Source organism: Paracoccus sp. SCN 68-21 (assembly GCF_001724535.1).
Lineage (GTDB): Bacteria > Pseudomonadota > Alphaproteobacteria > Rhodobacterales > Rhodobacteraceae > Paracoccus > Paracoccus hibiscisoli.
Map to the genome: position 1 here is coordinate 1 of NZ_MEES01000004.1, position 56,548 is coordinate 56,548.

Genomic DNA, 56,548 nt, shown 5'->3' on the forward strand with positions numbered 1-56,548 from the left:
AAGATCGACGGTGGCCGCCAGCCTCACCACCGGCCGCGCGCTGCGCTACGCCAAGGGCTCCGCCCGCGGTCTCCTACACCAAGCCTTGGGACACGGCCCCAGTGACACGGCGTTCCACGCATTCAGGCGGGGGGATTGGACATTCAGCGACCGCCGTGTGGGGCTCGGTGGACCATGCACTACGCAGCAAAGGCGATGATCCATCACCAAGGGCATGGCTGATGAGCGTCGCAGGGACTTCGCTGCGGAGCGCACCGGGTCCTGCCGTTCGTAATTTGCGACGGATCGAACGAAGATGAACTGCTCGGGGGCTACCTTCCGGACCCCGACCCGGGAGGGGTCGCCGTATCGGGATCGGCGAACTCGTCGCGCCTTTGAGTCCGCATTCCCTCAAGGTGATCGGTAGGTCCGAACATCAACCAAAAGGTGTGTGATTGAATGGTTTCTGTCGGCCATCCCAACCATAAGATCGGATCTTCGACAGCCGCGCAGCGCATTGCGGCCGATATTCCTTGTCCGACTGCCTGACACGCTCGGCGCGCATGATCGGCCCCTCCTCTCATCCGTACAACAGGCCAGGTCAGCGCTTGTCCGGGCGCATGTCTGCTGGGGACGCCTCTGTCGGCTAAATGGCCGGGCCGATATGGGATGACGGGGCATACTGTGAGGCGAATTGAGGGCAAACGCATAGGAGCATGAATGCATGACAAGAAATCCCGCATGAGGACCGGTTGAATAAGACGACGGGCGCGACTGGATCGAGATCGCGCTTTGCTCTCTCAAGGATTGTCGATGAAGTGCCGTTTGAGACGACCGGCGCCCGGCGACTTTCCCTTCTGCCACACCCGTAGACGCAGCGATCATTGTCTAGCTGTGATTAGGCACGAGGCGAGACCCTGGCTGACCTGGATCCAAATGTCCGCCGCCAGATCGATCCCCGAATTAGGCCGTTCGTCAGGTGGATAAGGTGTGCGATTGCGGAATGGTCATGCGCTGCGAGGGTGCTGATGTCGCCTGAGAGGTAAGCCATGGGCGCCCTCCCAGGGGTAGGGGGCGACGGAGCGATCCGCAGGGCGTTTTCGGACGTTACCCGACACGCGCCTCCGCGCCAGAATGCGCGGCGCCCGGGGCCCTCGTGCAATGCCGTGGCAATGCCCATGGTGGGGACGCATCGGGTCGGGGTCTGCTGCTCCGCACCGGTCGGGCACGCCGGACCCCTTTTCGCCGATGCCAGCTGGTCGAAGACCGGGACCCGCCGGTCGTGCAGACAGCCGCGAATGCGCAAGGCAGGGGCATGCCGGCAGGATCAAACCCGGCCTCACCGGATGCCGCAACCGCATGGCAGTCTTTGCGCGGGACCGAAGGGCAGGCCGTCGGCGGGAATGCGATTGCCAAAAGTGGTGGAAACGCATGGCACGCAGCCCGGCACAATCGCCCATGTTTGCGCCCGACGGCCGACCGCCTTGATGCCCCTGGCCTTTGACGGCTTCGTCGCGCTGAGCGCGCGTGCCCCGTCTGCCTGTCTGACCGGCGTCGAACGCGATCGCGTCATGTGTCCCGCGCCGACCTTCCCGGCATCGGGAGGGTCCCTCCGGACCGACGTGTCGCGGCGGCCGGGGGACACATCCCGGCGGGCATCCTCGCGTAAGCCAGTGCAGCACCCCCCGACCTCTGCGCAGCCGGACCGGACGAGGCCGTCACCATGCTCCGCAGTCCGACGATGCGGGGCTGTCACGGACCTCATCGGTCGAACCATGGGACCGGTCGCCCCACGGTTCGGGCCCGATGGCGCCATGGCCACGGCAAAGAGGGCAGGCCACGCCCTGAGCCCTCCGTGACGCCATACGCGGACTCTCAGATCGCCCCCGTCCCCATCAAAAAAACCCGCTCAGTCATGCGTGACAATCACTACGGCATGGACGCCGTATGGGCCGGAACGGTCGTCACCCGTAATGTCTGGGGTGCGGGGCTGGATGGACGAAGGACAGAGGATCGACATGCATGATTGTCGGCTTTCGATTGGAGCGCAGGCAGCCGCCTTGCATTTCCGGCAACGGCATTCCCTTTTTGATCACGCGGCGCGTGAATACACCTGCATCGGCGGGCGGGTGCTGAAGAGATCGTGGTGCCAGATGCAAGATGAGATCGGGTCCGGTGTAAGGGGGCACGAACCGCTGCCTTCTGATGCCTCAATGGGGAGCGGCTTCTATCGTGGCAAGATCGCCCGCCACGGTCTTGGCGGCAGCAGGCAAAGACCGACGCATTCTCTTGCATCAAGTATGTCCGGAGAAAGGTCGAGAAGCTGTTTGCCCGCTCTCAGGCGGATGATGCCATTGAGCGGTTGCGGCGGGGTGAACGGCGAAATGAACGACTGTTCCGTCGCCGAAAGGGTGCAGAACCTGCGCGCACCCACGGTAAATATCCCGATGACCGGAGGAGTTGGCGCCAGCCGCGCAGCGGCTCGTTCTGCCGGAACGACGACAAGACTGACAGGACGCCTATCGCAACACGACCCGCTGACTGCCAAGGACAGCCCGGATTCCGGTTTGGAAAGCCTGCTTTCCAATGGAAAAAGCCCCGGTCACGACCGGGGCTTGCAGGGATTGTCGGGGAATGGCGATCAGTCGGGCACGGTGGACTGATTGGGGTCCAGCCCGATATGCGTGCCAAGCGCCTGCATGTCGCCCAAGAGCTTGACGGCGGCGGTCACGATCTCTTCTCCGACCTGCTCGCGTCGGTCGGTGGCGTTGCGATGCACGCGGTGGGCGTCGCGCAGCATGTCGTTATAGACCTCCTGCGTCAGCTCCTCGCGCGGGTGACCGCGTTCGGCCAGCAGGCTGACGCTGTCCTGATTGATCTCGGCAAAGCCGCCGGTCACGGCGAATTCGCTGGTGGTGCCGTCGGCACCGACCAGGATCACCATGCCCGGACGCAGGGTCACGATCGTGGGCGCATGGCCGGGCATGGCGGTCAGATCGCCATCGCTGCCCGGCAGGCGCACCTCGCGCACGGGAACGGAGGCGAGGCTCCGTTCCGGCGACACGAGGTCGAACTGCATGGTATCGGCCATTGTGCCTCCTTACGCCGCTTCTGCGGCCAGACGCTGTGCCTTGGCCTTCACGTCCTCGATGTCGCCGACCATGTAGAAGGCCGATTCCGGCAGGTGGTCGTATTCACCCGCGACGACCGCCTTGAACGAGGCGATGGTCTTTTCCAGCGGCACCTGGACGCCGTCCGAACCGGTGAAGACCTTGGCGACGTCGAAGGGCTGCGACAGGAAGCGCTGGATTTTGCGCGCGCGGGTCACGGTCAGCTTGTCCTCTTCGGACAGCTCGTCCATGCCCAGGATCGCGATGATGTCCTGCAGCGACTTGTACTTCTGCAGGATGCCCTGCACGTCGCGCGCCACCTGGTAATGCTCCTCGCCGACGACGGCGGGGTCCAGGATGCGGCTGTTCGAGTCCAGCGGGTCCACGGCCGGGTAGATGCCCAGTTCCGAGATCGCACGCGACAGAACGGTCGTGGCGTCCAGGTGGGCAAAGGTCGTGGCCGGCGCCGGGTCGGTGAGGTCGTCGGCCGGGACGTAGACGGCCTGGATCGAGGTGATCGAGCCGTTCTTGGTCGAGGTGATGCGTTCCTGCATCGCGCCCATGTCGGTCGCCAGCGTCGGCTGATAGCCCACGGCGGACGGGATGCGGCCCAGCAGAGCCGACACTTCGGACCCGGCCTGGGTGAAGCGGAAGATGTTGTCCACGAAGAACAGCACGTCCGTGCCCGAGGCGTCGCGGAACTGTTCCGCCAGGGTCAGACCGGTCAGGGCGACTCGCATGCGGGCGCCCGGCGGCTCGTTCATCTGGCCATAGACCAGCGCCACCTTCGACTCCGACAGGTTGTCGGGGACGATGACGCCCGATTCGACCATCTCATGATACAGGTCGTTGCCTTCGCGGGTACGCTCACCCACGCCTGCGAACACGGAATAGCCCGAGTGCACCTTGGCGATGTTGTTGATCAGTTCCATGATCAGAACCGTCTTGCCCACGCCGGCGCCGCCGAACAGGCCAATCTTGCCGCCCTTGGAGTAGGGGGCCAGCAGGTCGATGACCTTGATGCCGGTCACCAGGATCTCCGAGCTGGTCGCCTGCGCGGCGAAGTCGGGTGCCGGCTGGTGGATGGCGCGGGTCTCGCTGGCGGCCAGGTCGGCGCCTTCGTCGACGGGCTCGCCCACGACGTTCAGGATGCGGCCCAGGGTCACGTCGCCCACGGGCACCATGATCGGGTTGCCGGTGTCGGTCACGACCTCGCCGCGGACCAGACCTTCGGTCGCGTCCATGGCGATGGTGCGGACGGTGTTCTCGCCCAGATGCTGGGCAACTTCCAGCACCAGCTTCTTGCCGTTGTTGGTCGTCACCAGCGCGTTCAGAATCGCCGGAAGCTGGTCTTCGAACTGCACGTCAACGACGGCGCCGATCACCTGCGTGATTTTACCAGTGGCCTCTGCCATGTTGTCACCTTTGCTTTACGGTCAGAGCGCCTCGGCGCCCGCAATGATTTCGATCAGCTCCGTGGTGATCGCAGCCTGACGCGAGCGGTTGTACTGCGTCGTCAGTCGGTCGATCATGTCGCCCGCGTTGCGCGTGGCGTTGTCCATGGCACTCATCCGCGCGCCCTGCTCGGACGCTGCATTCTCCAGAAGGGCGGCAAAGATCTGCGTCGCGACGGATCGCGGCAGCAGTTCGGCCAGCAGCGCGTCCTCACCCGGTTCGTAATCGTACAGCGCGTTGGCGGTGGCCCCTTCGGGCACCTCGGCGGGGATGATCTGCCGCGCGGTCGGGATCTGGCTGATTACCGATTCGAAGCGGTTGTAGAAGATCGTCGCCACGTCGAAATCGCCGCCGTCGAAACGGGCCAGAACCTCGTCCGTGATGGCGCGGGCGGTGTCATAGCCCATGCGCTTGACCTCGGAGAGGTCGACATGATGCACGAACAGGCTGCCATAGTCGCGCTTAAGCTGCTCGCGGCCCTTCTTGCCGACGGTCAGGATCGCGACGTCCTTGCCTTCGGCCCGCAGCCGGTCGGCATGAACGCGCGCCAGACGCACGATTGAGCTGTTGAAGCCCCCGGCCAGGCCGCGCTCCGCCGTCATCACGACCAGCAGGTGACGCTTGTCCTCACCCGTGCCGGCCAGCAGGCGCGGCGCGCCCGACTGGCCTGCCGCATTCGCGGTCAGGCCGGCCATGACGGCCGCCATGCGGTCGGCATAGGGGCGCGCGGCCTCCGCCGCCTCCTGCGCACGGCGCAGTTTGGCGGCGGCGACCATCTGCATCGCCTTGGTGATCTTGCGCGTGTTCTTGACGCTGCCGATCCGGTTCTTGAGATCCTTGAGACTGGGCATCTATTCCCCCTCTCAGGCGCGGGTGCTGTTGTATTCGTCCAGCACCGCCTTGATCGCATTTTCCAGATCGCCGCTGACCTTGCGGTCGTTGCGGGTCATGTCGTCCAGCAGGTCGGACTTCTGGCTGCGCAGGAACTGGATCAGACCCTCTTCCCAGGCCACGATCTCGCGGACGGGAACCTGGTCGATATAGCCCTTGGTCCCGGCATAGATCACGATCACGATCTCGGCGTTGGTCAGCGGACGATACTGCGGCTGCTTCATCAGCTCAGTCAGGCGGGCACCCCGGTTCAGCAGGCGCTGAGTCGCGGCGTCCAGGTCCGAACCGAACTGGGCAAAGGCCGCCATCTCGCGGTACTGCGCCAGCTCCAGCTTGACCGGACCTGCGACGGATTTCATCGCCTTGGTCTGGGCGGCAGACCCCACGCGGCTGACCGACAGACCGGTGTTCACGGCCGGGCGGACGCCCTGGAAGAACAGTTCCGTCTCCAGGAAGATCTGGCCGTCGGTGATCGAGATCACGTTGGTCGGGATATAGGCCGACACGTCGCCCGCCTGCGTCTCGATGATCGGCAGCGCGGTCAGCGAGCCCGAGCCATTGGCCTCGTTCAGCTTGGCCGAACGCTCCAGCAGGCGCGAGTGCAGATAGAACACGTCCCCCGGATAGGCTTCGCGTCCGGGCGGACGGCGCAGCAGCAGCGACATCTGGCGATAGGCCACGGCCTGCTTGGACAGATCGTCATAGATGATCAGCGCGTCCATGCCGTTATCGCGGAAATACTCGCCGATCGCGGTGCCGGAATAGGGCGCCAGGAACTGCATCGGCGCCGGGTCGGACGCGGTCGCGGCCACGACGGTGGTGTAGGCCATGGCGCCGGTCTCTTCCAGCTTCTTGACCAGCTGGGCCACGGTCGAACGCTTCTGGCCGACGGCGACATAGATGCAGTGCAGGGTCTTCATGCCCTCGGCCTCGCGGCCGTTATAGCTCATCTGGTTCAGGATCGTGTCCAGCGCGATCGCGGTCTTGCCGGTCTGGCGGTCACCGATGATCAGCTCGCGCTGGCCGCGGCCGACGGGGATCATGGCGTCCACCGACTTCAGGCCGGTTGCCATCGGCTCGTGCACCGATTTGCGCGGCATGATGCCGGGGGCCTTCATGTCGGCGATGCGGCGCTCGGTCGTCTCGATCGGGCCCTTGCCGTCGATCGGGTTGCCCAGGCCGTCCACGACGCGGCCCAGCAGGGCCTTGCCGACCGGAACGTCCACGATCGAGCGCGTGCGCTTGACGGTGTCGCCTTCCTTGATCGAGCGGTCGTCGCCGAAGATCACGATACCGACGTTGTCGGTCTCGAGGTTCAGCACCATGCCGCGGATTCCGCCGGGGAATTCGACCATCTCGCCGGCCTGGACCTTGTCCAGACCATAGACGCGCGCGATGCCGTCACCGACGGACAGGACCTGACCAACTTCGGCAACTTCGGCGTCCTGGCCGAAGTTCTTGATCTGCTCCTTGAGGATCGCCGAAATTTCGGCAGCCTGGATTCCCATTATCCGACCTCTTTCATGACATTCTGCAGGGAAGCGAGCTTCGAGCGGACCGAGCTGTCGATCATCTGCGAGCCCAACTTGACAATCATGCCGCCGATGAGGGTCTCATCGACGCGCGTGTTCAGCTTGACCGTCTTGCCCGATTTCTCGGCCAGGGTCTGTTTCAGGCGGTCCATCTGCGCATCCGTCAGCGCGATGGCGCTGGTGACGTCGGCGGTGACCTCGCCGCGCTCGGCGGCGATCAGGTCGGACAGGCGCGACACCATGTGCGGCAGCACGAACAGCCGGCGGTTCTGCGCCATCAGCTGCAGCGTGTTGGCCAGCACCGGCGACAGCTGCATCCGGGTGGCCAGCGCGCCGATGGCGCGGGCCTGCTGATCGCGTGAATAGATCGGGCTGGCGATCAGGTCGCGCAGCTCGGCGCTGTCGTGCAGGGCCGCGTCCAGATCGGCGGTCTGGGTCGCCAGGGCGTCGATGCCCCCGCCTTCCTTCGCGATCTCGAAGACGGCCTGCGCATAGCGTCCGGCGATGCTCTGGGAAATGGAAGCAGAGTTGGCCACGGTCATCCTTTACGGTTTGCCCAAACCCCGCTGGCGGGCCGGGCTGTCGCCTGGTCTGTCGCGGGGTGCGGGTCGCGGTCGCGCGGCTGATGGAAGGTCGCGCGCAAATCTGGGGCGTCTCTAGCAGGTGATTTGACGCCCGGCAACCTACAAGGGCAGGGAAACGCGGGCCTTTGCGACAAAGGGCGCAGGTTTACGAAAACCCCCGACGGGCAGCGCTAACACCCGTCCTAAACGGCCCGCCCCTCATGCGGCAGGATGTCGCATCAGCGGCGGGATTCAGTCGCTTTTGCGGGCGGTGGGGGCGGTTTGCGGGCGGGGGCGCGCCACGCCGTCCAGGATCTCCAGCGGGCTGGGCACATGGATTCGCACCCCCGGACCGACCGGGGCGCGGGTCTGGCGGGACAGCTCGACCAGGATCACGCCCGCGATCAGCACCCGGCTGATGCGCGCGCCGGTGCGTTCCCAGAACTGGGCGCTGCGCAACCAGAATCGCCTGTCCGAGGGCGGGATATAGACCGCGCTGCCGTGCCAGTCGTTCTGGAACCCCGCGCGGCGCATCTGCGCCTCGACCTGGCCGGTGGTGTAGGACCGACCGAAGCCAAAAGGCGTGCGGTCCGACGCCGCCCACAGGCCCGCCCGGTTCGGCACCATCAGCATCATCCGCCCCCCCGGTCCCAGGCAGCGCCAGGCCTCGGCCAGCAATTCGCGCGGATGCTCGCTGGTTTCCAGCCCGTGCAGCATGACCAGGCGGTCCAGGCTGCCGGTCTCGATCGGCCAGGCTGTCTCGTCGCACAGGACCGAATGGTTGGCCTGGCCCGCGGGCCAACCCATCACCCCCTGCGGCCCGGGCATCAGCGCCGTCACCCGGCGCGCTGTCGGCAGATAGGGCCGCAGCATCGGCGCGGCAAAGCCGAACCCCGCCACCGTCATGCCCGTGCAGCCCCCCGGCGCCCACCGCGCGGTCAGCCGGTCGCGCAGGATGCGCTGGACCACGCGGCCAAGCGCCCGCTGGTAATAAAAGCGCCGCAGCTGGTCGATGTCATGGTGCATTGCGCGCAGGTCCCGGTTTTGACAGGCTCAGGTGAACACAAGGTCAAGGATTTGCCAATGCCGCTGGAACTGGTCACGCTGCGCTGCCTCAAGGACAACTATGCCTACCTGCTGCATTCCGACGCGGGCACCGTGCTGATCGACGCCCCCGAGGCGATGCCGGTCCTGACCGAACTGGAGGCGCGGGGCTGGGGTCTGGACGCGATCCTGCTGACCCATCACCACGACGACCACATCCAGGCCGTCCCCGAGATCGTCGCGGCCACCGGGGCGCGCGTCATCGGTGCGGCCGCCGATGCGCACCGCCTGCCGCCGCTGGATGTCAGCGTGGCCCCCGGAGAGCCGCTGGAGGTGCTGGGCGAGGCGGTCGAGGTGATCGACGTGTCGGGCCACACGGTGGGCCATGTGGCGTTCCATTTGCCGGCCAGCGCCATGGCCTTCACCGCCGACAGCCTGATGGCCCTGGGCTGCGGCCGCCTGTTCGAGGGCGATCCGGCCATGATGTGGGACAGCCTGTCGCGCCTGAACGCCCTGCCCGGGGACACGCTGATCTGTTCGGGCCACGACTATTGCGCGGGCAACGGCGCCTTTGCGCTGTCCGTCGATGCCGACAACCCCGACCTGCAGGATCGCCTGGCCGCCATCGCCGAGGCGCGTAGCCCCTGCGCCCCCGCGACCCTGGCCGAAGAGCGCGCGACCAACCCGTTCCTGCGGATCTCGGCGCTGCGCGGCCCCCTTGGCATGGAGGGTCAGGACGACGCCGCGGTCTTTGCGCGGCTGCGCCGGATGAAGGACGAATTCTGACCCCCTGCGGCACCGGCGCACAGGGGGCCGGGCGCGATACGCTTGAAATGCGGGCGTTGCGACATCACATTGGCCTCAACCGGGGGAAAAACGTGGCACCTGTCGGAAAAACCACTTGATGCCAGGCGAAATCCACCAAATCTTAACCCTACCATGACAGTCTGGGCAGGTGGGCCGCGAATAGCCCATACCGCCAGCCGACTGACAGGAGACGACCGTGCCAAGTTTCTCGACCTCCCTGGAACAGGCCATTCACCAGGCGCTTGCGCTGGCGAACGAACATCGACACGAGCTTGCGACGCTGGAACATCTGTTGCTGGCGCTGACCGAGGAACCCGACGCGGTCAAGGTCATGCGCGCCTGCAACGTCGATCTGGAAGAGCTGCGCAAGACCCTGGTCGATTTCATCGAGGATGACCTGTCCACGCTGATCACCGATGTCGAAGGGTCCGAGGCGGTGCCGACGGCCGCCTTCCAGCGGGTGATCCAGCGCGCCGCCATCCATGTCCAAAGCTCGGGCCGCCAGGAGGTGACCGGGGCCAACGTGCTGGTGGCCATCTTCGCCGAACGCGAATCGAATGCGGCCTTCTTCCTGCAGGAGATGGACATGACCCGCTATGACGCGGTGAACTTCATCGCGCATGGCGTGGCCAAGAACCCGTCCTTCAACGAGCCCCGCAAGGTCGTCGGATCGGACGAGCCCGCCGAGGCCAAGCAGGCCGAGGCCGCCCCCGACCCCAAGGACGAGACCGCCCTTGGCAAGTATTGCGTGGACCTGAACGTCAAGTCCAAGAAGGGCGACGTCGACCCCCTGATCGGTCGCGAGCCCGAGGTCGAGCGCGCGATCCAGGTCCTGTGCCGCCGGCGCAAGAACAACCCGCTGCTGGTGGGCGACCCCGGCGTGGGCAAGACCGCCATCGCCGAGGGCCTGGCGCTGAAGATCACCCGCGGAGAGACCCCCGAGGTTCTGGCGGGTGCCACGATCTTCTCGTTGGACATGGGCGCGCTGTTGGCCGGCACCCGCTATCGCGGCGACTTCGAGGAGCGGCTGAAGGCCGTCGTCAAGGAGCTGGAGGCGCATCCCGATGCGATCCTGTTCATCGACGAGATCCACACCGTGATCGGTGCGGGCGCGACCTCCGGGGGCGCGATGGATGCGTCGAACCTGCTGAAGCCCGCGCTGGCGGGCGGTAAGCTGCGTTGCATGGGGTCCACGACCTACAAGGAGTATCGCCAGCACTTCGAAAAGGACCGCGCGCTGAGCCGCCGGTTCCAGAAGATCGACGTGAACGAGCCTTCGGTGCCCGACACCATCAAGATTCTGATGGGTCTCAAGCCGCATTTCGAGGCGCATCACGACCTGCGCTACACCAATGACGCGATCAAGTCGGCGGTGGAGCTGGCTGCGCGCTATATCAATGACCGCAAGCTGCCCGACAGCGCCATCGACGTCATCGACGAGGCGGGCGCGGCACAGCATCTGGTCAGCGAAAGCAAGCGCCGCAAGACGATCAGCCCCAAGGAGATCGAGGCCGTCGTCGCCAAGATCGCCCGCATCCCGCCCAAGAACGTCAGCAAGAACGACGCCGAGGTCCTGCGCGATCTGGATGCCGGTCTGAAGCGTGTCGTCTTTGGCCAGGACAACGCCATCGAGATGCTGTCCAGCGCCATCAAGCTGGCCCGCGCGGGCCTGCGCGAACCGGAAAAGCCCATCGGCAACTATCTGTTCGCAGGCCCGACCGGCGTCGGCAAGACCGAGGTGGCCAAGCAGTTGGCCTCCAGCCTGGGGGTCGAGCTGATCCGCTTCGACATGTCCGAATACATGGAGAAGCATGCCGTCAGCCGCCTGATCGGCGCGCCTCCGGGCTATGTCGGCTTTGACCAGGGCGGTCTGCTGACCGATGGCGTCGACCAGCACCCGCATTGCGTGCTGCTGCTGGACGAGATCGAAAAGGCGCATCCGGATGTGTTCAACATCCTGCTGCAGATCATGGATGCGGGCCGCTTGACCGACCATAACGGCCGGACCGTCGATTTCCGCAACGTGATCCTGATCATGACCTCGAACGCAGGGGCGGCGGATCAGGCCAAGGCGGCGATCGGCTTTGGCCGCGACCGGCGCGAGGGCGAGGACACGGCCGCGATCGAGCGGACCTTCACGCCCGAGTTCCGCAACCGTCTGGATGCGATCATCAGCTTTGCGCCCCTGTCGCGCGACGTGGTGGTCCATGTGGTCGAAAAGTTCGTGCTGCAGCTGGAGGCGCAGCTGATGGACCGCAACGTCCATATCGAACTGACCCCCGAGGCCGCCAACTGGCTGGCCGAGAAGGGCTACGACGACCGAATGGGCGCCCGCCCCCTGGGCCGCGTGATCCAGGAAAGCATCAAAAAGCCTCTGGCTGAGGAGTTGCTGTTCGGTCGCCTGACGAAGGGTGGCGTGGTCAGGGTCAATATCGAGGACGACAAACCCGTGTTCGACATCACCGGCCCCGACGCACCGCGGATTGGCAAATCCAAGACGCCCCTTCTGACTGCGGATTGATGCAGGGGTGAAGGCCCCGCCGAGATGGCGGGGCCTTCACCATTCTGGTCGGTTCGAACATCGGCATGTCCTGCCGAATGGCGGATATTGGTTCCTGCGAACTACGGATCCGTCATGCTCTGAGCGGGTGGATTGATCCTGATCACGGCCGCAGATGATGGTTGTCGCTAAGGCCACCGCGGCAAAGCACATTTCCAGACATCTGCCATATGATACGTCGCCAAGTCACAAGTCAGCCGGATGTGATCTCCATGAAGTCGCGCTTTTTGTGACAACGTTCATCATGTACGGTGTCTCGCTATGGGGACACCTGGTCTGAAGTGTCGACCATTGGGCATCTGTCATTGGATGCGTCGCCGCTGGTCGGGTTACGTCTCCCTCTGCAAGGCGTCATGGAGCCTGCTGCAGGCTGCTGCACAATGGCGCCACTCCCTGCACGCGCCGTAAGAGAGGAGTTGGCCGCCCATTCGCCCCGATGTGCGGATGCAACTTTGTATTCCGATCTCAGGCGACTTGTCCGCTGGAAAAGTTCCTTTGCTGTCGAGCGCTATTGTTCTCCCGATCCGGCGGTGGGGTGCGAGTTTTTGGTGTGCAGAACGCAGGCTGGGGGGCCTTCAGTCAGGCGGCGGCGATCAGATAGTCCTCGATCGGTTCCCTTTTCGGCATTCCTATCACGATCCGGGCAAGGGCGGCGTGATCGTTTTCGCCCTCAGAGCGATTGAGGACGGGCCTGGCTATTTTCCTCCAAGCCCGTCGCCCCGTCGAACACCGTCGCGATAGCGGGAAATGACGCTGCTCTGAACCCGCAGATCCGCGCGACTTGTGCGACCATGGTTCTTGAGACAGACCGGGCGAAGGCGCGCGATGGTCATACCCGATAGCCATATCACGTTGCTCATCGATCAGACCTCATCTGAGAGCGTGAGACACGCCAAGGGCGGCACATTACGGGGTTTGAAAACGGCGCGTCACTGGGACGAAGGTTTCGAGAGGGGCTCGAAGCAGCCGTGCCAGCCGGTCGGCACCTTGCCCCCTCTGCGCTCACAAGAGGGTAGTGTGGAAAGCCCTATGCGCCTTTTGGAGGTCCGCCCGAACATCGCGTCGGGATAGGGTCGGCATGGGCTGGGGCGGCGCGTGGTCGTCAGAGGAGCGGAGCCTTTTCGATGCGGGCCTGAAGGTCCGGGTCAAGGGCGCCGGACCCCATGACGGTCATGTGCACGTGAAGGATGCCGTGCTTCGAAACTGACCGCGCTATCGATTTCTTGAGATGGTCACCGTGGCGCTGAGTTGATCGTCGGAACCTGCCCACCGGTGAGGTCGCTCTGAAAAAGCTGCGGTCGTTCGCTGACCCGCTGCGTCATGGCGGTGGGATGCCCAAATGGGGCGGCGCGTGTCTCGGGGCAACGCGGCCTGTGCCGGAGGCCGCGGGATCGCATCGCCTCTTGGAACAAAGGCGGCTGGCCGCACTGATATGATCATCCTTGCCCCAAAATCATCGCAGGGGAGGCACAAGAATGCAGGGCGCTCCATCCGATCTTTTTTTTCCCCGCGCGACCCGTTAAGACCGGCCTGCGCAAAAGGATGGGCCCATGTTGAGATTTGCCACCCACGAAATCGGAATCCTGCGCGGAGAGGTCATGATCGTCTCCGACTATGACACCCAGGGACCGATGTGGACGGATCAGGGCGAACGCCAGGTGCGGCAGCATGTCGTGTTCAGCGAACGCTTTGTTGCGCCGCCGGTGGTGCAGCTGGGCGTGGGGATGTGGGATCTTGACCGCAGCTGCAATCAGCGCGGCGACCTGCAGGCACAGAACGTCACGCTGACCGGGTTCGACATCGTGTTCCAGACCTGGGGCGACACCCGCATCGCGCGGATGCGGGTGCAATGGACGGCGATCGGCGCCGTTCCCGACGAACAGGACTTTATCCTCTAGGCGCGGTCCAGGTTCACCGCGATCAGTCCGGCGACCTGCTGGGGGTGGGTCAGCGGGGCCATGTGACCCGCACCGGGCACCACCGCGCGGCCGACATCGGGCAGGCGCGCGGCCAGGGCATCGGCGATGCCCCGGACCACCGGCGGGCTCTCGGCCCCCTGGATCAGCAGCACCGGCGCGTCGATCTGCTCCAGCCCGCCCTCGCGCAGGATGCGGGCGCTGTCATGGCGCAGCGCATCGCCCGTGCCCGCGACCAGCCGGATCTGGCGCAGCATCGCCGCGCCGATCCGCGGCGGCACCGCGCCCCAGACCGACAGGAAGGCCGCCGCCGCCTCGGCATCGCGACCCTCGTCCAGCAGGGCCGCCATCCGGGCGTCCAGCGCATCCTGGGCGGGGTCGGGGCAGGCGGCGAACAGCACCGGCTCGATCAGGGTCAGGCTGCGCACGGCCTCGGGGGCGGCAACCGCGATGCGCAGCGCGACGGTCGCGCCGAAGCTGTGGCCGATCAGGTCCAGTGGCCGGTCGATCATCGCCGCCGCCAGCCGGGTGACTGCGGTGTGGTAATCCGGGCCGTCGGGCGTGGGCTGCCAATCGTCGCTGCGCCCGTGGCCGGGCATGTCGAACCCGCGCAGATCGATGCGGCCCGCCAGCGCGGCGGCGATGGGGCCCCAGGACGACCCGCTGCCCATCATGCAATGCAGGGCCAGCGCCGGGCGGTCGGCATCGCCCGGCCAGTGGCGCAGATGCAGCCCCGTCACAGCGTGGCCAGATGGCGGTCCAGAAAGTCCAGCCGGTCCTGGCCCCAGAACCGCTGATCGGTCTCGCGCACGATATAGAAGGGCGCGCCAAAGGCCCCCACTGCCACCGCCTGTTCCAGGTTGCGGCCATAGGTTTCGGCGCCGACGAACAGCCCCGTGTCGGCCAGCGCCGGATCGAAGCCATGCGCGGCGAGGATGTCGCGGATCACCGCGTCGTCGCTGATGTCGCGGTTTTCGGCCCAGACTGCGCGCAGGAAACCGTGCACCAGCCCGCCCAGATCGCCGCCGCCCGCCTCCTGCGCCGCGATGATCGCATAGGAGGAGGGGGCCATGTTCACCGGCCAATGCGCCGGTTTCAGGGTCAGGGGCATGCCCAGATGGTCGGCCCACCGGGGCAGCTCCTGGTTGCGGTAGTCCATGCGGCTGGCGTGGCGCTGTGCGGGGCGCACGCCGCCGGTGCGGTCGAACAGTTGCAGCACATCCAGCGGCCGATAGGTGATCTGCGCGCCGTGTCGGGCGGCGATCCGTTCCAGCCGGTCGCCCGCCAGATAGCACCAAGGGCTGATCGTCGCCAAGTAATAGTCGATATGGGCCATGGCTTTGTCCTTTCCGGGTTTGCCCGCAGGCTAGCGCGGTGCTAAGGCAGCCGCAATCTGACGCAACCGCCAAAGGCCCCGCCCCATGCCCGTCATGACCGAACCCAAGCTGATTTCCGGAAATGCCAACCGACCGCTGGCGCAAAGCATCGCGCGGCGCATGTCCCTGCACCGGGGCATGAGCGTCAACCTGCTGGATGCGCGGGTGGAGCGGTTCAACGACGCCGAGATCTTCGTCGAGGTCTATGAGAACGTGCGCGGCGAGGACATGTACATCATCCAGCCGACCTCGAACCCGGCCAATGACAACCTGATGGAACTGCTGATCATGGTCGATGCGCTGAAGCGGTCGTCGGCCGCGCGCATCACCGCCGTGATCCCCTATTTCGGCTATGCCCGCCAGGACCGCCGCGCCAAGGCCCGCACGCCCATCACCGCCAAGCTGGTCGCGAACCTGCTGACCAATGCGGGGATCGACCGGGTGCTGACGCTGGACTTGCATGCGGCGCAGATCCAGGGGTTCTTCGACATTCCGGTGGACAACCTCTATGCGGCACCGGTCTTTGCGCTGGATGTGCAGCATCACTTCAAGGGCCGGATGGGCGATCTGATGGTGGTGTCGCCGGATGTGGGCGGCGTGGCCCGCGCGCGAGAGCTGGCGACCCGGATCGGCGCGCCCCTGGCCATCGTGGACAAGCGCCGCGAGAAGGCCGGCGAGGTGGCCGAGATGACCGTGATCGGCGACGTGTCGGGCAAGGCCTGCATCATCGTGGACGACATCTGCGACACGGCGGGCACGCTGTGCAAGGCGGCGCAGGTGCTGACCGACAATGGCGCGACCGAGGTGCATGCCTATATCACGCACGGTGTCCTGTCCGGTCCGGCGGTCGAGCGGGTGTCGAAATCGGTGATGAAATCGCTGGTCATCACCGATTCGATCCAGCCGACCGATGCAGTCAAGAATGCGCCCAACATCCGCATCGTGCCGACCGCGCCGATGTTCACGCAGGCGATCCTGAACATCTGGAACGGGACGTCGGTGTCCAGCCTGTTCGAGACGGACACGCTGCTGCCGATCTATGAGGGGTTGTACTCTCCCAGCTGAGGGTCGCGCCGGGCGCGGGGGCGGATGCCTCCGGCGGGGATATTTTTCTGAAGAAGAAGGGCAGGGGCCGGTGCGTGTTTGGCGCGCCGGCCCTTTGCTGTCAGAGGGCGCGCCAGCCGATGTCGCGGCGGCAGAAGCCCTGCGGCCAATCGATCGCGTCGACCAGCGCATAGGCGCGCTGATGCGCCTCGGCCAGGGTGGCGCCGCGGCCGGTGCAGGCAAGGACGCGTCCGCCCGTCGCGATGACGGTGCCGTCCTTGGTGTCGGTGCCGGCGTGGAAGGTCATCTGGAAGCTGGTTTCGGGCAGGTCCTGCAGGCCGCGGATGGCGGTGCCCTTGGTATAGGCGCCGGGATAGCCTTGGGCGGCCACGACCACGGTCAGGGCGTGGTCGTCGGCCCAGGTGACGGGCATGTCGGCCAGCCGCCCCTCGGCGCAGGCCAGAAGCAGGTCCAGCACCTGGCCGCCAAGCCGCATCATCAGTACCTGGCATTCCGGGTCGCCGAAGCGGACGTTGTATTCGACCAGCCGCGCCTGGCCGTCCGCGATCATCAGCCCGGCATAGAGCACCCCCTGGAACGGGGTGCCGCGCCGGGCCATCTCGGCGATGGTGGGGCGCACGATGCGGTCCATCACCTGATCCTGGATCGCCTGCGTCAGCACCGGGGCGGGGCTGTAGGCGCCCATGCCGCCGGTGTTTGGGCCGGTATCGCCATCGCCCATGCGCTTGTGGTCCTGGGCGGTGCCGATGGCCAGACAGTCGGTGCCGTCCGAGAGGATGAAGAAGCTGGCTTCCTCTCCGTCCATGAACTCCTCGATGACGACGGACATGTCGCCGAATGCGCCGTCGAAGATGTCGTCGATGGCGGCATGGGCCTGATCCACCGTCTCGGCCACGGTGACGCCCTTGCCGGCGGCCAAGCCGTCGGCCTTGACGACGATCGGCGCACCCTGGGCGGTCACGTAATCGCGGGCGGCGGCGGCATCGGTGAACCGGGCCCAGGCTGCAGTCGGGGCGGCGCAAGCGTCGCAGATTTCCTTGGTGAAGGTTTTGGATGCCTCCAGCTGGGCTGCGGCCTGCGACGGGCCAAAGACCAGGAAGCCCGCGTTGCGCAGGGCGTCGGACACGCCTGCGGCCAAGGGCGCCTCGGGGCCGACGATCACGAAGTCGATGGCGCTTTCCTGAGCGAACTCCAGGACCTCGGCGCGCGACAGCACGTCCAGGTCGGCGCATTCGGCGACGCCTGCGATGCCCGCATTGCCGGGCGCCACGATCAGGCGGTCGCATTTCGGGTTCTGCCGGATCGCCCAGGCCAGCGCGTGTTCGCGCCCGCCGCCGCCCAGGATCAGGATATTCATCTGCCGCCCTTTCGCTTGACCTTGCGGCGTTCTAGTCTGGCGCGGACAAGGGAACAAGACGCATGGACCTGCTGGACGACGACATGGACGATGCCCCCGAACCGGGCAGCAACGCGCATGAATTCACCGTGTCCGAACTGTCCGGCGCGGTCAAACGCAGCATCGAGGATCAGTTCGGCCGCGTCCGCGTGCGGGCCGAGGTCGGCCGCGTGTCCCGCCCCGGATCGGGGCATCTGTATTTCGACCTCAAGGACGACCGCGCGGTGCTGGCCGCCGTCACCTGGAAGGGGCAGGCCGCTCGCCTGATCCAACGCCCCGAGGAGGGGATGGAGGTCATTGCCACCGGCCGCCTGACGACCTTTCCGGGCCAGTCGAAATACCAGATGATCGTTGACCAGATCGAACCCGCCGGCGCCGGCGCGTTGATGGCGATGCTGGAGAAGCGTCGCAAGGCGCTGGCCGCCGAGGGGCTGTTCGATCAGGACCGAAAGCGCGCCCTGCCGTTTCTGCCACGGGTGATCGGGGTGGTGACCTCGCCATCCGGTGCGGTGATCCGCGACATCCTGCACCGGCTGCGGGACCGGTTTCCGACCCGCGTGATCATCTGGCCGGTGGCCGTGCAGGGCGACGGCTGCGCGCCGCAGGTGACGGCAGCGATCCAGGGGTTCAACGCGCTGGCGCCGGGGGGGGCGATCCCGCGGCCCGATCTAATCATCGTGGCGCGGGGCGGCGGGTCGCTGGAGGACCTGTGGGGCTTCAACGAGGAATCGGTCGTGCGGGCGGCGGCGGAAAGCGACATCCCCCTGATTTCCGCCGTGGGGCATGAGACGGACACGACGCTGATCGACTTTGCCTCGGACCGGCGTGCGCCGACGCCGACCGCTGCGGCCGAGATGGCCGTGCCGGTCCGTGCCGACCTGGCCGCGCGGCTGGCCGAGACCGGGGCGCGGATGGCGCGCAGCAATGCGCAGGCGATCCAGCAGCCGCGCCAGCGCCTGCGCGATCTGACCCGCGCCCTAGGCCGCCCCGCCGCCCTGACCGAGGGCGCGCGGCAAAGGCTGGACCAGTGGGGCGGGCGGCTGGAGCCCGCGCTGCGGCAGCTGGCCCGCGCGTGCAGGCAACAGCTGGCCGCGCGCCCGATGCCCGCCGCCATGCTGCGCCAGTTCACCCAGGGCAAGCGGGCGGGGCTGGACCGGGCGCTGATGCGGCTGGAGGGCGCCCGCACCCGGCGGCTGGAGCGTCCGCGCGACCGGCTGGCGCAGCTGCGCGACCGGCTGGAGAATTCGCTGGTGCGGGTCGTGGCGACCACCCGGCGCGCGGTGGCGCAGCAGGGCGCGGGGCTGGCCGATCTGGATCAGCGGCTGGTCGCGGCCATGGCCCGTGTCCGCCGTCAGCGGCAGGATGCGCTGGTGCGGCTGGACCGGATGCGGCTGTCGTTGGGCCACGAGCAGACGCTGCGCCGTGGCTTCGTGATCGTGCGCGGCCCCGATGGCGGGGTCGTGACCACGCCCGAGGCCGCGGCCCAGACCCCCCGGATGGAGTTGCAATTCGCGGGTGACCGCCGCGTGGCCGTGCGCCCCGACGGCGTCCCGGACAAGGCGAAACGCCGCAAGCCCGCGCCGCCGCCGGAGCAGAAGACGCTGATCTAATCTCAGGCGGGGCGGGGACGCATCACCAGCCAGATCAGCGCTCCGCCCGCCAGCACCAGGAAGGGCAGCATCGCCAGGTTGACCGCGTTCCAGCCCGCGACGATCGACCCGCCCGAACAGTTCATCAGCCCGCCCGATGACAGCGAGGCCAGGAACACGCCGCCGAAGACCACGAAATCGTTCATGCCCTGCACGCGGCCGCGTTCCTCGGGGGCATGGGCGCGGGTCAGCATGGTCGTGGCCCCGATATAGCCAAAGTTCCAGCCGATCCCCAGCAGGATCAGCGCAACGAAGAACTGCTCCAGCTCCACCCCGGACAGGGCGACGGCGCCAGCGGCGGCCAGGATCGCCAGGCCCAGCCCCACGATGGTCTCGGCGCCAAAGCGGGCGATCAGGTGGCCGGTGACAAAGCTGGGCGCGAACATGGCCAGCACATGCGCGCTGACGATATTGGCCGCATCCGTCGTGTCATAGCCGCAGCCCACCACGGCCAGCGGTGTCGAGGTCATCACCAGGTTCATCAGCGCATAGGACACCATCCCGCAGATCATCGCGACGGCAATGGCGGGGGTCCGCAGGATCTGGCCCATCGGGCGTCCGGCGGGTGCGCCTGCGACCGGGGCGGGCGGTTTGGGGATGTCCAGGAACGCAAACAGGAACGGCCCCGCCAGATTCAGGCCGATCACCGCCAGATAGGTCGCCAGGAACGGCACCGCCGTCAGGTCGCTGGTCATCCGCACCAGCGCAGGCCCGATGATGGCGGCGGCAAGGCCCCCGGCCATGACCAGGCTGATGGCCTTGGGGGCGTAATCTTCCGGCGCGGTGTCGGTGGCGGCAAAGCGATAGAAGCCCTGCGCCGACATGTAGATGCCCGTCAGGGTCGATCCGACCATGAACAGCCCGAACGATCCCAGCCACAGCCCGGCCGCCGCGACGGCCGCGCCCAGGCCCCCTGCCGCCACCGCCAGCAGGAACCCCGCCTGCCGCCCGCGCGCCTGCATGAAGCGTGCCAGCGGCCGCGCCGACAGGGTCGAGCCCAGGATGATCATCGACAGCGGCAGCGTCACCAGGCAGGGATGCGGCGACAGGATCTGTCCCGCCAGCCCGCCCACGATGAAGATGACCGACATCTGCGCGCCCAGGATCGCCTGTGCCAGCACAAGGACCGCGACATTCCTGCGGGCGCGCGCCAGATCCATCGCGTCAGCTGCGCAGGGCTGCGGCGGTGCGGGCGCGATCCTCGATCGCCTGCCAGTTGCCGGCGGCCATGTCGGCATCGGTCACGATCCAGCTGCCGCCGACGCAGATCACGTTGGGCAGGGACAGATAGCTGGTCGCGTTCTGCGGCGTGACGCCGCCCGTGGGGCAGAAGCTGATGCGGGGCAGGGGGCCTGCCAGCGATTTCAGCGCCGGGGCGCCGCCCACCGCCTCGGCCGGAAAGAACTTCAGCATGTCGAAACCGGCGTCGGCGGCGCGCATCACCTCGGAGGCGGTGACGGCGCCGGGCAGCAGCGGCAGGGCCAGGTCCTCGCAGGCCGCGATCAGCCGGTCGGTCAGGCCGGGCGAGACCGCAAAGCTGGCGCCCGCGTCCTTGGCGCGTTTCGCGTCGTCGGGGTTCAGCACGGTGCCTGCGCCGACATGGCCGCCCGCGACGCGGCTCATGGCGCGGATCGCGTCCAGCGCGGCGTCCGAGCGCAGCGTCACCTCCAGCACCGGCAGGCCGCCCGCGACCAGCGCGCGCGCCAGCGCCTCGGCGTGGCCTGCGTCCTTGATGACGATGACCGGGATCACCGGCGCCAACTGGCACAGGGCTTTCGTCTGCCGGGACTGATCTTGGGGGGTCATGACGGGCCTATTGTTTAGGGATAGAACTGTTGCGAACCTGAACCCAAGCCCCGCCCGATGCAAGGGTGCCGCCATGCCGATGTTACCGCTATCTGCAGGAATGCCACAGCGAATCCGCTTGCCTTTCGCCCGTGCAAGGGCTATCGCGCGCCTACTTCACAGGCAGGGGAGGGCCTTGCGGGACATATCCGCAAAGGTCCACCGGTTGGGGCATCCGCCCTGAGACCCCCTGCCAAGGCGCAAACCGGAAAGGAACTCCTCATGGCGCTTCCCGAATTCTCGCTGCGTCAGCTTCTTGAAGCTGGCGTTCACTATGGCCACCAGACGCAGCGCTGGAACCCCCGCATGGGCGAGTTCATCTATGGCGACCGCAACGGCATCCACATCCTGGACCTGACCCAGACCGTCCCGATGCTGGACCAGGCCCTGCAGGTCGTGCGCGACACCGTCGCCAAGGGCGGCCGCGTGCTGTTCGTCGGCACCAAGCGCCAGGCCCAGAAGGCCATCGCCGAAGCCGCCGAGAAATCGGCGCAGTTCTACATGAACCACCGTTGGCTGGGCGGCACGCTGACCAACTGGAAGACCGTCAGCCAGTCGATCAACCGCCTGAAGGCGATTGATGAGACCATGGCCGGCGGCGCCGAGGGTCTGACCAAGAAAGAGCGCCTGCAGCTGGAGCGCGAGCAGACCAAACTGCAAGCCTCGCTGGGCGGCATCCGCGACATGGGTGGCCTTCCCGACCTGATCTTCGTCATCGACGTGAACAAGGAAGACCTGGCCATCCTGGAAGCCAAGAAGCTGGGCATTCCGGTCGTGGCCGTGGTCGACACCAACTGCTCGCCCGATGGCGTGGACTACATCATTCCGGGCAACGATGACGCGGCGCGCGCCATCGCGCTGTACTGCGATCTGGTCAGCCGTGCGGCGCTGGACGGCATGTCGGCACAGATGGGCGCCGCCGGCGTCGACCTGGGCTCGCTGTCGGACGCCCCCGAGGAGCTGCTGGACGAGGCCGAGGCGCCCGCCGAGGCCTGATCCGTCCGGATCGATAATTTCATGGATGTGTCGTCAGGCGGGGGTATGCCCCGCCTGACGCGTTCAACAGATAGGAGACGGATATGGCAATCACCGCAGCGATGGTGAAGGAACTGCGCGAGACCACCGGCGCAGGCATGATGGACGCCAAGAAGGCCCTGACCGAAAACGACGGCAACATGGAAGCCGCCATCGACTGGCTGCGCACCAAGGGCCTGGCCAAAGCCGCCAAGAAGGCCGACCGTGTCGCCGCCGAAGGTCTGGTGGGCGTGCAGGTTTCGGGTGGCCGCGGCGTCGCCGTGGAGATCAACTCGGAAACCGATTTCGTCGCCAAGAACGCCGATTTCCAGCAGCTGGTCCGTGACATCACCGGCGTTGCGCTGAACGGCGCAAGAGACATCGAGGCGCTCAAGGCGGCCGATCTGGGCGGCAAGCCCGTGGGCGACGTCGTGACCGGCGCCATCGCCCGCATCGGCGAGAACCTGACCCTGCGCCGCGTGCAGGTCCTGGAAGGCGAGACCGTCGTGTCCTACGTGCACAACGCCGCCGCCGACGGCCTGGGCAAGATCGGCGTGCTGGTCGCGCTGTCGGGTCCGGCCGACAAGGCGCAGACCGTGGGCAAGCAGTTCGCGATGCACATCGCGGCCACCAACCCCGTGTCCCTGTCCGAGGCCACCATGGACCAGGCCGCGCTGGAGCGCGAGCTGCAGGTGCAGACCGCCAAGGCGCTGGAAGAGAACGCCTCGTCGGCCAAGCCGAAGCCCGAGGCCGTCATCCAGAACAACATCATCCCGGGCCGGATGAAGAAGTTCGTGGCTGAGAACACCCTGCTGGGCCAGGCCTTCGTGATGAACCCCGACCTGACGGTCGAGCAGGCCGCCAAGGAAGCCGGCGTCGAGATCACCGGCTATGCCCGCGTGATGGTCGGCGAAGGCATCGAGAAGAAGGAAGAGGATTTCGCAGCCGAGGTCGCCAAGACCCTCAGCGGCGCCTGATCCCCTGACTGCTGACTGAAACGGATGCCGGCCCCTGGGCCGGCATCTTGCGTTTCGTGGCCTTTGGTGGCAGCGCGCAGCCAAGGCAACCCGACCGCGCGCCGCCTGTTCCTGACACTGTCGTGTCACCACTCACGGAACAGCGCGATCAGATGCGGTTTTTCAGTGCGGCGAAACGGTGGAAACCCTTACCTTCGCCATCCTCGCCCCGTGGCAGGGTCGCGCCGGTGACGGGGCCGAACAGCTGATGCGTGACATGGGCCTTGAGCACGGCTTGGGGGGTCGTGTCCACGCCCAGGGCCTCGCGGGCCAGGCGCATGTGCTTTTCCACGGTGGCGGGGGTGATGCCCAGGATCATCGCGGTCTCGGCTACGGTCTTGCCCGACGACCGCCATCCCAGAACCTCGCGCTGGCGGGGCGTCAGGGTCGCCTTGGCCGGGTGGCGGTGCATGGTGGCGATGCGCATGTGCATGACCCAGGACAGGACCCGCACATCGCGCCCCGCCAGGGCCCACCGCTCTCGCAGGTGGTGATCGCCTGCGCCCTGAAAGGGGACCGCCAGCACCGCGCCCACCCCGTTCAGGACCTTGTCGCGCAGGCTGACGATCTGGACCGCGCCCACGCCGTGATCCGCTGCCAGCGCCAGCGACGGCGAATGGACGCCACGGGCCAGCAGGTCGCGCGCGGCGATGTCGCCATCATTGTTCAGCACCCATTCGATCCACGGGTCGCGATGCAGGTCGCGCAACTGCTGCGCGTGTTCGATCAGCCGCGGCGGCAGATTGCTGAGCACGACCGGATTTTCCTGCATCACCGATCGCGGCACGCTGAGCATGAAACGTCCCGCATAGAGCGCATGTTCGAATCCCAGATGCGCCATCGCCTGGTGAAAGACGGCGCCGATATCGGGGATGGTTCTGGCGTCCAGCAGACGTTCGATGAAACCTGGCAACATTTATATCACGAACTCAAATCATTGCATAAAGATGCATAGGATGGTGCCCCGCGGTCTTTGCCAAGGGGGAAACTGGAACAGTCCTAACGTCCGGGCGCGGCATGAGGTCCGCCCTTGGGTGCCGCGGATGGGCGGGGGCGCTGGACCTTTGGGGCCGGCCCATGCGAAACAGGGCACGAACCGCCCTTGCCCAAAGTCGCCCCCGCCATGCCCTTCATCATCGCCATCGACGGACCTGCCGCCTCAGGAAAGGGCACGATTGCCCGTGCCCTGGCGGATCGGTTCGGTTTTCACCACCTGGATACGGGCCTGTTGTATCGCGCGACGGGTGCCAAGGGCGGCGACGCCGTGGCCGCGGCGCGCGCGCTGACCGCCGCCGACCTGACCCGCGAGGGCTTGCGCAGCGCCGAGGCGGGCCAAGCCGCCAGCCGCATCGCGGCCATCCCCGAGGTTCGCGAAGCGCTGGTTGCGTTCCAGCGTCATTTTGCCGCACAGGAACCGGGCGCCGTTCTTGACGGGCGCGATATCGGCACGGTCATCTGCCCCGACGCGCCGGTCAAGCTGTATGTCGTGGCCTCGGACGCGGTCCGCGCCGCCCGACGCGCCGCCGAACTGGGCGCCGATCCCGACGAGATGCTGGCCCAGCTGCGCGAACGCGACCTGCGCGACAGCCAGCGCGCCGCGGCCCCGCTGCGCCCCGCCGACGACGCCGTGGTGCTGGACACCAGCGCGCTGAGCATCGAAGCCGCCGTGGCCGCCGCCATCGCCCATGTCGAACGGGTGCGCGGCGCCTGAGGTCGTGGGGCCTGATCTCAGGGGGCGATGATCTCGAAGGCGGTGACGTCGACCATGCCGCGATCGGTGATTTTCAGTGCCGGAATGACCGGCAGGGCCAGAAACGCCAGCTGCAGGAACGGCTCCTCCAGCGTGGTGCCCAGGGTGCGGGCGGCCTCTCGCAACGCGATCAGCCGGTCGCGCACCGCCTCGAAGGGGTCCAGGCTCATCAGGCCCGCGACGGGCAGGGGCAGTTCGGCCAGGACCAGGCCGTCCAGCGTCACCACGAATCCGCCCTCGATCTGGGTCAGGCGGTTGGCGGCGAGGGCCATGTCGTCGTAATCGACCCCCACGACCGCGATATTGTGATGGTCGTGGCACACGGTCGAGGCGATGGCCCCCCGCGCCAGCCCGAAGCCCCGCACGAACCCCGTGGCGATGTTGCCGTTCTTGCCGTGACGCTCGATCACCGCGATGCGGGTCAGGTCTCGGGCCGGGTCGGGGCGCTTGTCGCCATCCTGCGGGGCGATGTCGACGGTCAGGTGTTCGGTGATGATCTTGCCTTCCAGAATGCCGATCACCGGGGTCTGGGTCCGGTTGCCGGTGCAGCGGAAATCCTGCGCGGCGACCCGGGGCGCCTTGACCGAGGCGCGCGCCACCGGGGCGACGGCCCCGCGTGCCTCAAAGGCCGCATCATCCACCACCCGGCCCCCGGCCAGAACCAGCTGCGCATGGCAGCCCTCCAGGCTGTCGATCGCCACGATATCGGCGCGCAGGCCCGGCGCGATCAGCCCGCGATCCTTCAGGCCGAACGCCTCGGCCGCCGACAGCGAGGCGGCGCGATAGGCCGCCAGCGGCGCGGTGCCAAGCGCGATCAGGCGGCGGATCATATAGTCCAGATGCCCGTGTTCCGCGATATCCAGCGGGTTTCGGTCGTCGGTGCACAGGCACAGATAGGGGCTGGTGGCCTCGGTCAGGATCGGTTGCAGGGCGTCCAGATCCTTGCTGACGGACCCCTCGCGGATCAGCACGCGCATGCCCTTGCGCAGCTTTTCCAGCGCCTCGTCCGCTGTGGTCGCCTCGTGCTCGGTGCGGATGCCAGCGGCGATGTAGGCGTTCAGGTCCAGGCCCGACAGCTGCGGGCAATGCCCGTCGACATGGCCGCCCGCGAACAGGCGCAGCTTGGCCATGGCGCCCGGATCGCGGTGGATGATGCCGGGATAGTTCATGAACTCGGCCAGCCCGATGGCCGAGGGGTGGCCCTTGACCTGCGCCAGATCGCCCGCCTCGATCCGCGCGCCCGATGTCTCCATCTCGGTCGACGGCACGCAGGAGGACAGCTGGACCCGCAGGTCCATCAGCAGCTGTTCCGAGGCCTGCTGAAACCAGCGGATGCCGTCCAGGCCGATGACATTGGCGATCTCGTGGGGGTCGCAGATGGCGGTGGTGACGCCGCGCGGCGTCACGCAGCGGTCGAATTCATGCGGCGTGACCAGGCTGCTTTCGACATGCAGATGCGTGTCGATGAAGCCCGGCACCAGAACCAGCCCACTGACGTCCATCATGCGGATACCGTCATAATCGCCGATGCCCGCGATCCGGTCGCCGCAGATGGCCACGTCGCCCGCCATCATCGTGCCCGTGATCAGGTCGAACACCCGGCCGCCGCGCAGGACGATGTCGGCGGGCTCGTCCCCGCGGGCCACGGCGATGCGGCGTTCCAGATCATCCATCGGCGTCTCCTGTTGCTTGGCGGCACCAAACCCCAAAGGCGGCGGGAAATCCAGAGGCGGCTCAGGGGTTCCAGCGCAGGAAGTTCGCGATCAGGCGCAGGCCGACGCCTTGCGATTTCTCGGGGTGGAACTGGGTGCCGATGATGTTGTCGCGACCGACCACCGCCGTCACCGGGCCGCCGTAATCGACATGCGCCAGCAGATGCGCGGGGTCGGTCACCTGGAACTGCCAGCTGTGCACGAAATAGGCGTGATCGCCGGTGGTGATTCCCTCCAGCACCGGGTGAGGGTGATCGATGACCAGGTCGTTCCAGCCCATATGCGGCACCTTGAGACCGGGCGCGGCGATGGCGCGGATCTCTCCGCCGATCCAGTCCAGACCGGGGGTCTGACGGTATTCGTGTCCGGTGGTGGCCAGCATCTGCATGCCGACGCAGATGCCCATGAAGGGCACGCCGCGGGTCAGGACGGCCTGCTGGATGGCCTCGGCCATGCCGTCCACCTCGCCCAAGGCGGTGCGGCAGGCCGGGAACGCCCCGTCGCCGGGCAGCACGATGCGGTCGGCGCGGGCGGCGACCTCGGGGTCGGCGGTCACGAGCACCTCGGCGCCCGCATCGCGGCCCATCAGCTGGAACGCCTTTTCCGCCGAATGCAGGTTGCCGCTGTCGTAATCGACCAGCGCGACCCGCATCACAGCGCCCCCTTGGTCGAGGGCAGGACGCCCGCCATGCGCGGGTCGGGCTCGACCGCCTCGCGCAGCGCGCGGGCCACGGATTTGAACGCGGCCTCGGCGATGTGGTGGCTGTTCAGCCCGTGGATGCGGTCCACATGCAGGGTGATGCCACCATGCGTCGACAGGGCCTGAAAGAATTCGCGCACCAGTTCGGTGTCGAAGGTGCCGATCTTTTCCGACGGGAAATCGACATTCCACACCAGATAGGGCCGCGCCGACAGATCCAGCGCGCAGCGGACCTGCGTGTCGTCCATCGCCAGCAGAAAGCTGCCGTAACGGCGGATGCCCTTCTTGTCGCCCAGGGCCGCGACCAGGGCCTGGCCGATGGCGATGCCCGTGTCCTCGACCGTGTGGTGGTCGTCGATATGCAGGTCGCCATCCGCGCGGATGGTCATGTCGATCAGCGAATGCCGCGACAGCTGGTCCAGCATGTGATCGAAGAAGCCCACGCCGGTCCGGTTGTCATAGACGCCGGTGCCGTCGAGGTTCAGCGTGACCTCGATGCTGGTTTCCGAAGTCTTGCGGGTGATGGTCGCCTGGCGCATGGGGTGTCCTTCCTGTCAGGCGGCCTTATAGGCGCGCGCGACCGGTCCGCCAAGATGGTCCCTGCCGATGCGCCGATCAGGGGGAACAAATCGGCCCCCGGTGGCCTTTCTCACCGGAATGTGAGAAGACGCTGCCTTCCGCGGCGGATCTCCGCCAAGGGTCCCAGGACCTGCCACCCGATCGAGACGCAATCTGAAAGGGACAGATGTCACAGCCACCGAAAGGCCCCGGCACGCCGGGCACCCCCCCAAACCGCGACCGCACGCGCGAACGCGACGCGCTGACCGGCCGCTATCCGCCGCTCAAGCCCAAGGCCCCGCCCCCCGCGCCCACGCCGGAACCCGGGGTCGAGCCGCTGCCCGAACCCGAAGGCCTGACCGAGATCATCGAGACCGATTATTCGATCGGTCAGGACAATATCGAGGGGCGCGCGCCCTTTGCCTTTGACGTGCACAACCCGGTCTTTGGCATCTCGGCGGCTGCGGTGGTGATCTTTACCGTCGTCACGCTGCTGTTTCCCAGCCAGCTGGAGCCGTTCTTCGGCGGCGTGCGCGACACGCTGACGGGCAATCTGGATTGGTTCTTCATGCTGGCCGGCAATGTCTTTGTGCTGCTGTGCCTGGCGCTGATCGTGTCGCCGCTTGGCCGGGTCCGTCTTGGCGGTCCCGATGCCACGCCCGATTTCAGCCTGACCGGCTGGTTCGCGATGCTGTTTGCGGCGGGCATGGGGATCGGGCTGATGTTCTATGGCGTCAGCGAACCCCTGGGCCATTTCGAGGCCGCGCTGGCCGGGACCGTCACCGAAGGCGGCATCCGCACCGATTGGGCGCCCCTGGGCGGCGCGCTGGACGACCCCGAGGCCGCGCGCCGTCTGGGGATGGCCGCGACCATCTTCCACTGGGGCCTGCACCCTTGGGCGATCTATGCGGTCGTGGCGCTGGCCCTGGGCCTGTTCGCCTATAACAAGGGGCTGCCGCTGACGCTGCGCTCGGTGTTCTATCCGATCTTTGGGGAACGCATCTGGGGCTGGCCGGGCCATGTCATCGACATCCTGGCGGTGCTGGCGACCATCTTCGGCCTGGCGACCTCTCTGGGCCTTGGCGCCGAACAGGCGACGGCGGGCCTGTCGCATCTGTTCGGCTTTGCCAATACCGACATGACCAAGGTCATCCTGATCGTGCTGATCACGCTGGTGGCGGGCTGTTCGGTCGTGCTGGGTGTCGAAAAGGGCGTCAAGCGCCTGTCCGAGCTGAACATGATCCTGGCCATCCTGCTTTTGGTCTTCGTGATCCTGGTCGGCCCGACGGTGGTCATCCTGACCGGATTCTTTGGTAATCTGGGTGCCTATGTCACCGAGGTCGTGCCGCTGTCGAACCCGTTCGGGCGCGATGACGACAACTTCCGCCAGGGCTGGACGGCGTTCTATTGGGCCTGGTGGATCAGCTGGTCGCCCTTCGTGGGCATGTTCATCGCCCGCGTGTCGCGTGGCCGGACCGTGCGCCAGTTCCTGATCGCGGTGCTGATCGTGCCGTCGCTGATCTCGATCCTGTGGATGACCGCACTGGGCGGCACGGCGATCGACATGACGGTGGCGGGCTTCTCGGGTATCCTGGACGCGCCGCTGGAGCTGGAGCTGTTCGAGATGCTGGCCCAGCTGCCGCTGTCGCAGATCACCTCTTTCGTGGGGATCGTGCTGGTCATCGTGTTCTTCATCACCTCCTCGGATTCGGGATCGCTGGTGATCGACACAATTGCCGCGGGCGGCAAGATCAACGCCCCCGTGCCGCAGCGCATCTTCTGGGTTGCCAGCGAGGGGGCGGTCGCGATCGCGCTGCTGCTGGGCGGCGGTCTGGTCGCGCTGCAGGCGATGGCGGTGTCGACGGGCCTGCCCTTTGCCATCGTGCTGCTGGGGGCGTGCTATGCGCTGGTCGTCGGCCTGATGGCCGAACGGCGCGAACTGCGCTGACCCTTGCATGTGAACGGGCGGGTTTTCCCGCCCGTTCTTGCCTTGCCGGTCCTGCAATGCGAAAACGCCGTGACAGGCCATCAAAGGACCGCGCCGATGAGTGACATCACCGCCAGCGAACGCCGCCTCAGCGCCGCGCTTGACCGCATGGACCAGCTGCTGGATCTGGGCGTGCGTCCCGCCGCCCCGGCAGAGGCCGCAACCGAACCCCCGGTCCCGCATGACGACACGGCCCCGGACGCCAGCGCGCTGGCCGACCTGCAGGCCCGCCTGGACGCCGCGGCCGAGCATTCGGCCCGCCTGGCCGAGGCCAACGAGGCGCTTATCGCCGCCAATCGCGATCTGCTGGATGCGCAGGCCACGGGCGGCATCGGCCCGGACGAGTCCCGCGCCGCGCTGGAGGCCGAGCTGTCTGCCCTGCGCGCCGCCCGCGCCGCCGAGATGGCGCAGATGAGCGAGATCATGACCGAACTGGAGCGTCTTCTGGCCGAGGAGCCTGCGGCCATCGACCAGCCGCTGCCCGGCCCGGACGCCTCCGACAATCACGAGGACCGCTGACATGGCCGAGGTCGAATTCACCATCGGACACAAGGAATACCGCGTCGGCGCCGCCGATGGCGAGGAACGCCTGCTGCAGCGCGCCGCCCAGATCCTGGACGGCGAGGCCCGCCAGATCCTGGAGCAGGCCGGCCGCGTCCCCGAGCCGCGCCTGCTGCTGCTGGCCGGGCTGATGCTGGCCGACCGCTTTGCCACGCTGGAGGAGCGCGCCGAAAAGGCCGAACGCCAGGTCGCGCGGCTGCAGCAGAACCCGCCCCGCGTCGAGGTGCCCGTCATCCCCGCCGATCTGCGCGAGGCGATGGCCGAGATGGCCGCCCGCGCCGAATCACTGGCCGACCGGCTGGAGGAGCAGTTCCAGCCTTAACCCGCCGTTAACTCGGCGCGGCCATGATGGCCGGATGATGTGGCCCGTCCTGATTCTGCTTGCCCTGATCGCGACCCTGACGGGGTGCACCACGCCGTCGCCCGGCTATCTGGGCACGCCGCGCCAGGATGTGGCGGTCGATGGGATGCGCTTTGCCGTGCATGTCCGCGCCACCGACGCGCAGGTGATCCGGCTGGACTATGTCACGCGGGCAGGTCACGGGGCGGTGGCCGACCGCATGATGCGCGCGGCGCAGCAGGCGTCGGGATGCGTGCCCATTCCCAACAGCCTGCGACCCTTGGGCGGGGCGGGCTCGGCCGTCGCGGTGGTGATGCTGCGTTGTCCAGCCTAGTCGCCCTGACCGTCGCCCAGAAAGGCCGCCAGCGTCTCGGCCACGGCCTCGGGGTCGTCGGCATGCAGCCAGTGGCCTGCATCCTTCAGCGTCACGATGCGGACCTGCGGGAAATGCGCGCGCAGCGCCGCCTCTCCGGCCTCATCGACGTAATCGGACCGGGCGCCGCGCAGGGCCATGACCTTGCCCGCGAACCGGCCCGCAGGCATGTCGTCGGGCCAGCCCACGATCTGCGGCATGGCGGCCCGCAGGGCGGTCAGGTTCAGCTTCCACGCCGGGGGGCTGGCCTTCAGGTCCAGGTTCTGCAGCAGAAAGGCGCGGATGCCCGCATCGCCCACCTGCGCGGACAGCGCCGCGTCGGCCTGGCTGCGGCGCGTGACAAGGGACAGGTCCAGCGCCTCCATCGCGTCGATATAGCGGGTCTGGTCATGCGCATAGGCCAGCGGCGCGATGTCCATGACGACCAGGCGGCGCATTAGGTCGGGCCGGGTCAGCGCCAGGACCATCGCGGCCTTGCCCCCCATCGAATGGCCCACCAGATCGACCCGTCCGCCAAGATCGCCGATCAGGTCCGCCAGATCATCGGCCAGCGCCGGATAGTCGGCGCGGTCATCCTGCGGGCTGTCGCCGTGATTGCGCAGATCGACCGTGACCACCCGGCGCGTCTGCGCCAGCCTGCGGGCCTGCGCGCCCAGGTTGCGGCCCTGGCCGTACAGGCCGTGAACCAGAAGGATCGGAAGGGCGCCATCCGGCCCCGTGACGGTGTGATTCAGCTTCATCCGCCCAGCTTACGGCGTCTGGCGCGCGGCTGCCATCCCGTCTATCCTGCCGCGATGAAGCGCAGGGGCCACAGTTTCGAAGACATTCCCGTCATGGCCGACGAGATCGCCGTGCTGATCGCCTCGCGCTTTGGCGGGGCGCGGCGCGGAGAGCGTCCGCCGCTGGACCAGATGCTGCGCCGGCGTGGTGCCGCGCTGCCGCCCCGGCTGCGCCGTCGGGCGGCGCGGCTGGCCCGCGCCGACCAGATGGCGGCCCAGCCCCGGGTTGCCCGACAGCTGCCGGTGGAGGCGCTGGCCCGCGATCACGCCGCCCTGGCCGCCCATCTGCGCCCGTTGGGCGAGATCACGCGGTGGCAGGGCCGGGCGGTCAGTTTCGCGGCCTCGGTGGCCTTCGGGCTGATGGTGGTGGGCGCGCTGGCGGTCTGGATCGCGCTGCAACGCGGACTGCTGTGACGCCTTGCACGTGATGCAAGGCTGACCTGTCCGCGCGGGGCTTGCCAATCGGCGCCCAAGCTGGTGTGAGGGCTAACATCCCGTGCCCAGGAACGCCCTCATGACCTCCTCCCCCGACTATCGCGCCGCCATCCTGGCGCTGGCGCTTGGTGCCTTTGCGATCGGCACCTCCGAATTCGCGGCCATGGGGCTGCTGCCCTATTTCGCCGCCGACCTGATGCTCAGCGAACCGCAGGCGGGTCATGTCATCAGCGCCTATGCCCTAGGCGTCGTGGTCGGCGCGCCGATCACTGCCATGCTGGGCGCGCGGCTGCCGCGGCGGCGCTATCTGGCGGCGCTGATGGCGTTCTATGGCGTGGTGAACCTGGCGGCGGCAGTCATGCCGGGGCTGGCCACGCTGACGGGCATGCGGTTCCTGGCGGGCCTGCCGCATGGCGGGTTCCTGGGGGTCGCGATGCTGTATGCCGCCGACGCGCTGCCGGTGGGGCAGCGCGCGCGGGGGGCGGCGCGGGTGCTGCTGGGGCTGACGGTCGCCAATATCTTTGGCGTGCCGCTGGCGGGCTGGATGGGGCAGGCGATCGGCTGGCGGTGGGGCTTTGCCCTGCCGGGCGTGATCGCGCTGGTCTCGGCCTGGCTGATCCTGCGCGTGGCGCCGCGCGTGGGCGGCAACCCCGACGCCCGCCCCTGGGACGAGCTGGCCGCCCTGCGCAATCCGCGTGTGCTGTGGGTGCTGGCCGTGGGGGCCATCGGGTTCGGTGGGCTGTTTGCGGTCTATGCCTTTCTGACGGCGGCGATCCTGGCCACGACCCAGGCACCGGGATACGTCATTCCGCTGACGCTGGCGGCCTTTGGCGTGGGCGGCACCCTGGGCACCTGGGGCGCGGGCCGCCTGACCGAGATCCTGGGCATCGACCGCGCCGCCTATGTCAGCCTGGCGGCGATGGCCGCGACCCAGGGCTTTGCCGCGCTGGTCGTGGGCAGCTGGCCGCTGATGGTGGTGTCGTCCTTCCTGATCGCGGCGGGGGCGGGGCTGGTCATTCCGCTGCAGACGCGGCTGATGGACGTGGCGGGGTCGGCGCAGAACATGGCGGCGGCGATGAACCATGCCGCCTTTAACGCGGCCAATGCCCTGGGGCCGTTCCTGGCCGGGCTGGCGCTGGCGGCGGGCTGGGGCTGGCGCGCGCCGGGGCTGGTCGGCGTCGCGCTTACGGCTGCGGGGGCCGTGGTTCTGACGATCGCGATCCGGCAGGACCGGAAAGCACGGCGTCGGACAGAACGGGCGGCGGCAGCGACCGCAGGATGACCTGCCGCGAGGTCGAGGCGAATTCCCGCCGCCACGTCACCCATAGCACGATTGCGGTGCCGACCATCAGCGTCCAGGCGCCGGTCAGCCAGCACAGCGCCGCCAGCGCGAAATAGACGCTGCGCAGCCCCGCGTTGAAGCTGCGCGCGGCGGTGATGTTCAGATCCGCCGCCTGCATGGCGCGGTTCATCGCCTCGGGGTGGTCGGCCCGGTTGGGGACGGCCGCCATCATCACCGCGCAATAGCCGAACAGCCGGTGGGCCCACACGAATTTCAGGAACGCGTTCACCACAAAGAACATCGGCACCAGCAGGCGCAGCTCCCACCCGGTATCGGCGGGGCTCAGCTCCAGCCCGCTGGTCAGGTTGCGCAGGCGCTCGGCATTGCCGATCAGCGCCAGCAGGCCGCCCGTGGCGATCATGCAGGCGCTGGCGAAGAACGCCGTGCCCTCGCGCAGGCTGGCCAGGATGTTGCCGTCGAAGATGCGCGGGTCGCGGTCGACGAAATGGCGCATCCATTCGCGCCGATAGCGTGTCATCAGCACCGACACCGACGGCCTGCCCGCGGGCGGGCGCTCCGTGAACCAGCCGATGCCCAGCCAGGCCGTGAACAGGAACCCCACCGCGATCATGTCGCGCAGGGCGGGCGGGTTCAGGGCGATCTGTTCCAGCAGGGTCATGGCGCGACACTAGGCCCGGATTGCGGCGCTTGAAAGCCCCTGCCGCCCGGCCTATCGTTGACGCTCAAGGCAGGGAGGAGAACCGGCCATGATGCAGATGCCCCCACCAGATGCAGGCGTGATGTCGCGCAGGCAGGCCATCACCGACGCGCTGCGCCAGGCGCTGCCCGGCGCGGTGATCGACGACCCGGCGGAGACGCGGGCCTATGAATGCGATGCGCTGTCGGCCTATCGCTGCGCACCGCTGGCCGTCGTGCTGCCCCGCACCACCGACGAGGTGTCGCGCCTGCTGCGCCTGTGCCACGACCTGCGCGTGCCGGTCGTGCCGCGCGGCGCAGGCACCAGCCTTGCGGGCGGGTCCATGCCCACGGCGGATGCGGTCGTCATCGGCCTGTCGCGCATGACCGACGTGCTGGAGATCGCGCCCGGGGACCGGCTGATCCGCGTCCAGGCGGGGCGCACGAACCTGTCGGTCTCGGGCGCGGTGGACGGGCTGGGGTTCTTTTACGCGCCCGACCCGTCCAGCCAGCTGGCCTGCGCCATCGGCGGCAACATCGCGATGAATTCGGGCGGCGCGCATTGCCTGAAATACGGCGTCACCACCAACAACCTGCTGGGCGTGACGGTCGTGCTGATGGACGGATCGGTCGTCGAGCTGGGCGGCCCGATGGGCGAGGGGCCGGGCCTGGACCTTTTGGGCGTCATCTGCGGCTCCGAAGGGCAGCTGGGCATCGTGACCGAGGCGACGCTGCGCATCCTGCCCAAACCTGCGGGCGCACGCCCCGCGCTGATCGGGTTCGACGCGGCCGAGACTGCGGGCGCCTGCGTGGCCGCCATCATCCGCGCGGGCATCATCCCCGTCGCGATCGAGTTCATGGACAGCCCCTGCATCAAGGCGACCGAGGCGTTTTCCGGCGCCGGATACCCCGATTGCGAGGCCCTGCTGATCGTCGAGGTCGAGGGCACCCCCCCCGAGATCGACGAACAGCTGACCCTGATCCGCGACATCGCCATGACCTTCGACCCGGTCGAGTTCCGCGAAAGCCGCTCGGACGACGAATCCGCCCGCATCTGGAAGGGCCGGAAATCGGCCTTTGGCGCGATGGGCAGCATGGGCGACTATATCTGCCTGGACGGCACGATCCCGGTGACGGCCCTGCCCACGGTGCTGGCGGGCATCGGCGATCTGTCGCGGCAATACGGGCTGGCCGTGTCGAACGTGTTCCATGCGGGCGACGGCAACATGCACCCGCTGATCATCTATGACGCCAACACGCCGGGCGATCTGGACCGGGCCGAGGCGCTTGGCGCCGACATTCTGCGCCTTTGCGTCAAGGTCGGCGGCTGCCTGACCGGCGAACATGGCGTCGGCATCGAGAAACGCGACCTGATGAGCGAACAGTTCGCCCCCGCCGATCTGGAGGCGCAGATGCTGGTCAAGGACGCGTTTGATCCGCATTGGCTGCTGAACGCGGCCAAGGTGTTCCCGCTGGATGTCAGCGCGCCGCGCCGCGACCGCCGCCTGAACCGGCCCGCCGATGCGGCCTGAGACCGAGGCGCAGCTGGCGCAGATCATCCGCGACACCCGCAGCCCACTGTCGGTCACCGGGGGCGCCACCCGCCTCTGGCCCGCAGAGGGGCAGGGCGCGCGGATTGACATGACCGCCCTGACCGGCGTGACCCTCTATGAACCCGAGGCGCTGACCCTGGTCGTCCGCGCAGGCACCCCGCTGGAGGAGGTCCGCCAGACCCTCGCCGCCGAGGGCCAGATGCTGGGGTTCGAACCCACCGGCGCGCCCGGCTCGACCATCGGCGGCGTGGCCGCGACCAATGCCAGCGGCCCGCGCCGGGTGCAGGCGGGGGCGGCGCGCGACGCGATGCTGGGCGTGCGATTCGTGGACGGGCAGGGGCAGGTCGTGCGCAATGGCGGGCGGGTGATGAAGAACGTTACCGGCTATGACCTGGTCAAGCTGCTGGCGGGCAGCCGCGGCACCCTGGGCGCGCTGACCGAGATCAGCTTTCGCACCGCCCCCCTGCCGCCCGTGACCGCGACGCTGGCCCTGCCGGACCTGGATGCGGCGGCGGCCATCCCGGCGCTGTCCAGCGCTCTTGGCGGGCCCTTCGACGTCTCTGGCGCGGCCTGGCTGCCCGGCCACGGCGCGCTGATCCGGCTGGAGGGGCTGGCGGCCTCGGTCAAGGCCCGCGCCGCCGCGCTGACCGCGCGCCTGTCGGCTTGCGGCACGGTGCGCGACGGCGATTCGCAGACCTGGCTTCTTCTTCACTCAAATATCCACGATCCCGACCTCGACACCTGGCGCATCACCTGCCGACCAAGCGAGGCGCCCGCCTTGCTTGCCCATCTGCCCGAACCGCAGTCGCTGGACTGGGGCGGTGCGCTGATCCATGTCCGCCTGACGCGCGGGCAGACGCCTGATCTGCCGACCTTTTCGGGCCATGCCCGTCGCATCTCCGGCACACCCGCGATCCTGCCCGCCCCCCACGCCCTGACCGCCCGGCTGGAGCGTGACCTGCGGGCGCGCTTTGACCCGCGCGGCCTGTTTGGAAGCCCCGCCTGATGCAGACCCATTTCTCGCCCGAACAGCTGTCCGACCCGCTGACGGCGCGGTCCAACAAGATCCTGCGGACCTGCGTGCATTGCGGGTTCTGCACCGCGACCTGCCCGACCTATCAGGTGCTGGGGGACGAACTGGACAGCCCCCGCGGCCGCATCTACCTGATCAAGGAGATGCTGGAATCCGGCCGCCCTGCGGACGCAAAGACCGTCAAGCATATCGACCGCTGCCTGGGCTGCCTGTCCTGCATGACGACCTGTCCGTCGGGTGTTCATTACGGACACCTGCTGGAACATGCGCGCGAGCATATCGAGGACACTTATCGCCGCCCCTTCATGGACCGCGCGCTGCGGTGGGTGTTGAAGTTCGTGCTGCCGCATCCGGGGCGGTTCCGGCTGGCGCTGATGGGCGCGCGGATCGCACGGCCCTTCAAGGGGCTGATGCCCGACCGGCGCCTGCGCGCGATGCTGGACATGGCGCCGAAGTCCATCCCCCCGGTCAGCCGCAACGATGACGGCCAGACCTTCCCGGCGCAAGGCACGAGGCGGGCGCGGGTCGCGTTGATGATCGGCTGTGCGCAGCGGACGCTGAACACCGACATCAACGACGCCACCATCCGCCTGCTGCAGCGCGCCGGGGTCGAGGTGGTCATTCCGCAGGACTTTGGTTGTTGTGGTGCGCTGACCCTGCATATGGGGCAGGAGGCCGACGGCAAGGCCCGCGCCCGCGACAGCATCCGCCGCCTGCTGGCCGCGGAGCGGGACGGGCTGCTGGACGCGGTGATCATCAACACCTCGGGCTGCGGGACGACGATCAAGGATTACGGGCATCTGTTCAAGGGCGACCCGATGGAGGCCGAGGCCCGCCGCGTCGCGGGTCTTGCCCGCGACGTGACCGAGTTTCTGATTGGGCTGGGTCTGCCGGATCGCGTGGGCGATGGGGGCCGCGGAATGCGCATCGCCTATCATTCGGCCTGCTCTCTGCAGCATGGACAGCAGATCAAGTCGGCGCCCAAGGATCTGCTGTCGGGCCTGGGCTTCACCGTGCTGGAGCCGGCGAACCCGCATCTGTGCTGCGGATCGGCGGGCACCTACAACCTGCTGCAACCCGAGCTGTCGTCGGAACTGAAGGCCCGCAAGGTCGAGGCGCTGGAGGCCGTGTCGCCGCAGGTCATCGCGGCGGGCAATATCGGCTGCATGATGCAGATCGGCGGCGGCACGCAGGTGCCGGTGGTGCATACGGTCGAGCTGCTGGACTGGGCCACGGGAGGGCCGAAACCGGCAGCCCTGGGGTCTTGAAACGCGGTTCGGGCGATCTAGATTCAGGGGACCGGCGGCCATGATGGCGTCGGTTTCCTGCCCGCCCGGTTTCGGGGGGCAATCTCTGCATCGCTTTGAACAGGATGTGACACATGCGTAATTTCGATCTGACCCCGCTGTACCGGGCCTCTGTCGGCTTCGACCGTCTGGCCGACGTCATGGACCGCGCCATGACTGCCGACGTGGCCAGCACCACCTATCCCCCCTATAATATCGAGAAGACCGGCGAGGATGCCTATCGCATCTCGATCGCCGTGGCCGGTTTTGCCGCCGACGACCTGAATGTCGAGGTGCGCGATGGCGCCGTGATCGTCTCGGCCCGCAAGGCCGACGAGGACGAAGGCCGGACCTTCCTGCATCGCGGCATCGCGACGCGTGCGTTCGAGCGCAAGTTCACGCTGGCCGACCATGTCCGCGTCGAGGGCGCCAGCCATGTCGACGGGATGCTGCATATCGACCTGGTCCGCGAGATCCCCGAGGCGCTGAAGCCGCGCCGGATCGAGATCGCCAAGACGCCGGCCCGGGTTGGCAAACTGGACGCCTGATTGCGTCCCGCGACGGCCGGGGGGCCAGCCCCCCGGACCCCCCGTCCGCCCGCGTTCCGATGGGAAGGCCGCGTCACCCGACGCGGCCTTTTGCGCCTAGAGCCTGCGGCGTGCGCGCAGGGCGGCGGTGATGGTGCCGTCGTCGAGGTAGTCCAGCTCTCCTCCGATGGGCACGCCTTGGGCCAGCCCGGTGACGGTGACCGACGTCCCCTCCAGCGCATCGGCGATGTAATGGGCGGTGGTCTGGCCGTCGACGGTGGCGTTCAGCGCCAGGATCACCTCGGTGATCGTCTCATCGTGGATGCGTGACAGAAGGGTGGGGATGCCCAGATCGTCGGGCCCCACATCGTCCAGCGCCGACAGCGTGCCGCCCAGCACGTGATACCGGCCGCGGAAGGCCCGGCCCCGTTCCAGCGCCCACAGATCGGCGACATCCTGGACCACGCAGATCTCTCCGGTCGCGCGCGCCGGATCGGTGCAGATCGCGCATTCGTCGCGGTCGGTGATATTGCCGCAGACCACGCATTCGCGCGAATTCTGCGCCACCCGGTCCAGCAGATGCGACAGCTGGACCATCTGCTGGCTGCGCTTGCGCACCAGCTGCAGCACGATGCGGCGGGCCGATCGTGGACCCAGGCCCGGCAGCCGCGCCATCAGCGCGATCAGCGCCTGGATGTCGTCGCTGCCCTGGTCCATGCCGATCAGAAGGGCAGTTTCATGCCGGGGGGCAGGCCCAGGCCCTCGGTCAGGCGGGCCATCTCGGATTGCATCTTTTCCTCGGCGGCGCGTTGGGCGTCCTTGATGGCGGCCAGGATCAGGTCCTCGACCACCTCCTTTTCCGACGGCACGAAGATCGACGGGTCGATGTCCAGCGCGGTCAGTTCGCCCTTGGCGGTGCAGGTCGCCTTGACCAGGCCCGCGCCGGACTGGCCGGTCACGGTGATGCGGGCCATGTCCTCCTGGATCTGGCCCATCTTGTCCTGCATGTCCTTGGCGGCCTTCATCATCTTGGCCATGTCGCCAAAGCCGCCCAATCCCTTGATCATCGCTCAGTCCTCATCTTCGAAGGGGTCCCATTCCTCGACCTCGGCCACAGGGCCTTGGCTGCCGTCATGGGGGTTGGCCGCGCCGTCGGCCAGGTCGGCCGTGTCGGGTTCAGGTGCGGCGCGGGTCACGCGGGTCAGCGTGGCGCCCGGAAACGCCGCCATGACCTGCTGCACGATGGGCAGGGTCAGGGCGCGTTCGCGGGCGGCACGGGCCTCGGCGTCGCGGGTCTCCGCAATGGTGGGGGCGCCGTCCTCGTTGGTGATGGTGACTGCCCACCGCTGCCCGGCGGTCCAGCCGCGCAGGCGCTCGGCCAGCCGTTGCGCCAGATCGGTGGGCGGGTTGTTGCGTGGCTGATACTCGATGCGGCCGGGGCTGTAGCGCACCAGCGCCACGTGGCGTTCCACGAGCACCAGCAGGGTCATGTCGCGCATTCGGGTGATCAGCTCCACGACCGAGGCGAAGTCGGGATAGCTTTCGACCAGCTCGGGCGCCACGGCCAGCACATGGGCCGCGGCACCGTGCGCCTGGACCGCCGGTGCCGGGCGGGCGCGGCGCATCGCCTGCGGGGCTTGGGCCGCGGGCGCGCCCGCCACCGAAGGTCCGCGTGCGAACTCTCCCGCCGTTTGCGCCTGTTGGACGCGGCGGATCAGTGCCTCGGGGTCGGGCAGGTCGGCCACATGGGTCAGGCGGATCACGGCCATCTCGGCGGCCATCATCGCGTTGGGCGCGGCGGACACCTCCTCCAGGGCCTTCAGCAGCAGCTGCCACATCCGCGACATGACCCGCATCGGCAGGCGGTCGGCCAGATCCTTGCCCCGCGCCCGCTCGTCCGGAGAGATGGTCGGATCGTCCAGCGCCCCCGGCGTGATCTTGACCACCGAAATCCAATGCGTGATCTCGGCCATGTCGCGCAGCACCGCGACCGGATCGGCGCCATCGGCATATTGCGACTGCAGCTCGGTCAGTGCCGATGCGGCATCGCCGCGCATCACCATCTCGAACAGGTCGATCACGCGGCCCCGATCGGCCAAGCCCAGCATGGCGCGCACCTGATCGGCGGTGGTCTCCCCGGCGCCCTGGCTGCCCGCGCTGTGGCTGATGGCCTGGTCCAGCAGGCTGGTCGCGTCGCGGGCCGACCCTTCGGCGGCGCGGGTGATCAGCGCCAGCGCATCCTCGGTGATGGTCGCGCCCTCGGCGGTGGCGATGCGTTGCAGCAGCGCGATCATCACCTCGGGCTCGATCCGGCGCAGGTCGAACCGCTGGCAGCGCGACAGGACGGTGACCGGAACCTTGCGGATTTCTGTCGTCGCAAAGATGAACTTCACGTGCGGGGGCGGCTCCTCCAGCGTCTTCAGCAGCGCGTTGAACGCGCTGGTGGACAGCATGTGGACCTCGTCGATGATGTAGATCTTGTAGCGCGCCGATGCCGCCCGGTAATGCACCGATTCGATGATCTCGCGGATGTCGCCCACGCCGGTGCGCGATGCGGCGTCCATCTCCATCACGTCGACATGGCGGCCTTCGGCGATGGCCACGCAATGCTCGCAGATGCCGCAGGGTTCGGTCGTGGGGCCGCCTTGGCCGTCGGGGCCGATGCAGTTCATGCCCTTAGCGATGATGCGCGCGGTCGTCGTCTTGCCGGTGCCGCGAATGCCGGTCATCACGAAGGCCTGCGCGATGCGGTCGGCGGCGAATGCGTTCTTTAGCGTGCGGACCATCGCGTCCTGTCCGACCAGGTCGGCGAACGTCTCGGGCCGGTATTTCCGGGCCAGAACCTGGTAGGCGGGCTTGGTGTCGGTCATCGATCCCTCGGGTGTCGCGCCACCTTAGCGGGGCGCCGCAGGGGCCACAACCGGATCAGGCGGCCAGCAGCCCGATGCCGCGCGCGCCCGCGATCAGGTCGGTCGCCAGATAGTCGGCGTAATCGCCCGACAGCGGCACCATGTCGGGCACCTGCACCACGGTCATGCCGGCCGCCCGCGCGGCCAGCGCGCCCACATCGCTGTCCTCGAAGGCCAGGCAGCGGGCCGGGTCGATCCCCAGACGATCCGCCGCCAGCAGATAGACGTCGGGCGCGGGCTTGGGGCTGGGCACGTCGCTGCGGGTCACAACGATGTCAAAGCTGTCGGTCAGCCCGGCAGCGGCCAGTTTCTCGCGCGCCTGATCGGCGGTGCTGGAGGTGGCTATGGCAAAGGGCAGCCCCGCGGCCCGCAGCGCGTCCAGCAGCGTGCCGACATGGGGGCGCAGGGGGATGCCGTCGCGGTCGCGGCGTTCGATCAGGGCCTCGGCCCAAAGGCGGTCCAGATGGGCAAAGTCGAAATCGGCGCCCAGCTGTTCGCGCAGCATCCCGCGCGAGGTCGGCTCGTCGATGCCCACCAGCGAGGCCAGCAGCCCCTCGGGCGCGGGGCGTCCCATGCGGGCCAGCGCCGCCTCTCCGGTTTAGATGGTCATCTGTTCGGTGGCCAGCAGGGTGCCATCCAGGTCAAAGATCACGGCATCGAAACGGCGGGTCATGGGCGGTCCTTTCAGGTCTGTCAGACGCTAACATGGGCGCGCGGGCGGCAACAGGCAAGGCACCGCATGGCAGCCCTGCGCCCCGGGAAGGGGCGCTCAGCGATGCCCGACCCAGCCCCGGTCGTCAGTCAGGGCGCGGCCCGGCGCGATCCGGACGCGCTGATATCCGGGGGGCAGCCCGTCCAGCGCCCGAAGGGGCGTCGGGGACGCGGCCAGCACGATATTGGCCCGCCCGCGTCCGCTGACCGGGCTTTGTGCGGCCTCGACATGCGGCCAAAGCTCCGCCAGAATCGCGTGGATGCCGCGTGCCAGTGGGCCATCCGGCGCGTCGATCAGGTTCACATAGACCGGGCCGTCCACGATGGCCCGCAGCCGCTGATAGGTTTCGCGCGTGGCCAGGTGTGCGGGTACCGAGCCCGAGGAAAAGGCATCCATCACCGCCCCGTCAAAACGCTGGTCGGTCTGGTTCAGGTACACCCGCCCGTCGGCATGCACGACCTGCAGCCGCGCCGCCGCCGGGTCGGGGGCGGGCTGTTCCGCGATCATCGCGGCGGCCCAGGGCATGTGCTGGCGCACCACGCGGGTGATCAGCGGGTCGATCTCGACCGCGACGGCCCGGGCTGCGGGGCGCGACGACAGCAGCGCCGTGGGCAGGCTGTAACCGCCGCCACCGATGAACAGGACCGAAGGCGCGGGCCCCAGATCGGCATCCATCCGCGCCCACAGCCACCGGGTATAGGGCATGACCATCCGGTCGTCCGGACCCTCCGCGTCGGTGCCGGGCGCCATCCGTTCGGCGGCCTGCTGGGTGCGGTCGGAATACAGATAGACCGCATCGCCATGGCGCCGGACATCGACGCAGGACATCCCGGATTCGTATCGGCACATCGGCCCGCTGGCGGCGATTGCGGCGACCACCAGCCCCCCCAGCACCACCGCCACGACCGTTCCGGGCCGCCGGGCCATCCCGCCCGGAGCGGAGGCCCCGCCCCGGATCAGCGGCACGCAGAGCAGCACCGCCGCCGCGCATCCGGCAAAGGTCGCGACCGAGCCGATCAGCGGCAGGGCGACGAAGCCCGCCAGCACCGCCCCCAGGATCGCGCCCAGAGAGCCCGCTGCCAGCACCATCCCCAGGGACGAGCCCTCTCGCCCCGGACGGGCCTCGACCGCCAGCCGGGCCAAGAAGGGCGAGGGAAAGCTGACCAGGACCGAGGCGGGCAGAAAGGCCAGGATGACGGCCAGCAGCATGCCGCCCGTCTCTCGGGCGCCCAGGGCATAGATCAGGCTGAGGACGGCGGGCGACAGCGCCATCAGCACCGCCGTGGCGATCAGCGCCAGACGCACCGTACGGGCGGCGACCGCTGCGTCCCGTTCGGCCACCAGCCCGCCAAGCGCGCTGCCAAGCGAGAACCCCGCCAGGATGGTCGCAATGACGGTCGTCCAGGTCACCAGGGACGTGCCGAAGAACGGCGCCAGCACCCGACCGGCGGCGATCTCGTAGGTCAGCCCGACCGCGGACAGAACAAGGATCAGGGCGATCGTGGTCCAGAACCGCATGGAGCTTCCTTGGCGAATGACACGCGCCTGCCTGCCATGTTTCGCGCGCGGCGACCAGAGTGCGGGCGGCATGGTATGAGGGGGTGGGTGAGAGGCTGGACAACGACCCAGGCGGGGCTCGTTACGGCTGCTTCCTTCCGGACCTGACCGATTTGGCGAGGCGCTTGCCCGCGCCAACCTCTCGGGCGCACAGATAGGATGGTCGCGCGACGGATGCAAGCCCGCACGCGCCCTAGAGGGTGAGGCGCATCATCGCGAATCCGTCCGGGCCGATGCCCAGACCCTCCAGCCGGTCGGGCTCGGGCAGGGGGCGGTCCAGGGCTATGGGGGCGGTCTCGAACAGGACCGAGGTGTCGGGCTGGGGCACGAAGGTCCAGTTCGGGCGGTCAGGGACGCGGATGCAACGCTGACGGCGGACATAGCGGCGCAGCACGTCGCGGGTCATCGCGTCGCGGTCCAGAATGACCGTGTTGCGCGCCACCAGAGGGCTGAACAGCCCGCAGGTCGCCAGCCGATACGAGTTGGTCGCCAGCACGAAGATCTGGTCGTCGGCGACCGGGCGGGTCTGCCAGGTCAGGTCGCGGATGCGCGCGGCATCGGCGCAGGCCAGCCGCCCGTCGGGGTGGAACCGCGCGGGCACCGACAGGTCGATGCGCCAGCTGATCCCGTCGATCACGTCGAAATTATAGGCCGGGAAATCGGGGTTCAGCAGGGTGGCGTCACGGCTGCCGGGGGGGATGTGGTTGAACAGGCTGGCCGAGCGTTCCAGCCACCCGCGCAACTGCGCGCCGGTCAAGCGAATCGCGGTGATGCGGTTCGGGAAGGAATAGAGATCGGCCAGGTGGCGCAGGCTGAGCGTGCCTGCCGGTACATCGGTGTAATGCTGCGGCCCGCCCCGTCCCCCCGCCCGATAGGGGGCCGATGCCGACAGCACCGGCAGCCCCTCATGCGCGGTGCCGGCCAGCCGCTGGCGGACATGCCAGCGCTGCGCCAGGTTCACCAGCCGCAGGCCGCGATCATGGCCGATGACGGCGAAATGGCTGTTCAGAGCCGAGGCCGACCGTCCGATGCGCGTGGACAGCTGGCGCAATGTGGCGCGGTGGGCGGCAGCCACCGGTCGGGCCACCAGCGCCGAAGCGGGGGTGGCGGGGGCCACGGCCTCGGTCCGGGCGGAGAAGCTCGCGACCGTCAGGCGGCCTTGGGGGTCGGTGGTGAAATGCAGGTCGATCACCCCCAGATGCGACCCGCCGAAACCGGGCATTACCGCGGGTTTGCCAGACAGCGTGCCGCGAAGCGCGTCGATGCCCGGGCGCCCCTGCCAGCGGGGGCCGGGAAAGACCTCGTGGGTGTGGCCCGCGACCAGCACGTCGATGCCGGGCAGGGTGGCCAGCGCATGGGCCGCATGCTCCATCCGCGGGGTGGGGTCGGGCGGGCCGATGCCAGTATGGGCCAGGGCCACGACCAGGTCGACGCCGGTCGTCTCGCGCAGGCGGGGCACCAGGCGGCGGGCGCAGTCCATGATGTCGTCGCTGTGCATCAGGGGGCGCAGGTCCTGGTCCCATTCCTCGGTCTGCGGGGGCAGGAACCCGATGATCCCGATGCGCAGCGGGTGGCGGTTGCCCTGGGGGTCGGTCAGAGACCGGTCGATCACGCAGAACGATGCAAAATCGGGCCCGCGCCGCATCGACAGGTTGGCCGCCAGCACCGGAAAGCGCGCCCGCGCCACGGTGCGCCGCAGAAAGGTCAGGCCAAAGTTGAAGTCGTGATTGCCAAGCGCCGCTGCATCATAGCCAAGGGCGTTCATGGCCGCGATGGCGGGATGCGTGTCCGGAAACAGCGACGCGCGTCGCGCCACCAGATCGCCCATGGGTCCGCCCTGCAGGAAATCGCCGTTGTCCAGCAGCAGACAGGCCCGCACCTCGGCCCGGCGGGCCTGGATCAGCGACGCGGTGCGCGCCAGCCCGATCCGGTCGGAGGGGCGATCCGCCAGATAGTCATAGGGCAACAGGTGCATGTGCAGGTCGCTGGTCGCCAGGATGCGAAGGGTCATGCTGTCCGGCGGCACGGAACCCGCATGATGGGGGCCCGCAGGATTGTCGATCGGTCGCTTCGTGGCACGGTCAGACATCGGACGGCCCTGGCGTTCTTGGTCTTAGGCGGAAGCCCGCCCGGATGGGCGCTGCACGGTCTTTTGTCTTGATTAACGCATTCGCCTGAAAACAGACAACCCGTGATTGCATTTATTGCACTTTATCAGCCCTCCGGCCCGTCGCGCGAAAACCTGCCCCAATGGACAGGAGATTTTCATCCGGTTTTGTGGCAAAAGGGAAAATTGTAGCAAGTGATGTGTGACAATGCTGACGACTTGGTTGAATACCCAACCCAATCTGGACTATCAGCCGAACGACGGGTCCTTTCCGACGGATGGCCCCGGCATGGTCAGCGGGTTGTTCAAGATGAAGTTTTCGACGCGTATCGATACCGATCTTGCCGCCGAACGTCTGTTCGAGACGATCGGCAATTTCGACGCGCTTGAACGGATGCTGATCAGCAGGGGGGCCAGCGTGTCGCGCATCGACCCCTCTCTGGAGCCGGGAATCGGCATGGGCTGGAACATCGGGTTCGACTGGCGCGGCAAGCCGCGCAAGCTGCGCCTGGCGGTCACCCGGTTCGACCGGCCGGAACAAATGACCATGGCCGGACGGTCCGACGCGCTGGAGCTGGGCATCATCGCCACCGTCGTCGCGCTGAGCCGCGCGCGGTCGCGCCTGATCTTCGAGACCGAGGTCAAGCCGCGCAACATGAAGGCCCGCCTGATGCTGCAGACCGCCAAGCTGGGCAAGTCGCAGCTGGACCGCCGCTATCAGCGCCGGATCGAGGAATTCGTCCAGCAGATGAGCGGCTCTCCGGCCTGACCGGCCCTGCGGTTATTCGGGCGTCGTGGCCTGACGCTGCGCCTCGCGCAGCGGATCAGCGGGATAGACGCCCAGGATGTCCAGCATAGAGGTATAATAACGCAGCTCCTCCAGGGCGCGGGCGACGTTGGCGTCCTCCGGGTGGCCCTCGATATCGGCATAGAACTGGGTCGCGGTGAAGACCCCGTCGACCATGTAGCTTTCCAGCTTGGTCATGTTCACGCCATTGGTCGCAAACCCCCCCATCGCCTTGTAGAGCGCCGCCGGAATGTTGCGCACCCGAAAGACAAAGCTGGTCAGCATGCGGTCCGACCGGCGGCGGTCATCGGCCTCGCGTGACATGATCAGGAACCGGGTGGTGTTGTTCTGGCGGTCCTCGATGCGGTCGGCCAGGCGGTCCAGTCCATAGATCTCGCCGGCCAGGGGGGCGGCCAGGGCGGCCAGCGACGGATTGCCGCGCGCCGCGACCTCCTTGGCCGATCCCGCGGTGTCGGCGCCGGTCAGCGCGCGGATGTCATGGCGGCGCAGAAAGCCGCGGCACTGGCCCAGCAGGACGGTGTGGCTCATCGCCTCGCGGACCTGGTCCAGGGTGGTGCCGGGCACGGCCAGCAGGCTGATATGGACGCGCACGAAGGCCTCGTCGATGATCCGCAGGCCGGATTCGGGCAGCAGGTGATGGATATCGGCCACGCGGCCATAGGTCGAATTCTCGACCGGCAGCATGGCCAGATCGGCCGCATTGCTTCGCACGGCCTCGACCACATCCTCGAAGGTTCGGCAGGGCAGGGGGGTCATGTCGGGGCGCGCGCTGCGGCAGGCCTCGTGGCTGTAGGCGCCCGGCTCTCCCTGAAAGGCAATGCGATTCGTGGTCATGACAGGGCCCCCGCTGTCCTAAATTTGAGCGTGCGAGGGTAACTATACCTTGATCCTTGAAAGCGAAAGCGGATAGATACCGCTCGACTTGACGAGCTTACCAAGGCGGGGACCGCACGCGATGTTCAATACCATGACCCTGACCAAGGCAGCCGGAGCCTTCATCGGCGCGCTGCTGTTCCTCATGCTGGCCAACTGGGCGGCAAGCGCGCTGTTCCATGTCGGCCATGGGGGCGGTCACGGCGACGACGAGATCGCGCAGGCCTACACCATCCCGGTCCCCGAGACCGCCGCATCCGACGCCGGCGCCGGCGAGGAGGTCGTCGATTTCGAGGCGCTGATGGCCTCGGCCGATCTGGCCCAGGGCGAGCGGGAATGGGCCAAGTGCCGGTCCTGCCACCAGCTGAACGGCAATGACGGCGTGGGTCCGCACCTGAACGGCGTCGTGGACCGCGACAAGGCGTCCATCGCCGGGTTCAACTATTCCTCGGCCGCGCAGGACATGCCCGGCGTCTGGACCCCCGAGAACCTGTTCGAATTCATCGAGAACCCGCGCGGCTACATGCCCGGCACCGCCATGAGCTTCGCGGGCATCCGCGACAACCAGGCCCGCGCCAGCCTGATCGCCTTCCTCGAAGCGAACCCCTGATCCGGCACGCCCGTCGCGAACCATCAGAACCCCGGCCGATGCCGGGGTTTTTGCTGTCCGAGGCCCTGCGACATGGCGTGCATTGCCGCCGCCCCATGTTCACGAAATCGCGGCTTGATGGGCGGTGGGGTGCTGGCCTAGCCTTCCCTCCGATCCAGGGGAGTGAACGATGCGCCAGACTGTCCCGAATATCCTGCTGACCGCGCTGACGGCGCTGTGGCTGACCGGCCCGGCCCAGGCCCAGGAGGCATCGCAAGGGGACCCGGCGCAGGAGGCGGTGATCAATGCGCATGGCGTGTCGGTCTTTGACGCCCTGCGTCTGCCCGCCGACTTTCAGCATCTGCCTTATGTGAACCCCGACGCCCCCAAGGGCGGAGAGATGTCGCAGGCCATCCCCAACTCCACGGGCTTTGACAACTTCAACCCCTTCACCTTTCGCGGGCGGGCGGCGGCCTTGGCCTCGATGCCGCTCGAGACGATCCTGACCGGCACGGCGGACGAGATGGGCGCGGCCTATTGCCTGCTGTGCGAGACGATCGAGTATCCTGAAAGCCGCGATTGGGTGATCTTCAACCTCCGCCCCGAGGCCCGGTTCAGCGACGGCACACCCCTGACGGCGCATGACGTGCTGTTCAGCTATGAGACGCTGCGCGACCAGGGCCTGTCCAGTTTCCGCATGGTGCTGGGCCAGCAGGTCACCGGGACCGAGGTTCTGGACGATCACCGCATCCGCTTTGATTTCGCCGAAGACATCCCGCGCCGCGAGGTGATCCAGCTGGTCGGCGGACTGCCTGTCTTCAGCCGCGCCGATTTCGAGGCGAACGACCGCAGCCTGGAGCAGACGTCGCAGACGGCCTTCCTTGGGTCGGGGCCTTATGTCTTTGACCGGGCGGACACGAACCGCTTTGTCGCCTATCGCCGCAATCCCGATTATTGGGGCGCCGACCTGCCGATCAATCGCGGGCGCTTCAACTTCGACACGATCCGCATTGAATATTTCTCGGATTATGATGCGGCCTTCGAGGCGTTCAAGGCCGGGCTCTACCTGTTCCGCCGCGAGGTCAGCAGCCGGTCCTGGGCGATCGGCTATGACTTCCCGGCGCTGAACGCGGGTCATGTCGTCAAGGAGGCCCTGCCGGACGGCACCGTCGCCTCGGGGCAGGCCTGGGTGCTGAACCTGCGCCGCCCGATCTGGCAGGACATCCGCGTCCGCGAGGCGATCGGGCTGATGTTCAACTTCGAATGGACGAACCAGACGCAGTTCTACGGCCTCTACAACCGGGTCGAGAGCTTTTGGGACAACAGCGACCTGAAGGCCGAGGGCGTCCCCGAGGGCGCGGAACTGGCCCTGCTGGAGCCCGTCGCGGGGGACCTGCCCGACGGTATCCTGACCGAGGAGGCCGTCACCGCCCCCGTGTCGGGCGAGCGGCAGATGGACCGGGGCAACCTGCGCCGCGCCGCCGCCCTGCTGGAGGAGGCGGGCTGGGTGACGGGCAGCGACGGGCTGCGCCGCAATGCGGCCGGTCAGGTCCTGCGGCTGGAGATCCTGAACGACAGCCAGACCTTTGACCGGGTGATCAACCCCTTCGTCGAAAACCTGCGCGCCCTGGGCATCGACGCGTTCAACAGCCGCGTCGACAATGCCGAATACGAGAATCGCAAGCGCAGCTTTGATTTCGACATGATCGGCGATCATCTGGGCCAACCCGAGATCCCCGGCACCGGCCTGCAGCAGTATTTCGGCTCGAACGCGGTGGATGACGTCTTCAACGTCATGGGGCTGGCCAATCCCGCGATCGACCGGCTGATCACCCATGCCGCCGCCGCTGAGACGCGCGAGGATCTGCTGCCCGCGGTCCACGCCCTGGACCGGGCGCTGCGGGCGCTGCATTTCTGGGTGCCGCAATGGTACAACCCCGATCACCTTGTCGCCTATTTCGACATTTATGACCGGCCTGACGAACTGCCGCCCTATGCCTTGGGCGAGATGGATTTCTGGTGGTACGACGCGGCCAAGGCCGAGGCGCTGCGCGCGGCGGGCGCGCTGCGGCGCTGAGGGCGCGGCTTGATTTCCGACAGCGAAAGGCCCACAAGGCCGGATAACCAGACGGCCCCGACAAGGGGCGGACACCAGGGGAAGGGCAGGGGCTGATGGGTGCCTATATCCTGCGGCGATTGCTGCTGATCATCCCGACATTACTCGGCATCATGGTGGTCAATTTCACGCTGACGCAGTTCGTGCCGGGCGGGCCCATCGAACAGATCGCGGCCCAGATCCAGGGCGAGGGCGATGCGTTCCGCAACATCTCGGGCGGGGGCGACGGCGGCCAGCAGGCGGTGCCCACCGGATACGAGGGCGCGCGGGGGCTGCCGCCCGAATTCATCGCCCAGTTGGAGCGGGAATTCGGCTTTGACAAACCCCCGGTGGAACGCTTTCTGTCGATGCTGTGGAACTATCTGCGGTTCGATTTTGGCACCTCGTGGTTCCGCTCGATCAGCGTGATGGACCTGGTGCTGGAGAAGATGCCGGTCTCGATTACGCTGGGGCTGTGGTCCACGCTGATCGCCTATGTCATCTCGATCCCGCTGGGCATCCGCAAGGCGGTGCGCGACGGGTCGCGGTTCGACACCTGGACCTCGGGCGTGATTATCATGGCCTATGCGATCCCGGCCTTCCTGTTCGCGGTGCTGCTGATGGTGCTGTTCGCGGGCGGCAGCTATTGGCAGATCTTTCCACTGCGCGGCCTGACATCGGACAATTTCGCGGACCTGTCCCTGTGGGGCAAGGTCAAGGACTATGCCTGGCACGCCTTCCTGCCGGTCATGGCCGCGACGATCAGCAGTTTCGCCACGCTGACGCTGCTGACCAAGAACAGCTTTCTGGACGAGATCAACAAGCAATACGTCATCACCGCCCGCGCCAAGGGCCTGACCGAACGCCGCGTGCTGTATGGCCATGTGTTCCGCAACGCGATGCTGATCGTGATCGCGGGCTTTCCGGCGATGTTTCTGGGCGTGTTCTTCGGGTCGTCGATCCTGATCGAGACGATTTTTTCGCTGGACGGGCTGGGGCGCCTGGGCTTTGAGGCGGCGGTCCAGCGCGACTATCCGGTGATCTTCGGCACGCTTTACGTGTTCGGGCTGATGAGCCTTGTCGTCGGGATTCTGTCGGACCTGATGTATGTCTTTGTCGATCCGCGCATCGATTTCGAAAAGAGGGCCGGCTGATGGCCATGTCGGAACTGAACCGCCGCCGGCTGCGCAATTTCCGCCGCAACGGCCGGGCCTTCTGGTCGCTGGTGATCTTTTCGGTGCTGTTCGTGACCGCGATGTTCGCCGAGATTGTGGCGAACGACAAACCCATCGTCGTCCGCTATCAGGGCGACCTGTACTGGCCGGCCTATAATTTCTACCCCGAGACCGCGTTCGGCGGCGATTTCGGGACCGAGGCGATCTATCGCGACGAAGCCGTCCAGTGCCTGATCATCAGCGGCGGCCGCGAGGCCTGCTGGGACGACCCCGAAGGGCTGATCGAGGCCGTGCAGACCGGCGTCAGCGATGTCCCCCGGGCCGAGCAGGGCTGGATGATCTGGCCGCCGATCCCCTATCATTATCGCACCATCAACAATGTGGGCACCGCGCCAAGCGCGCCCGACGGCAACCACCTGCTGGGCACCGACGACACGGCGCGCGACGTGCTGGCGCGGGTGATCTACGGGTTCCGCACCTCGATCCTGTTCACGCTGATCGTGACGGCGATCGCCTCGACCATCGGCATCGCGGCGGGGGCGATCCAGGGCTATTTTGGCGGGCGGACCGACCTGGTGTTCCAGCGCGTGCTGGAGATCTGGGCCTCGACGCCGGGGCTTTATGTCATCATCATTCTGTTCGCGATCCTGGGGCGCAGCTTCTGGCTGCTGGTGTTTGTCACCATCCTGTTCGGCTGGCCCGCGCTCGTCGGCGTGGTCCGGGCCGAATTCCTGCGCGCACGCAATTTCGAATATGTCCGCGCCGCCCGCGCCCTGGGGGTCAGCGACCGCAAGATCATGTTCCGCCACATCCTGCCCAACGCGATGGTCGCCACGCTGACCATGCTGCCCTTTGTGGTGACCGGCACGATCAGCGGGTTGGCCGCGCTGGATTATCTGGGATACGGCCTGCCCGCCGGATCGGCCTCGCTTGGGGAAATGGCGCTGCAGGCGAAACAGAACCTGCAGGCGCCGTGGCTGGCCTTCACCTCGTTCTTCACCTTCGCGATCATGCTGTCGCTCTTGGTGTTCATCTTCGAGGGCATCCGCGATGCCTTTGACCCGCGAAAGACGTTTCGATGACAGACCGGCCGATGCCAGCCGACACGGGGACCGTGACGCCCATCCGCCCGGCCGCCGGAGCGCAGGCCGCCATCGCCGAGAGCCATGGCGGCGCCATGCCCGGCGCGCCCCAAACCCATGCCACGCCCGCCCCTGCCAGCGACGCGGTGCTGGCCGTCACCGACCTGCGCATCGGGTTCCGCTCCGAAGGGGCGGTGATTCCGGCGGTCCGCGGCGTCAGCTTCCACATCAACCGCGGCGAGACGGTCGCCATCGTGGGCGAATCCGGCTCGGGCAAATCGGTCACGGCGCTGTCCACGGTGCAGCTGCTTGCCGGGTCGGCGGTGCTGGAGGGGTCGGTCAAATATGCAGGGCGAGAGATGGTCGGCGCCTCCGATCGCGACCTGCGCGCGATCCGCGGCAATGACATCAGCTTCATCTTTCAGGAGCCGATGACCTCGCTGAACCCGCTGCACACGCTGGAAAAGCAGCTGTCGGAAAGCCTGGCGCTGCATCAGGGCCTGTCGGGGGCCCGTGCGCGGGCCCGCATCATCGAGCTGCTGACCCGCGTGGGCATCCGCGACCCCGAGAGCCGTCTGGCCGACTACCCGCACCAGCTGTCGGGTGGGCAGCGTCAGCGCGTGATGATCGCCATGGCCTTGGCCAACGGCCCCGAGCTGCTGATCGCGGATGAACCGACGACCGCGCTGGACGTGACCATCCAGGCGCAGATCCTGGACCTGCTGGCGGAACTCAAGGCGGCCGAGGGGCTGTCGATGCTGTTCATCAGCCACGATCTGGGCATCGTGCGCCGCATTGCCGATCGCGTCTGCGTGATGAAGGATGGAGAGATCGTCGAACAGGGCACGGCCCGCGACATCTTCGCGAACCCCCAGCATCCCTATACGCAAAAGCTGCTGGCGGCCGAACCGCAGGGGCAGGCCGAACCCGTGGCCCCCGACGCGCCCGTCATGGTCGAGACCCGCGACCTCAAGGTCTGGTTCCCGGTCAAGCGCGGCCTGCTGCGCCGGGTCACCGGGCACGTCAAGGCGGTCGATGGCGCGACCCTGACCCTTCGCGCCGGTGAGACCCTTGGCGTGGTGGGCGAATCGGGCTCGGGCAAGACCACGCTGGCCCTCGCGATCATGCGCCTGATCGAAAGCCGGGGGCCGATCCTCTATCTGGGGCAGGACATCCAGGGCTGGGGCGGCGGCCAGCTGCGCCGTCTGCGCCGCGACATGCAGATCGTGTTCCAGGACCCCTATGGCAGCCTGTCGCCCCGCATGACGGTCGAGCAGATCATCACCGAGGGTCTGGGCGTCCACGGGGTCGAGCCGGGCCGCGACCGCCGCCAGATGGTGACCGAGATCATGGCCGAGGTCGGGCTGAACCCCGAGCTGATGCACCGCTATCCGCATGAATTCAGCGGCGGGCAGCGCCAGCGCATTGCCATCGCCCGCGCGATGATCCTGCGTCCCAAGGTCGTCGTCCTGGACGAGCCGACCAGCGCGCTGGACATGACCGTGCAGGTCCAGATCGTGGATCTGCTGCGCGATCTGCAGCGGAAATACGGGCTGGCCTATCTGTTCATCAGCCACGACCTGCGGGTGGTGCGCGCAATGGCGCATCACATCATGGTCATGCGCGCGGGTCTGGTGGTCGAACAGGGCAGCGTGGCCCAGATCTTTGACGCACCAGAGCAGGATTACACCCGCGCCCTGCTGCGGGCGGCGTTTCCGATCCACGAATGAAGATCCTGTTCGTTCACCAGAACTTTCCGGGCCAGTTTCCCCATCTGGCCCCGGCGATGGTCGCGCGGGGGCATCAGGTGCTGGCCCTGACCGATGAGAAGAACCAGCGCCCCAGCCCGATCCGCACCCTGCGCTATAAGGCGCCCACGCCGGTGCAGACCGACAGCGCCCTGGGGCGGACCTATGCCGACCACGCCGAACGCGGGCTGCTGACGGCACGCGGCGCGCGTGCGCTGCGCGACCGGCACGGGTTTCACCCCGACATCATCATCGGTCATCCGGGCTGGGGCGAGACGCTGTTCCTCAAGGAGATCTGGCCCGACGCCACCCTGCTGATCTATGCCGAGCTGATGTATCGCACGCGCGGCCATGACGTGGGCTTCGACCCCGAGATCAGCCCCGACCGGGACGAGGCGCGCTTCATGACCGTGGCCCGGTCGGCGCATCTGATCCAGGCGCTGGTGCAGGCGGACGGGGCGATCGCGCCGACCCGCTATCAGGCCGACAGCTTTCCGCCCGAGCTGCGCGGCAAGATCACCGTGATCCATGACGGCATCGACACCGCACGCGTGGCCCCGGACCCTGGCGCGCGACTGGTGCTGCCCGACGGGCCGACCCTGCGCGCGGGGGATGAGGTGCTGTCCTTTGTGTCGCGGTCGCTGGAGCCTTATCGCGGGTTCCACATCCTGATGCGCGCGCTGCCCGGGGTGCTGGCGGCGCGTCCGCAGGCGCAGGTGGTGCTGGTGGGGGCCGAAGGCACCAGCTATGGCGCCAAGCCCCGCGACGCCAACAGCTGGAAGGACAAGCTGCTGGCCGAGGTCGGCGGCCAGTTGGACCTGTCCCGCGTGCATTTCACCGGGCGGGTGGGCTATGGCGATTATCTGTCGCTGTTGCAGGTGGCACGGGTGCATTGCTATCTGACCTATCCCTTCGTTCTGTCCTGGTCGCTGACCGAGGCGATGGCGGCGGGGACCTATGTCGTGGGTTCCGATACCGAACCGGTGCGCGAGCTGATCACCGATGGGGTGAACGGGCGGCTGGTGCCGTTCTTTGACACGGGCGCACTGTCGGCGGCCCTGATCCGCGGGCTGGAGGGCGACCCGCAGGCCCCCGCGATCCGTGCGGCGGCGCGCGCCACGATCCTGTCGGGCTATGATCTGGCGTCGCAATCGCTGCCGCGTCAGATTGCGTGGGTGGAAAGCCGGGGCGCGATGGGCTAGACCCTTGCGACCCTTCAGACGAGGCCCCCGATGACGCAGATCAGGCTGACCAACACCCGCACCCGGACCAAGGAGGATTTCCTCCCCATCGACCCGGCCAATGTGCGTCTGTATCTGTGCGGACCGACCGTCTATGACCGCGCGCATCTGGGCAATGCCCGGCCCGTGCTGGTGTTCGACCTGCTGGTGCGGCTGCTGCGGCACGTCTATGGCGCGGATGCCGTCACCTATGTGCGCAACTTCACCGACGTGGATGACAAGATCAACGCCGAGGCGCAGCGCCGCCGCGCCGCCGGATCGCCCCTGTCGCTGGAGGCGCTGATCGCCGAGCGCACGGATGAGACGATCGCCTGGTATCACGCCGACATGGATGCGTTGGGCGCGATGCGCCCCGACCATGAGCCGCGGGCCACCGCCTATGTCGGACAGATGATCGCGATGACCGCCGACCTGATCGCCAAGGGCCACGCCTATGAGGCCGAGGGCCATGTGCTGTTCGACGTCCGGTCCTTTCCCGAGTACGGCAGGCTGTCGGGCCGGTCGGTCGATGACATGATCGCGGGCGCGCGGGTCGAGGTCGCGCCCTTCAAGCGCGACCCGATGGATTTCGTGCTGTGGAAGCCGTCCAGCGACGACCTGCCGGGGTGGGACAGCCCCTGGGGACGGGGGCGCCCGGGCTGGCATATCGAATGCTCGGCCATGTCGGCGGCGCTTCTGGGGACGCATTTCGACATCCATGGCGGCGGGATCGACCTGCAGTTCCCCCACCACGAGAACGAGATCGCGCAGAGCTGCTGCGCCCATCCCGGCGCAGGCTTCGCCAATGTCTGGCTGCATAACGAGATGCTGCAGGTCGAGGGCAGGAAGATGTCCAAGTCCCTGGGCAATTTCTTCACCGTCC

51 protein-coding genes and 1 other RNA gene (1 of these 52 cut by a window edge) are annotated in these 56,548 nt (G+C 67.7%); 27 read left to right on the forward strand and 25 right to left on the reverse strand.

The features are described 5' to 3' along the window. Positions 1–1,973 precede the first annotated feature (1,973 nt). On the forward strand, positions 1,974–2,642 hold the full coding sequence (locus ABS73_RS01920; protein WP_277023443.1) for a hypothetical protein: 669 nt from the start codon (positions 1,974–1,976) through the stop codon (positions 2,640–2,642). Here ABS73_RS01920 and ABS73_RS01925 read toward each other — a convergent pair. The 6 genes from ABS73_RS01925 to ABS73_RS01950 all read right to left on the reverse strand — a co-directional run bounded on the left by ABS73_RS01925 (position 2,621) and on the right by ABS73_RS01950 (position 8,556). Then, entirely contained in the window at positions 2,621–3,070 is a 450-nt protein-coding gene (locus ABS73_RS01925) for a F0F1 ATP synthase subunit epsilon (RefSeq protein ID WP_277023442.1), read from the reverse strand. The genes ABS73_RS01920 and ABS73_RS01925 overlap by 22 nt on opposite strands. Before the next feature lie 9 nt (positions 3,071–3,079). Continuing rightward, positions 3,080–4,504: a F0F1 ATP synthase subunit beta gene (gene atpD / locus ABS73_RS01930; RefSeq protein WP_136855680.1), complete on the reverse strand. Its 1,425-nt coding sequence runs from the start codon at positions 4,502–4,504 to the stop codon at positions 3,080–3,082. A gap of 21 nt (positions 4,505–4,525) precedes the next feature. Further along, positions 4,526–5,395: a F0F1 ATP synthase subunit gamma gene (locus tag ABS73_RS01935; protein WP_277023441.1), complete on the reverse strand. Its 870-nt coding sequence runs from the start codon at positions 5,393–5,395 to the stop codon at positions 4,526–4,528. A 12-nt stretch (positions 5,396–5,407) separates the two neighbouring features. Continuing rightward, positions 5,408–6,943, reverse strand: a complete 1,536-nt coding sequence (gene atpA, locus ABS73_RS01940) for a F0F1 ATP synthase subunit alpha (RefSeq protein ID WP_136855678.1) — start codon at positions 6,941–6,943, stop codon at positions 5,408–5,410. Then, complete coding sequence (locus tag ABS73_RS01945; RefSeq protein WP_277023440.1) at positions 6,943–7,509, reverse strand: F0F1 ATP synthase subunit delta; 567 nt, start codon at positions 7,507–7,509, stop codon at positions 6,943–6,945. Before ABS73_RS01945 ends, atpA begins: the two co-directional genes overlap by 1 nt. Positions 7,510–7,782: 273 nt before the next feature. Beyond that, positions 7,783–8,556, reverse strand: a complete 774-nt coding sequence (locus ABS73_RS01950; protein ID WP_136855676.1) for a methyltransferase domain-containing protein — start codon at positions 8,554–8,556, stop codon at positions 7,783–7,785. Between the two features lie 57 nt (positions 8,557–8,613). Between ABS73_RS01950 and gloB the strand changes: the two genes are divergently transcribed. The 3 genes from gloB to ABS73_RS01965 all read left to right on the forward strand — a co-directional run bounded on the left by gloB (position 8,614) and on the right by ABS73_RS01965 (position 13,839). Continuing rightward, positions 8,614–9,360, forward strand: coding sequence for a hydroxyacylglutathione hydrolase (gloB, locus tag ABS73_RS01955; protein ID WP_277023439.1), 747 nt, complete (start codon positions 8,614–8,616; stop codon positions 9,358–9,360). Positions 9,361–9,577: 217 nt separating this feature from the next. Next, entirely contained in the window at positions 9,578–11,902 is a 2,325-nt protein-coding gene (clpA, locus tag ABS73_RS01960; protein ID WP_136855674.1) for an ATP-dependent Clp protease ATP-binding subunit ClpA, read from the forward strand. Between the two features lie 1,589 nt (positions 11,903–13,491). After that, the gene (locus tag ABS73_RS01965) at positions 13,492–13,839 is read left to right on the forward strand and encodes an H-type lectin domain-containing protein (protein ID WP_277023438.1); all 348 of its coding nucleotides are present in this window, start codon (positions 13,492–13,494) and stop codon (positions 13,837–13,839) included. Here ABS73_RS01965 and ABS73_RS01970 read toward each other — a convergent pair. Beyond that, entirely contained in the window at positions 13,836–14,597 is a 762-nt protein-coding gene (locus ABS73_RS01970) for an alpha/beta fold hydrolase (protein ID WP_277023437.1), read from the reverse strand. The two genes, ABS73_RS01965 and ABS73_RS01970, sit on opposite strands and share 4 nt — an antisense overlap. Continuing rightward, positions 14,594–15,193, reverse strand: a complete 600-nt coding sequence (locus ABS73_RS01975) for a 2-hydroxychromene-2-carboxylate isomerase (protein WP_277023435.1) — start codon at positions 15,191–15,193, stop codon at positions 14,594–14,596. The genes ABS73_RS01970 and ABS73_RS01975 overlap by 4 nt, the downstream gene beginning before the upstream one ends. Before the next feature lie 85 nt (positions 15,194–15,278). Here ABS73_RS01975 and ABS73_RS01980 point away from each other — a divergent pair, with 85 nt between their 5' ends. Next, a complete protein-coding gene (locus tag ABS73_RS01980) occupies positions 15,279–16,298 on the forward strand; it encodes a ribose-phosphate pyrophosphokinase (protein WP_136855670.1) in 1,020 nt (339 codons plus the stop codon). Between the two features lie 100 nt (positions 16,299–16,398). Here the strand turns inward: ABS73_RS01980 and purD are convergent, their stop codons facing one another. Continuing rightward, a complete protein-coding gene (purD, locus tag ABS73_RS01985) occupies positions 16,399–17,655 on the reverse strand; it encodes a phosphoribosylamine--glycine ligase (protein ID WP_277023434.1) in 1,257 nt (418 codons plus the stop codon). Positions 17,656–17,717: 62 nt separating this feature from the next. On the opposite strand from purD, the gene xseA reads away from it, so the two are divergent. Then, positions 17,718–19,304 (forward strand): exodeoxyribonuclease VII large subunit, encoded by a 1,587-nt coding sequence (xseA, locus tag ABS73_RS01990; protein ID WP_277023432.1) that lies wholly within the window; start codon positions 17,718–17,720, stop codon positions 19,302–19,304. Positions 19,305–19,306: 2 nt separating this feature from the next. Here xseA and ABS73_RS01995 read toward each other — a convergent pair whose 3' ends face one another. Further along, entirely contained in the window at positions 19,307–20,503 is a 1,197-nt protein-coding gene (locus ABS73_RS01995) for an MFS transporter (RefSeq protein WP_277023431.1), read from the reverse strand. Positions 20,504–20,507: 4 nt separating this feature from the next. Then, positions 20,508–21,149: a bifunctional 4-hydroxy-2-oxoglutarate aldolase/2-dehydro-3-deoxy-phosphogluconate aldolase gene (gene eda / locus ABS73_RS02000; protein ID WP_277023429.1), complete on the reverse strand. Its 642-nt coding sequence runs from the start codon at positions 21,147–21,149 to the stop codon at positions 20,508–20,510. Between the two features lie 261 nt (positions 21,150–21,410). Between eda and rpsB the strand changes: the two genes are divergently transcribed. Then, a complete protein-coding gene (gene rpsB, locus ABS73_RS02005) occupies positions 21,411–22,184 on the forward strand; it encodes a 30S ribosomal protein S2 (RefSeq protein WP_136855665.1) in 774 nt (257 codons plus the stop codon). An 83-nt stretch (positions 22,185–22,267) separates the two neighbouring features. Then, on the forward strand, positions 22,268–23,179 hold the full coding sequence (tsf, locus tag ABS73_RS02010; RefSeq protein WP_277023428.1) for a translation elongation factor Ts: 912 nt from the start codon (positions 22,268–22,270) through the stop codon (positions 23,177–23,179). A 148-nt stretch (positions 23,180–23,327) separates the two neighbouring features. On the opposite strand, the gene ABS73_RS02015 is transcribed toward tsf, so the two are convergent. Then, positions 23,328–24,134: a helix-turn-helix transcriptional regulator gene (locus ABS73_RS02015; protein WP_136855663.1), complete on the reverse strand. Its 807-nt coding sequence runs from the start codon at positions 24,132–24,134 to the stop codon at positions 23,328–23,330. A gap of 207 nt (positions 24,135–24,341) precedes the next feature. Between ABS73_RS02015 and ABS73_RS02020 the strand changes: the two genes are divergently transcribed. Continuing rightward, a complete protein-coding gene (locus tag ABS73_RS02020; protein WP_277023449.1) occupies positions 24,342–24,929 on the forward strand; it encodes a (d)CMP kinase in 588 nt (195 codons plus the stop codon). A 17-nt stretch (positions 24,930–24,946) separates the two neighbouring features. Here ABS73_RS02020 and ade read toward each other — a convergent pair whose 3' ends face one another. The 3 genes from ade to hisB all read right to left on the reverse strand — a co-directional run bounded on the left by ade (position 24,947) and on the right by hisB (position 27,919). After that, the gene (gene ade, locus ABS73_RS02025; protein WP_277023427.1) at positions 24,947–26,641 is read right to left on the reverse strand and encodes an adenine deaminase; all 1,695 of its coding nucleotides are present in this window, start codon (positions 26,639–26,641) and stop codon (positions 24,947–24,949) included. A gap of 61 nt (positions 26,642–26,702) precedes the next feature. Then, entirely contained in the window at positions 26,703–27,332 is a 630-nt protein-coding gene (hisH, locus tag ABS73_RS02030; protein WP_277023425.1) for an imidazole glycerol phosphate synthase subunit HisH, read from the reverse strand. Beyond that, entirely contained in the window at positions 27,332–27,919 is a 588-nt protein-coding gene (gene hisB / locus ABS73_RS02035) for an imidazoleglycerol-phosphate dehydratase HisB (RefSeq protein ID WP_277023424.1), read from the reverse strand. Before hisB ends, hisH begins: the two co-directional genes overlap by 1 nt. A gap of 206 nt (positions 27,920–28,125) precedes the next feature. On the opposite strand from hisB, the gene ABS73_RS02040 reads away from it, so the two are divergent. From ABS73_RS02040 to ABS73_RS02055, 4 genes are all read left to right on the forward strand, one after another. Beyond that, on the forward strand, positions 28,126–29,886 hold the full coding sequence (locus ABS73_RS02040) for a BCCT family transporter (RefSeq protein ID WP_277023423.1): 1,761 nt from the start codon (positions 28,126–28,128) through the stop codon (positions 29,884–29,886). 96 nt (positions 29,887–29,982) lie between these two features. Then, positions 29,983–30,444, forward strand: coding sequence for a hypothetical protein (locus tag ABS73_RS02045; protein ID WP_277023421.1), 462 nt, complete (start codon positions 29,983–29,985; stop codon positions 30,442–30,444). A gap of 1 nt (position 30,445) precedes the next feature. Continuing rightward, the gene (locus ABS73_RS02050; protein ID WP_277023420.1) at positions 30,446–30,808 is read left to right on the forward strand and encodes a cell division protein ZapA; all 363 of its coding nucleotides are present in this window, start codon (positions 30,446–30,448) and stop codon (positions 30,806–30,808) included. Positions 30,809–30,845: 37 nt separating this feature from the next. Continuing rightward, positions 30,846–31,160: a hypothetical protein gene (locus ABS73_RS02055; protein ID WP_286693383.1), complete on the forward strand. Its 315-nt coding sequence runs from the start codon at positions 30,846–30,848 to the stop codon at positions 31,158–31,160. On the opposite strand, the gene ABS73_RS02060 is transcribed toward ABS73_RS02055, so the two are convergent. Further along, positions 31,157–31,939 carry an alpha/beta fold hydrolase gene (locus ABS73_RS02060; protein WP_277023418.1) on the reverse strand — a complete coding sequence of 261 codons (783 nt, stop codon included), beginning with the start codon at positions 31,937–31,939 and terminating at the stop codon, positions 31,157–31,159. The two genes, ABS73_RS02055 and ABS73_RS02060, sit on opposite strands and share 4 nt — an antisense overlap. 93 nt (positions 31,940–32,032) lie before the next feature. Between ABS73_RS02060 and ABS73_RS02065 the strand changes: the two genes are divergently transcribed. After that, positions 32,033–32,392 (forward strand): hypothetical protein, encoded by a 360-nt coding sequence (locus ABS73_RS02065; protein WP_246053471.1) that lies wholly within the window; start codon positions 32,033–32,035, stop codon positions 32,390–32,392. A gap of 100 nt (positions 32,393–32,492) precedes the next feature. Next, positions 32,493–33,695 carry an MFS transporter gene (locus ABS73_RS02070; RefSeq protein WP_136855653.1) on the forward strand — a complete coding sequence of 401 codons (1,203 nt, stop codon included), beginning with the start codon at positions 32,493–32,495 and terminating at the stop codon, positions 33,693–33,695. Here the strand turns inward: ABS73_RS02070 and ABS73_RS02075 are convergent. Next, the gene (locus ABS73_RS02075) at positions 33,598–34,374 is read right to left on the reverse strand and encodes a DUF599 domain-containing protein (protein WP_136855652.1); all 777 of its coding nucleotides are present in this window, start codon (positions 34,372–34,374) and stop codon (positions 33,598–33,600) included. The two genes, ABS73_RS02070 and ABS73_RS02075, sit on opposite strands and share 98 nt — an antisense overlap. A gap of 91 nt (positions 34,375–34,465) precedes the next feature. Between ABS73_RS02075 and ABS73_RS02080 the strand changes: the two genes are divergently transcribed. From ABS73_RS02080 to ABS73_RS02095, 4 genes are all read left to right on the forward strand, one after another. After that, positions 34,466–35,923 carry an FAD-linked oxidase C-terminal domain-containing protein gene (locus ABS73_RS02080; RefSeq protein WP_277023447.1) on the forward strand — a complete coding sequence of 486 codons (1,458 nt, stop codon included), beginning with the start codon at positions 34,466–34,468 and terminating at the stop codon, positions 35,921–35,923. Beyond that, a complete protein-coding gene (locus ABS73_RS02085) occupies positions 35,913–36,950 on the forward strand; it encodes an FAD-binding protein (protein ID WP_277023416.1) in 1,038 nt (345 codons plus the stop codon). Before ABS73_RS02080 ends, ABS73_RS02085 begins: the two co-directional genes overlap by 11 nt. Beyond that, positions 36,950–38,245 carry a glycolate oxidase subunit GlcF gene (gene glcF, locus ABS73_RS02090; RefSeq protein ID WP_277023415.1) on the forward strand — a complete coding sequence of 432 codons (1,296 nt, stop codon included), beginning with the start codon at positions 36,950–36,952 and terminating at the stop codon, positions 38,243–38,245. Before ABS73_RS02085 ends, glcF begins: the two co-directional genes overlap by 1 nt. 113 nt (positions 38,246–38,358) lie before the next feature. Continuing rightward, the gene (locus tag ABS73_RS02095; protein WP_277023414.1) at positions 38,359–38,811 is read left to right on the forward strand and encodes an Hsp20 family protein; all 453 of its coding nucleotides are present in this window, start codon (positions 38,359–38,361) and stop codon (positions 38,809–38,811) included. A 96-nt stretch (positions 38,812–38,907) separates the two neighbouring features. On the opposite strand, the gene recR is transcribed toward ABS73_RS02095, so the two are convergent. The 7 genes from recR to ABS73_RS02130 form a co-directional block, all read right to left on the reverse strand. Continuing rightward, positions 38,908–39,507, reverse strand: a complete 600-nt coding sequence (gene recR, locus ABS73_RS02100; protein ID WP_277023413.1) for a recombination mediator RecR — start codon at positions 39,505–39,507, stop codon at positions 38,908–38,910. Positions 39,508–39,512: 5 nt separating this feature from the next. Further along, entirely contained in the window at positions 39,513–39,857 is a 345-nt protein-coding gene (locus ABS73_RS02105) for a YbaB/EbfC family nucleoid-associated protein (protein ID WP_136855647.1), read from the reverse strand. Positions 39,858–39,860: 3 nt separating this feature from the next. Beyond that, positions 39,861–41,660 (reverse strand): DNA polymerase III subunit gamma/tau, encoded by a 1,800-nt coding sequence (locus tag ABS73_RS02110; RefSeq protein WP_277023412.1) that lies wholly within the window; start codon positions 41,658–41,660, stop codon positions 39,861–39,863. 55 nt (positions 41,661–41,715) lie between these two features. Further along, positions 41,716–42,273: an HAD family hydrolase gene (locus ABS73_RS02115; protein WP_277023410.1), complete on the reverse strand. Its 558-nt coding sequence runs from the start codon at positions 42,271–42,273 to the stop codon at positions 41,716–41,718. A gap of 195 nt (positions 42,274–42,468) precedes the next feature. Continuing rightward, positions 42,469–43,929, reverse strand: coding sequence for a fused MFS/spermidine synthase (locus ABS73_RS02120; RefSeq protein WP_277023408.1), 1,461 nt, complete (start codon positions 43,927–43,929; stop codon positions 42,469–42,471). A gap of 86 nt (positions 43,930–44,015) precedes the next feature. Continuing rightward, positions 44,016–44,112: signal recognition particle sRNA small type (ffs, locus tag ABS73_RS02125), an RNA gene on the reverse strand. 49 nt (positions 44,113–44,161) lie between these two features. Next, on the reverse strand, positions 44,162–45,979 hold the full coding sequence (locus ABS73_RS02130) for a bifunctional 2',3'-cyclic-nucleotide 2'-phosphodiesterase/3'-nucleotidase (RefSeq protein ID WP_277023407.1): 1,818 nt from the start codon (positions 45,977–45,979) through the stop codon (positions 44,162–44,164). Between the two features lie 319 nt (positions 45,980–46,298). Here ABS73_RS02130 and ABS73_RS02135 point away from each other — a divergent pair, with 319 nt between their 5' ends. Then, complete coding sequence (locus ABS73_RS02135; protein ID WP_277023406.1) at positions 46,299–46,844, forward strand: hypothetical protein; 546 nt, start codon at positions 46,299–46,301, stop codon at positions 46,842–46,844. A gap of 12 nt (positions 46,845–46,856) precedes the next feature. On the opposite strand, the gene ABS73_RS02140 is transcribed toward ABS73_RS02135, so the two are convergent. After that, positions 46,857–47,717, reverse strand: a complete 861-nt coding sequence (locus tag ABS73_RS02140; protein WP_277023405.1) for a prephenate dehydratase — start codon at positions 47,715–47,717, stop codon at positions 46,857–46,859. 133 nt (positions 47,718–47,850) lie between these two features. Between ABS73_RS02140 and ABS73_RS02145 the strand changes: the two genes are divergently transcribed. The 7 genes from ABS73_RS02145 to cysS form a co-directional block, all read left to right on the forward strand. Then, entirely contained in the window at positions 47,851–48,366 is a 516-nt protein-coding gene (locus tag ABS73_RS02145) for a c-type cytochrome (protein ID WP_338118609.1), read from the forward strand. 169 nt (positions 48,367–48,535) lie between these two features. Further along, complete coding sequence (locus ABS73_RS02150) at positions 48,536–50,422, forward strand: extracellular solute-binding protein (protein ID WP_277023403.1); 1,887 nt, start codon at positions 48,536–48,538, stop codon at positions 50,420–50,422. 95 nt (positions 50,423–50,517) lie between these two features. Beyond that, positions 50,518–51,594 (forward strand): microcin C ABC transporter permease YejB, encoded by a 1,077-nt coding sequence (locus tag ABS73_RS02155; RefSeq protein ID WP_277023401.1) that lies wholly within the window; start codon positions 50,518–50,520, stop codon positions 51,592–51,594. Next, positions 51,594–52,697, forward strand: a complete 1,104-nt coding sequence (locus tag ABS73_RS02160; protein WP_277023399.1) for an ABC transporter permease — start codon at positions 51,594–51,596, stop codon at positions 52,695–52,697. The genes ABS73_RS02155 and ABS73_RS02160 overlap by 1 nt, the downstream gene beginning before the upstream one ends. A 95-nt stretch (positions 52,698–52,792) precedes the next feature. Next, on the forward strand, positions 52,793–54,427 hold the full coding sequence (locus tag ABS73_RS02165; protein WP_277023446.1) for an ABC transporter ATP-binding protein: 1,635 nt from the start codon (positions 52,793–52,795) through the stop codon (positions 54,425–54,427). After that, positions 54,424–55,647: a glycosyltransferase gene (locus tag ABS73_RS02170; RefSeq protein WP_277023397.1), complete on the forward strand. Its 1,224-nt coding sequence runs from the start codon at positions 54,424–54,426 to the stop codon at positions 55,645–55,647. Before ABS73_RS02165 ends, ABS73_RS02170 begins: the two co-directional genes overlap by 4 nt. Before the next feature lie 30 nt (positions 55,648–55,677). Continuing rightward, positions 55,678–56,548, forward strand: the 5' portion of a protein-coding gene (gene cysS, locus ABS73_RS02175) for a cysteine--tRNA ligase (protein ID WP_277023395.1). It continues 572 nt past the right edge of the window; the window shows 871 of its 1,443 coding nt (coding positions 1–871); it begins with the start codon at positions 55,678–55,680; its stop codon lies beyond the right edge, outside the window.

Bases quoted from the DNA above. Each gene is read 5' to 3' on its own strand.
- ABS73_RS01920 (WP_277023443.1), top strand. From the start codon at position 1,974: ATGGACGAAGGACAGAGGATCGACATGCATGATTGTCGGCTTTCGATT.
- ABS73_RS01925 (WP_277023442.1), bottom strand. From the start codon at position 3,070: ATGGCCGATACCATGCAGTTCGACCTCGTGTCGCCGGAACGGAGCCTC.
- atpD (WP_136855680.1), bottom strand. From the start codon at position 4,504: ATGGCAGAGGCCACTGGTAAAATCACGCAGGTGATCGGCGCCGTCGTT.
- ABS73_RS01935 (WP_277023441.1), bottom strand. From the start codon at position 5,395: ATGCCCAGTCTCAAGGATCTCAAGAACCGGATCGGCAGCGTCAAGAAC.
- atpA (WP_136855678.1), bottom strand. From the start codon at position 6,943: ATGGGAATCCAGGCTGCCGAAATTTCGGCGATCCTCAAGGAGCAGATC.
- ABS73_RS01945 (WP_277023440.1), bottom strand. From the start codon at position 7,509: ATGACCGTGGCCAACTCTGCTTCCATTTCCCAGAGCATCGCCGGACGC.
- ABS73_RS01950 (WP_136855676.1), bottom strand. From the start codon at position 8,556: ATGCACCATGACATCGACCAGCTGCGGCGCTTTTATTACCAGCGGGCG.
- gloB (WP_277023439.1), top strand. From the start codon at position 8,614: ATGCCGCTGGAACTGGTCACGCTGCGCTGCCTCAAGGACAACTATGCC.
- ABS73_RS01965 (WP_277023438.1), top strand. From the start codon at position 13,492: ATGTTGAGATTTGCCACCCACGAAATCGGAATCCTGCGCGGAGAGGTC.
- ABS73_RS01975 (WP_277023435.1), bottom strand. From the start codon at position 15,193: ATGGCCCATATCGACTATTACTTGGCGACGATCAGCCCTTGGTGCTAT.
- ABS73_RS01980 (WP_136855670.1), top strand. From the start codon at position 15,279: ATGCCCGTCATGACCGAACCCAAGCTGATTTCCGGAAATGCCAACCGA.
- purD (WP_277023434.1), bottom strand. From the start codon at position 17,655: ATGAATATCCTGATCCTGGGCGGCGGCGGGCGCGAACACGCGCTGGCC.
- xseA (WP_277023432.1), top strand. From the start codon at position 17,718: ATGGACCTGCTGGACGACGACATGGACGATGCCCCCGAACCGGGCAGC.
- ABS73_RS01995 (WP_277023431.1), bottom strand. From the start codon at position 20,503: ATGGATCTGGCGCGCGCCCGCAGGAATGTCGCGGTCCTTGTGCTGGCA.
- eda (WP_277023429.1), bottom strand. From the start codon at position 21,149: ATGACCCCCCAAGATCAGTCCCGGCAGACGAAAGCCCTGTGCCAGTTG.
- rpsB (WP_136855665.1), top strand. From the start codon at position 21,411: ATGGCGCTTCCCGAATTCTCGCTGCGTCAGCTTCTTGAAGCTGGCGTT.
- tsf (WP_277023428.1), top strand. From the start codon at position 22,268: ATGGCAATCACCGCAGCGATGGTGAAGGAACTGCGCGAGACCACCGGC.
- ABS73_RS02015 (WP_136855663.1), bottom strand. From the start codon at position 24,134: ATGTTGCCAGGTTTCATCGAACGTCTGCTGGACGCCAGAACCATCCCC.
- ABS73_RS02020 (WP_277023449.1), top strand. From the start codon at position 24,342: ATGCCCTTCATCATCGCCATCGACGGACCTGCCGCCTCAGGAAAGGGC.
- ade (WP_277023427.1), bottom strand. From the start codon at position 26,641: ATGGATGATCTGGAACGCCGCATCGCCGTGGCCCGCGGGGACGAGCCC.
- hisH (WP_277023425.1), bottom strand. From the start codon at position 27,332: ATGCGGGTCGCGCTGGTCGATTACGACAGCGGCAACCTGCATTCGGCG.
- hisB (WP_277023424.1), bottom strand. From the start codon at position 27,919: ATGCGCCAGGCGACCATCACCCGCAAGACTTCGGAAACCAGCATCGAG.
- ABS73_RS02040 (WP_277023423.1), top strand. From the start codon at position 28,126: ATGTCACAGCCACCGAAAGGCCCCGGCACGCCGGGCACCCCCCCAAAC.
- ABS73_RS02045 (WP_277023421.1), top strand. From the start codon at position 29,983: ATGAGTGACATCACCGCCAGCGAACGCCGCCTCAGCGCCGCGCTTGAC.
- ABS73_RS02050 (WP_277023420.1), top strand. From the start codon at position 30,446: ATGGCCGAGGTCGAATTCACCATCGGACACAAGGAATACCGCGTCGGC.
- ABS73_RS02055 (WP_286693383.1), top strand. From the start codon at position 30,846: ATGTGGCCCGTCCTGATTCTGCTTGCCCTGATCGCGACCCTGACGGGG.
- ABS73_RS02060 (WP_277023418.1), bottom strand. From the start codon at position 31,939: ATGAAGCTGAATCACACCGTCACGGGGCCGGATGGCGCCCTTCCGATC.
- ABS73_RS02065 (WP_246053471.1), top strand. From the start codon at position 32,033: ATGGCCGACGAGATCGCCGTGCTGATCGCCTCGCGCTTTGGCGGGGCG.
- ABS73_RS02070 (WP_136855653.1), top strand. From the start codon at position 32,493: ATGACCTCCTCCCCCGACTATCGCGCCGCCATCCTGGCGCTGGCGCTT.
- ABS73_RS02075 (WP_136855652.1), bottom strand. From the start codon at position 34,374: ATGACCCTGCTGGAACAGATCGCCCTGAACCCGCCCGCCCTGCGCGAC.
- ABS73_RS02080 (WP_277023447.1), top strand. From the start codon at position 34,466: ATGCAGATGCCCCCACCAGATGCAGGCGTGATGTCGCGCAGGCAGGCC.
- ABS73_RS02085 (WP_277023416.1), top strand. From the start codon at position 35,913: ATGCGGCCTGAGACCGAGGCGCAGCTGGCGCAGATCATCCGCGACACC.
- glcF (WP_277023415.1), top strand. From the start codon at position 36,950: ATGCAGACCCATTTCTCGCCCGAACAGCTGTCCGACCCGCTGACGGCG.
- ABS73_RS02095 (WP_277023414.1), top strand. From the start codon at position 38,359: ATGCGTAATTTCGATCTGACCCCGCTGTACCGGGCCTCTGTCGGCTTC.
- recR (WP_277023413.1), bottom strand. From the start codon at position 39,507: ATGGACCAGGGCAGCGACGACATCCAGGCGCTGATCGCGCTGATGGCG.
- ABS73_RS02105 (WP_136855647.1), bottom strand. From the start codon at position 39,857: ATGATCAAGGGATTGGGCGGCTTTGGCGACATGGCCAAGATGATGAAG.
- ABS73_RS02110 (WP_277023412.1), bottom strand. From the start codon at position 41,660: ATGACCGACACCAAGCCCGCCTACCAGGTTCTGGCCCGGAAATACCGG.
- ABS73_RS02115 (WP_277023410.1), bottom strand. From the start codon at position 42,273: ATGGGACGCCCCGCGCCCGAGGGGCTGCTGGCCTCGCTGGTGGGCATC.
- ABS73_RS02120 (WP_277023408.1), bottom strand. From the start codon at position 43,929: ATGCGGTTCTGGACCACGATCGCCCTGATCCTTGTTCTGTCCGCGGTC.
- ABS73_RS02130 (WP_277023407.1), bottom strand. From the start codon at position 45,979: ATGACCCTTCGCATCCTGGCGACCAGCGACCTGCACATGCACCTGTTG.
- ABS73_RS02140 (WP_277023405.1), bottom strand. From the start codon at position 47,717: ATGACCACGAATCGCATTGCCTTTCAGGGAGAGCCGGGCGCCTACAGC.
- ABS73_RS02145 (WP_338118609.1), top strand. From the start codon at position 47,851: ATGACCCTGACCAAGGCAGCCGGAGCCTTCATCGGCGCGCTGCTGTTC.
- ABS73_RS02150 (WP_277023403.1), top strand. From the start codon at position 48,536: ATGCGCCAGACTGTCCCGAATATCCTGCTGACCGCGCTGACGGCGCTG.
- ABS73_RS02155 (WP_277023401.1), top strand. From the start codon at position 50,518: ATGGGTGCCTATATCCTGCGGCGATTGCTGCTGATCATCCCGACATTA.
- ABS73_RS02160 (WP_277023399.1), top strand. From the start codon at position 51,594: ATGGCCATGTCGGAACTGAACCGCCGCCGGCTGCGCAATTTCCGCCGC.
- ABS73_RS02165 (WP_277023446.1), top strand. From the start codon at position 52,793: ATGCCCGGCGCGCCCCAAACCCATGCCACGCCCGCCCCTGCCAGCGAC.
- ABS73_RS02170 (WP_277023397.1), top strand. From the start codon at position 54,424: ATGAAGATCCTGTTCGTTCACCAGAACTTTCCGGGCCAGTTTCCCCAT.